General features: G+C 63.7%; 59 protein-coding genes and 1 tRNA gene (2 of these 60 only partly in view). 30 read left to right on the top strand and 30 right to left on the bottom strand.

Features of this window, described 5'->3' with window-relative positions; all coding sequences use genetic code 11:
- Positions 1 to 264: the 3' portion of a tRNA 2-thiouridine(34) synthase MnmA gene (mnmA, locus tag CXR43_RS07320; protein WP_103333368.1), read on the top strand. 873 nt of this gene lie to the left of the window's left edge; 264 of the gene's 1137 nt are visible here — the last part of the coding sequence; the start codon falls outside the window, past its left edge; the stop codon is at positions 262 to 264.
- A 15-nt stretch (positions 265 to 279) separates the two neighbouring features.
- Here mnmA and ispG read toward each other — a convergent pair whose 3' ends face one another.
- The 4 genes from ispG to CXR43_RS07300 form a co-directional block, all read right to left on the bottom strand.
- Positions 280 to 1416: a flavodoxin-dependent (E)-4-hydroxy-3-methylbut-2-enyl-diphosphate synthase gene (ispG, locus tag CXR43_RS07315; protein WP_103333367.1), complete on the bottom strand. Its 1137-nt coding sequence runs from the start codon at positions 1414 to 1416 to the stop codon at positions 280 to 282.
- Between the two features lie 130 nt (positions 1417 to 1546).
- Positions 1547 to 2767 (bottom strand): helix-turn-helix domain-containing protein, encoded by a 1221-nt coding sequence (locus tag CXR43_RS07310; RefSeq protein ID WP_103333366.1) that lies wholly within the window; start codon positions 2765 to 2767, stop codon positions 1547 to 1549.
- A gap of 116 nt (positions 2768 to 2883) precedes the next feature.
- Positions 2884 to 4113 (bottom strand): 5-aminolevulinate synthase, encoded by a 1230-nt coding sequence (hemA, locus tag CXR43_RS07305; protein ID WP_103333365.1) that lies wholly within the window; start codon positions 4111 to 4113, stop codon positions 2884 to 2886.
- A gap of 172 nt (positions 4114 to 4285) precedes the next feature.
- On the bottom strand, positions 4286 to 4702 hold the full coding sequence (locus CXR43_RS07300) for a hypothetical protein (protein WP_146036492.1): 417 nt from the start codon (positions 4700 to 4702) through the stop codon (positions 4286 to 4288).
- Between the two features lie 146 nt (positions 4703 to 4848).
- On the opposite strand from CXR43_RS07300, the gene CXR43_RS07295 reads away from it, so the two are divergent.
- Both CXR43_RS07295 and CXR43_RS07290 read left to right on the top strand, forming a co-directional pair.
- Positions 4849 to 6219 (top strand): M20/M25/M40 family metallo-hydrolase, encoded by a 1371-nt coding sequence (locus tag CXR43_RS07295; RefSeq protein WP_103333363.1) that lies wholly within the window; start codon positions 4849 to 4851, stop codon positions 6217 to 6219.
- A gap of 62 nt (positions 6220 to 6281) precedes the next feature.
- Entirely contained in the window at positions 6282 to 6737 is a 456-nt protein-coding gene (locus CXR43_RS07290; protein ID WP_103334089.1) for a GNAT family N-acetyltransferase, read from the top strand.
- Here the strand turns inward: CXR43_RS07290 and CXR43_RS07285 are convergent.
- Entirely contained in the window at positions 6732 to 7055 is a 324-nt protein-coding gene (locus CXR43_RS07285; protein ID WP_103333362.1) for a hypothetical protein, read from the bottom strand. The two genes, CXR43_RS07290 and CXR43_RS07285, sit on opposite strands and share 6 nt — an antisense overlap.
- A gap of 89 nt (positions 7056 to 7144) precedes the next feature.
- On the opposite strand from CXR43_RS07285, the gene purB reads away from it, so the two are divergent.
- From purB to CXR43_RS07265, 5 genes are all read left to right on the top strand, one after another.
- Positions 7145 to 8449: an adenylosuccinate lyase gene (gene purB, locus CXR43_RS07280; protein ID WP_103333361.1), complete on the top strand. Its 1305-nt coding sequence runs from the start codon at positions 7145 to 7147 to the stop codon at positions 8447 to 8449.
- Positions 8450 to 8578: 129 nt separating this feature from the next.
- Positions 8579 to 8740 carry a hypothetical protein gene (locus CXR43_RS17850; protein WP_168219774.1) on the top strand — a complete coding sequence of 54 codons (162 nt, stop codon included), beginning with the start codon at positions 8579 to 8581 and terminating at the stop codon, positions 8738 to 8740.
- A gap of 84 nt (positions 8741 to 8824) precedes the next feature.
- Positions 8825 to 9907 (top strand): flagellar motor switch protein FliG, encoded by a 1083-nt coding sequence (locus CXR43_RS07275; protein ID WP_103333360.1) that lies wholly within the window; start codon positions 8825 to 8827, stop codon positions 9905 to 9907.
- A gap of 84 nt (positions 9908 to 9991) precedes the next feature.
- Complete coding sequence (locus tag CXR43_RS07270; protein WP_103333359.1) at positions 9992 to 10891, top strand: DMT family transporter; 900 nt, start codon at positions 9992 to 9994, stop codon at positions 10889 to 10891.
- 9 nt (positions 10892 to 10900) lie between these two features.
- Positions 10901 to 11782 (top strand): lysophospholipid acyltransferase family protein, encoded by an 882-nt coding sequence (locus CXR43_RS07265; protein WP_103333358.1) that lies wholly within the window; start codon positions 10901 to 10903, stop codon positions 11780 to 11782.
- A gap of 3 nt (positions 11783 to 11785) precedes the next feature.
- On the opposite strand, the gene CXR43_RS07260 is transcribed toward CXR43_RS07265, so the two are convergent.
- Positions 11786 to 12490, bottom strand: coding sequence for a DUF1223 domain-containing protein (locus tag CXR43_RS07260; RefSeq protein WP_435530795.1), 705 nt, complete (start codon positions 12488 to 12490; stop codon positions 11786 to 11788).
- A 241-nt stretch (positions 12491 to 12731) separates the two neighbouring features.
- Between CXR43_RS07260 and acnA the strand changes: the two genes are divergently transcribed.
- The gene (acnA, locus tag CXR43_RS07255) at positions 12732 to 15506 is read left to right on the top strand and encodes an aconitate hydratase AcnA (RefSeq protein WP_103333357.1); all 2775 of its coding nucleotides are present in this window, start codon (positions 12732 to 12734) and stop codon (positions 15504 to 15506) included.
- A 332-nt stretch (positions 15507 to 15838) separates the two neighbouring features.
- On the opposite strand, the gene CXR43_RS07250 is transcribed toward acnA, so the two are convergent.
- From CXR43_RS07250 to ccmA, 5 genes are read right to left on the bottom strand one after another with little or no spacing between them, the layout of a single operon-like run.
- Positions 15839 to 16384, bottom strand: a complete 546-nt coding sequence (locus CXR43_RS07250; protein WP_103333356.1) for a DsbE family thiol:disulfide interchange protein — start codon at positions 16382 to 16384, stop codon at positions 15839 to 15841.
- Positions 16377 to 16544 carry a heme exporter protein CcmD gene (gene ccmD, locus CXR43_RS07245; protein ID WP_103333355.1) on the bottom strand — a complete coding sequence of 56 codons (168 nt, stop codon included), beginning with the start codon at positions 16542 to 16544 and terminating at the stop codon, positions 16377 to 16379. The genes CXR43_RS07250 and ccmD overlap by 8 nt, the downstream gene beginning before the upstream one ends.
- Positions 16541 to 17272: a heme ABC transporter permease gene (locus CXR43_RS07240; RefSeq protein WP_103333354.1), complete on the bottom strand. Its 732-nt coding sequence runs from the start codon at positions 17270 to 17272 to the stop codon at positions 16541 to 16543. Before CXR43_RS07240 ends, ccmD begins: the two co-directional genes overlap by 4 nt.
- A gap of 54 nt (positions 17273 to 17326) precedes the next feature.
- On the bottom strand, positions 17327 to 17983 hold the full coding sequence (gene ccmB / locus CXR43_RS07235) for a heme exporter protein CcmB (RefSeq protein WP_103333353.1): 657 nt from the start codon (positions 17981 to 17983) through the stop codon (positions 17327 to 17329).
- On the bottom strand, positions 17980 to 18600 hold the full coding sequence (ccmA, locus tag CXR43_RS07230; RefSeq protein WP_103333352.1) for a heme ABC exporter ATP-binding protein CcmA: 621 nt from the start codon (positions 18598 to 18600) through the stop codon (positions 17980 to 17982). Before ccmA ends, ccmB begins: the two co-directional genes overlap by 4 nt.
- A gap of 114 nt (positions 18601 to 18714) precedes the next feature.
- Here ccmA and CXR43_RS07225 point away from each other — a divergent pair, with 114 nt between their 5' ends.
- Positions 18715 to 19713 (top strand): aldo/keto reductase, encoded by a 999-nt coding sequence (locus CXR43_RS07225; RefSeq protein WP_103333351.1) that lies wholly within the window; start codon positions 18715 to 18717, stop codon positions 19711 to 19713.
- 53 nt (positions 19714 to 19766) lie between these two features.
- On the opposite strand, the gene CXR43_RS07220 is transcribed toward CXR43_RS07225, so the two are convergent.
- A complete protein-coding gene (locus CXR43_RS07220; protein ID WP_103334087.1) occupies positions 19767 to 20378 on the bottom strand; it encodes a lytic transglycosylase domain-containing protein in 612 nt (203 codons plus the stop codon).
- A 258-nt stretch (positions 20379 to 20636) separates the two neighbouring features.
- On the opposite strand from CXR43_RS07220, the gene ssb reads away from it, so the two are divergent.
- Positions 20637 to 21158 carry a single-stranded DNA-binding protein gene (gene ssb / locus CXR43_RS07215; RefSeq protein ID WP_103334086.1) on the top strand — a complete coding sequence of 174 codons (522 nt, stop codon included), beginning with the start codon at positions 20637 to 20639 and terminating at the stop codon, positions 21156 to 21158.
- A 176-nt stretch (positions 21159 to 21334) separates the two neighbouring features.
- Here the strand turns inward: ssb and CXR43_RS07210 are convergent, their stop codons facing one another.
- The 3 genes from CXR43_RS07210 to fabD form a co-directional block, all read right to left on the bottom strand.
- Positions 21335 to 21568, bottom strand: a complete 234-nt coding sequence (locus CXR43_RS07210; RefSeq protein WP_013067402.1) for an acyl carrier protein — start codon at positions 21566 to 21568, stop codon at positions 21335 to 21337.
- Between the two features lie 184 nt (positions 21569 to 21752).
- Complete coding sequence (gene fabG / locus CXR43_RS07205) at positions 21753 to 22490, bottom strand: 3-oxoacyl-[acyl-carrier-protein] reductase (protein WP_103333350.1); 738 nt, start codon at positions 22488 to 22490, stop codon at positions 21753 to 21755.
- A gap of 87 nt (positions 22491 to 22577) precedes the next feature.
- Positions 22578 to 23507: an ACP S-malonyltransferase gene (gene fabD, locus CXR43_RS07200; RefSeq protein ID WP_103333349.1), complete on the bottom strand. Its 930-nt coding sequence runs from the start codon at positions 23505 to 23507 to the stop codon at positions 22578 to 22580.
- A gap of 182 nt (positions 23508 to 23689) precedes the next feature.
- On the opposite strand from fabD, the gene CXR43_RS07195 reads away from it, so the two are divergent.
- The gene (locus CXR43_RS07195; protein ID WP_103333348.1) at positions 23690 to 24883 is read left to right on the top strand and encodes a cytochrome b/b6 domain-containing protein; all 1194 of its coding nucleotides are present in this window, start codon (positions 23690 to 23692) and stop codon (positions 24881 to 24883) included.
- 66 nt (positions 24884 to 24949) lie between these two features.
- Here the strand turns inward: CXR43_RS07195 and CXR43_RS07190 are convergent, their stop codons facing one another.
- Complete coding sequence (locus CXR43_RS07190) at positions 24950 to 25525, bottom strand: YceI family protein (RefSeq protein WP_103333347.1); 576 nt, start codon at positions 25523 to 25525, stop codon at positions 24950 to 24952.
- A gap of 309 nt (positions 25526 to 25834) precedes the next feature.
- On the opposite strand from CXR43_RS07190, the gene rpsF reads away from it, so the two are divergent.
- The 4 genes from rpsF to CXR43_RS07170 all read left to right on the top strand — a co-directional run bounded on the left by rpsF (position 25835) and on the right by CXR43_RS07170 (position 28011).
- Positions 25835 to 26323, top strand: a complete 489-nt coding sequence (rpsF, locus tag CXR43_RS07185; RefSeq protein WP_103333346.1) for a 30S ribosomal protein S6 — start codon at positions 25835 to 25837, stop codon at positions 26321 to 26323.
- Positions 26324 to 26352: 29 nt separating this feature from the next.
- Positions 26353 to 26580, top strand: a complete 228-nt coding sequence (rpsR, locus tag CXR43_RS07180; protein WP_100198517.1) for a 30S ribosomal protein S18 — start codon at positions 26353 to 26355, stop codon at positions 26578 to 26580.
- A gap of 10 nt (positions 26581 to 26590) precedes the next feature.
- Positions 26591 to 27160, top strand: a complete 570-nt coding sequence (gene rplI / locus CXR43_RS07175; protein WP_103333345.1) for a 50S ribosomal protein L9 — start codon at positions 26591 to 26593, stop codon at positions 27158 to 27160.
- A gap of 278 nt (positions 27161 to 27438) precedes the next feature.
- Positions 27439 to 28011, top strand: a complete 573-nt coding sequence (locus CXR43_RS07170; protein ID WP_246831302.1) for a CHAP domain-containing protein — start codon at positions 27439 to 27441, stop codon at positions 28009 to 28011.
- A gap of 9 nt (positions 28012 to 28020) precedes the next feature.
- Here CXR43_RS07170 and CXR43_RS07165 read toward each other — a convergent pair whose 3' ends face one another.
- From CXR43_RS07165 to CXR43_RS07155, 3 genes are all read right to left on the bottom strand, one after another.
- A complete protein-coding gene (locus CXR43_RS07165; RefSeq protein ID WP_146036491.1) occupies positions 28021 to 28767 on the bottom strand; it encodes a hypothetical protein in 747 nt (248 codons plus the stop codon).
- 72 nt (positions 28768 to 28839) lie between these two features.
- A complete protein-coding gene (gene tig / locus CXR43_RS07160) occupies positions 28840 to 30174 on the bottom strand; it encodes a trigger factor (RefSeq protein WP_103333343.1) in 1335 nt (444 codons plus the stop codon).
- A 165-nt stretch (positions 30175 to 30339) separates the two neighbouring features.
- Positions 30340 to 30424, bottom strand: a tRNA-Leu gene (locus CXR43_RS07155).
- A 199-nt stretch (positions 30425 to 30623) separates the two neighbouring features.
- On the opposite strand from CXR43_RS07155, the gene CXR43_RS07150 reads away from it, so the two are divergent.
- On the top strand, positions 30624 to 31127 hold the full coding sequence (locus tag CXR43_RS07150) for a Hint domain-containing protein (protein ID WP_168219773.1): 504 nt from the start codon (positions 30624 to 30626) through the stop codon (positions 31125 to 31127).
- Between the two features lie 61 nt (positions 31128 to 31188).
- Here the strand turns inward: CXR43_RS07150 and CXR43_RS07145 are convergent, their stop codons facing one another.
- A complete protein-coding gene (locus tag CXR43_RS07145; RefSeq protein ID WP_103334084.1) occupies positions 31189 to 32802 on the bottom strand; it encodes an NAD(P)H-hydrate dehydratase in 1614 nt (537 codons plus the stop codon).
- A 183-nt stretch (positions 32803 to 32985) separates the two neighbouring features.
- Here CXR43_RS07145 and CXR43_RS07140 point away from each other — a divergent pair, with 183 nt between their 5' ends.
- Positions 32986 to 33324 carry a P-II family nitrogen regulator gene (locus CXR43_RS07140; RefSeq protein ID WP_103333341.1) on the top strand — a complete coding sequence of 113 codons (339 nt, stop codon included), beginning with the start codon at positions 32986 to 32988 and terminating at the stop codon, positions 33322 to 33324.
- Between the two features lie 69 nt (positions 33325 to 33393).
- Positions 33394 to 34803 (top strand): type I glutamate--ammonia ligase, encoded by a 1410-nt coding sequence (glnA, locus tag CXR43_RS07135; RefSeq protein WP_103334083.1) that lies wholly within the window; start codon positions 33394 to 33396, stop codon positions 34801 to 34803.
- A gap of 74 nt (positions 34804 to 34877) precedes the next feature.
- Here the strand turns inward: glnA and CXR43_RS07130 are convergent, their stop codons facing one another.
- A complete protein-coding gene (locus CXR43_RS07130; protein ID WP_103333340.1) occupies positions 34878 to 35669 on the bottom strand; it encodes a heme-dependent oxidative N-demethylase family protein in 792 nt (263 codons plus the stop codon).
- A gap of 46 nt (positions 35670 to 35715) precedes the next feature.
- Complete coding sequence (locus CXR43_RS07125) at positions 35716 to 36930, bottom strand: aminotransferase-like domain-containing protein (RefSeq protein ID WP_103333339.1); 1215 nt, start codon at positions 36928 to 36930, stop codon at positions 35716 to 35718.
- 253 nt (positions 36931 to 37183) lie between these two features.
- Here CXR43_RS07125 and ctaD point away from each other — a divergent pair, with 253 nt between their 5' ends.
- From ctaD to CXR43_RS07105, 4 genes are all read left to right on the top strand, one after another.
- Positions 37184 to 38854, top strand: coding sequence for a cytochrome c oxidase subunit I (ctaD, locus tag CXR43_RS07120; protein ID WP_103333338.1), 1671 nt, complete (start codon positions 37184 to 37186; stop codon positions 38852 to 38854).
- A 192-nt stretch (positions 38855 to 39046) separates the two neighbouring features.
- Positions 39047 to 39646, top strand: coding sequence for a VPLPA-CTERM sorting domain-containing protein (locus CXR43_RS07115; RefSeq protein ID WP_103333337.1), 600 nt, complete (start codon positions 39047 to 39049; stop codon positions 39644 to 39646).
- A gap of 151 nt (positions 39647 to 39797) precedes the next feature.
- Entirely contained in the window at positions 39798 to 40163 is a 366-nt protein-coding gene (locus CXR43_RS07110; protein ID WP_103333336.1) for a hypothetical protein, read from the top strand.
- Positions 40164 to 40196: 33 nt separating this feature from the next.
- A complete protein-coding gene (locus CXR43_RS07105; protein ID WP_103333335.1) occupies positions 40197 to 40706 on the top strand; it encodes a DUF2244 domain-containing protein in 510 nt (169 codons plus the stop codon).
- Positions 40707 to 40762: 56 nt separating this feature from the next.
- On the opposite strand, the gene CXR43_RS07100 is transcribed toward CXR43_RS07105, so the two are convergent.
- Positions 40763 to 41221 carry a GatB/YqeY domain-containing protein gene (locus CXR43_RS07100; protein ID WP_103334082.1) on the bottom strand — a complete coding sequence of 153 codons (459 nt, stop codon included), beginning with the start codon at positions 41219 to 41221 and terminating at the stop codon, positions 40763 to 40765.
- A gap of 192 nt (positions 41222 to 41413) precedes the next feature.
- On the opposite strand from CXR43_RS07100, the gene carA reads away from it, so the two are divergent.
- Together carA and CXR43_RS07090 are read left to right on the top strand one after the other, a co-directional pair.
- On the top strand, positions 41414 to 42568 hold the full coding sequence (carA, locus tag CXR43_RS07095) for a glutamine-hydrolyzing carbamoyl-phosphate synthase small subunit (protein WP_103333334.1): 1155 nt from the start codon (positions 41414 to 41416) through the stop codon (positions 42566 to 42568).
- A 106-nt stretch (positions 42569 to 42674) separates the two neighbouring features.
- Complete coding sequence (locus tag CXR43_RS07090) at positions 42675 to 44552, top strand: glycosyltransferase family 2 protein (RefSeq protein WP_246831301.1); 1878 nt, start codon at positions 42675 to 42677, stop codon at positions 44550 to 44552.
- Between the two features lie 47 nt (positions 44553 to 44599).
- Here CXR43_RS07090 and CXR43_RS07085 read toward each other — a convergent pair whose 3' ends face one another.
- Complete coding sequence (locus tag CXR43_RS07085) at positions 44600 to 45238, bottom strand: GntR family transcriptional regulator (protein ID WP_103334081.1); 639 nt, start codon at positions 45236 to 45238, stop codon at positions 44600 to 44602.
- Positions 45239 to 45405: 167 nt separating this feature from the next.
- Here CXR43_RS07085 and CXR43_RS07080 point away from each other — a divergent pair, with 167 nt between their 5' ends.
- The 3 genes from CXR43_RS07080 to CXR43_RS07070 all read left to right on the top strand — a co-directional run bounded on the left by CXR43_RS07080 (position 45406) and on the right by CXR43_RS07070 (position 47746).
- On the top strand, positions 45406 to 46056 hold the full coding sequence (locus CXR43_RS07080) for a pyrimidine 5'-nucleotidase (protein ID WP_103333332.1): 651 nt from the start codon (positions 45406 to 45408) through the stop codon (positions 46054 to 46056).
- Positions 46057 to 46209: 153 nt separating this feature from the next.
- Positions 46210 to 46479 (top strand): hypothetical protein, encoded by a 270-nt coding sequence (locus CXR43_RS07075; RefSeq protein WP_103333331.1) that lies wholly within the window; start codon positions 46210 to 46212, stop codon positions 46477 to 46479.
- A gap of 67 nt (positions 46480 to 46546) precedes the next feature.
- Complete coding sequence (locus tag CXR43_RS07070) at positions 46547 to 47746, top strand: UbiH/UbiF family hydroxylase (RefSeq protein WP_103333330.1); 1200 nt, start codon at positions 46547 to 46549, stop codon at positions 47744 to 47746.
- A gap of 17 nt (positions 47747 to 47763) precedes the next feature.
- Here the strand turns inward: CXR43_RS07070 and CXR43_RS07065 are convergent, their stop codons facing one another.
- From CXR43_RS07065 to CXR43_RS07055, 3 genes are all read right to left on the bottom strand, one after another.
- Positions 47764 to 48888: an aminotransferase class V-fold PLP-dependent enzyme gene (locus tag CXR43_RS07065; RefSeq protein ID WP_103333329.1), complete on the bottom strand. Its 1125-nt coding sequence runs from the start codon at positions 48886 to 48888 to the stop codon at positions 47764 to 47766.
- A gap of 161 nt (positions 48889 to 49049) precedes the next feature.
- Positions 49050 to 49508 carry an Lrp/AsnC family transcriptional regulator gene (locus CXR43_RS07060; protein WP_103333328.1) on the bottom strand — a complete coding sequence of 153 codons (459 nt, stop codon included), beginning with the start codon at positions 49506 to 49508 and terminating at the stop codon, positions 49050 to 49052.
- Positions 49505 to 49963, bottom strand: a complete 459-nt coding sequence (locus CXR43_RS07055; RefSeq protein WP_103334080.1) for an Lrp/AsnC family transcriptional regulator — start codon at positions 49961 to 49963, stop codon at positions 49505 to 49507. The genes CXR43_RS07060 and CXR43_RS07055 overlap by 4 nt, the downstream gene beginning before the upstream one ends.
- A 124-nt stretch (positions 49964 to 50087) precedes the next feature.
- On the opposite strand from CXR43_RS07055, the gene ilvC reads away from it, so the two are divergent.
- The gene (gene ilvC, locus CXR43_RS07050; protein ID WP_103334079.1) at positions 50088 to 51110 is read left to right on the top strand and encodes a ketol-acid reductoisomerase; all 1023 of its coding nucleotides are present in this window, start codon (positions 50088 to 50090) and stop codon (positions 51108 to 51110) included.
- Positions 51111 to 51212: 102 nt separating this feature from the next.
- Here the strand turns inward: ilvC and CXR43_RS07045 are convergent, their stop codons facing one another.
- Positions 51213 to 51461 (bottom strand): hypothetical protein, encoded by a 249-nt coding sequence (locus CXR43_RS07045; RefSeq protein WP_103333327.1) that lies wholly within the window; start codon positions 51459 to 51461, stop codon positions 51213 to 51215.
- Between the two features lie 211 nt (positions 51462 to 51672).
- Here CXR43_RS07045 and CXR43_RS07040 point away from each other — a divergent pair, with 211 nt between their 5' ends.
- Positions 51673 to 52563 carry a DMT family transporter gene (locus CXR43_RS07040; RefSeq protein WP_103334078.1) on the top strand — a complete coding sequence of 297 codons (891 nt, stop codon included), beginning with the start codon at positions 51673 to 51675 and terminating at the stop codon, positions 52561 to 52563.
- Between the two features lie 66 nt (positions 52564 to 52629).
- On the opposite strand, the gene CXR43_RS07035 is transcribed toward CXR43_RS07040, so the two are convergent.
- On the bottom strand, positions 52630 to 53685 hold the full coding sequence (locus CXR43_RS07035; RefSeq protein WP_103333326.1) for a DUF4394 domain-containing protein: 1056 nt from the start codon (positions 53683 to 53685) through the stop codon (positions 52630 to 52632).
- Between the two features lie 151 nt (positions 53686 to 53836).
- Positions 53837 to 54170, bottom strand: partial view of a phosphoglucosamine mutase gene (glmM, locus tag CXR43_RS07030; protein WP_103333325.1) — the final stretch only. The gene runs 1010 nt beyond the window's last position; the window shows 334 of its 1344 coding nt (coding positions 1011-1344); the start codon falls outside the window, past its right edge; it ends in the stop codon at positions 53837 to 53839.

Here is a 54170-nt window from a genome sequence, read left to right as displayed (position 1 = left end):
CTTGCCACCCGCACCATCCCAGTGCGCGAGGTGAACTGGCTGGGGGACGTCCCCTTTGACTCGCAGCCCGAATGGCAGGTGCATGTCAAGGTCCGCTCGACCCGTCCGCCACGCCCCGCCGTGATCCGTCCGCTTTCGGCAACCGAAGCCGAAGTGGAATTGCTGGACCCGGAAGATGGCGTCAGCGCCGGTCAGGCCTGTGTGTTTTATGCCCCCGAAGGCAGCCGGGTCTTGGGCGGCGGCTGGGTCTGGCGCGGGCGATAATTCCGCCCGTTCGCCCTATTCTGCCGCTTCCGCCTCTGCTGCGGCCTCTGCCGCCTGAATCTCGGCGGCCTTGGCCTCGACCAGTTCCACGATGTGGTCAATCATCGCGTCATTGCCCAGCTTGTGGCTTTGCTTGCCGGCCAGGTAGACCATCCCCGACCCTGCCCCGCCACCGGTAAAGCCGATGTCGGTCATCAGCGCCTCTCCGGGGCCGTTGACCACACAGCCGATGATCGACAGCGACAGGCTGGTGGTCACATGCGCCAGCCGGTCTTCCAGCGCGCTGACCGTCTTGATCACGTCAAAGCCCTGCCGCGCGCAGGACGGGCAAGAGATGATCGTGACACCGCGATGCCGCAGGCCCAGTGATTTCAGGATCTCGAACCCGACCTTCACCTCTTCCACCGGGTCCGCCGACAAGGACACCCGGATGGTATCACCGATCCCCATCCAGAGGAGGTTGCCCAGACCGATGGCCGATTTCACCGTGCCCGATTGCAGGCCCCCGGCCTCGGTGATCCCCAGATGGATCGGCGCATCGGTCACATCGGCCAGCTGCTGATAGGCCGCCGCCGCCATGAACACATCCGACGCTTTGACCGAGATCTTGAATTCGTGAAAATCGTTGTCCTGCAACAGCTTGATATGGTCCATGCCGGATTCCACCATCGCATCCGGGCAAGGCTCGCCATATTTGTCCAGAAGGTGCTTTTCCAGCGATCCCGCATTCACCCCGATGCGGATGGAACAGCCATGATCCTTGGCCGCCTTCACCACCTCGGCCACACGTTTGGCGTCGCCGATATTGCCGGGGTTGATCCGAAGACAGGCAGCCCCCGCCTCTGCCGCTTCGATGGCGCGTTTGTAATGAAAATGGATGTCGGCCACGATCGGCACCGGGCTTTCGGCGCAGATCTCGCGCAGCGCCGCCGTGCTTTCCGGGTCAGGGGTCGAGACGCGGACAATATCGGCCCCGGCAATCGCCGCGCGGCGGATCTGGTCCAGCGTGCCTTCCACATCGGTGGTCAGGGTGTTGGTCATGGTCTGCACCGAAATCGGCGCATCCCCCCCGACCAGCACCTTGCCAACGCGGATCTGGCGCGAGGTACGACGATAGATGTTACGCCAGGGGCGGACAGAATTCAGGCTCATCTTGCGCAGATCCTTTAAGCTTTGCCCCTTGATAGGACGACAAAGCCGCCCCGGCAATGCCAAGGGCGGCCCTGTCACTCAGGATTGACGCAATCCTGTAACAGGTCTGCGACCCCCGGGTCCGCCCCGCCTATTGCGACGGCGCGTTCAGAACCTGTGAGGCATCGGCCACATTCACCAGCGCGGCCAGATCGGCATCGCGCTCCAGATCGGCGACTGCAAAGGTCTCGGTCAACGCTTCGGGTGACAGGGCGACGTTCCGGACCACCTGTGCGCCGGGGGCAGCCGGGCCGTAGGTCTGGCCATTCACCGCAAAATAGACCGATCCGGAATTGCCCGCGCGCAGAACCGGCGGCTCTTCGAGCTGCGGCACGGCCCAACGTTCGCCGGCATCCAGGATCTTTTCGAACAACACCGTGCCATCTGCCGAAGACACCCGCACCCAAGAGGGGCGCACGGCCAGAATCTCGACTCCCGGCTGCGCATCGGCCACGACCTGAACCTGAGAGTCTGTCGTGCCCAAGGCTTCCGCCAGGGCGGCATCCACCGCCTCGGAGGTCACCGCAGCAACGGCCAGACGCGGGTTGATCGCCGCAATCGGACCATCACGCGCGGTCAGCACGGGTACATCAAGCGCCTGCGGGCGGTAAAGGCGATCCATCTGCTCGGCCTGCTGTTGCACAGGATCTGCACCGGCCAGCTCGGTTGCCGCCATCGGGGCCGAGCGCACCAAGGGGGCTGACCCGCTGATATTGCCCAGCGGGTCGATTTCCGCCACAACCGCAGGGGCCTGATCCACTGGCGACAGTTGCACGCGCTGCACTTCCTGCAGCACCGACCAGCCGCCATAGCCAATCGCCCCGATCAAGGCGACCAGCACCAGAAGCGATCCGACCGCCCCCGGTTCCACCTGCGCGAACAGGCTTTCGCTGCGGGGGATAAAGGTTGCGTTCGGGTTGGCCAGAGGGTCGCTGAACACCTGCGTGCTGCGGCTGCGCGCGGCGGTCATCCCCGAAGACGAGGCGGCGGCACTCATGCCATGGGCCACTTCGAAATTCGCTTCCTTGGAAAACCGGGCAAAGGCCATATCCGGGTCCATCCCCAGATAGCGCGCATAAGACCGAACGTAACCCGCCACAAACCCTTGGGTTTCAAAGGCAGAGATATCGGCATTTTCGATGGCGGCGATATAGGCGGCCTTGATTTTCAACTCGCGCTGCACGTCCAACAGCGATTTGCCCATCGTGGCGCGCTCGCCCCGCATGAGGTCGCCCAGCCGCAGATCGAAGTCGTCAAAGCCCTTTGGGCCCTCTGTCTCCGGCATCGAAGGTTTCGCCCTCCGCCCGATCATGCGCGCTGCCCCATGACTGTCCCCAAGTCCCATAGCCGTTTTTACCACGACTCATTTTGTTCGTATTAGGGATTCGTTATCACAGCACAAGGTCTTTTGCACCTGCGAGAACGGCCCTAGGCTGACACCTCGGCGCGATTTAGCGCACACTGACGCCAAAGATGATCCATAGCCATTACCAAACGATTAATTTCCACAGAGTCATGCACAGGTGACGGCGTGAAACGCAGCCGCTCGGTGCCGCGCGGCACGGTGGGGTAATTGATCGGCTGCACATAGACCCCGAACTGATCCAGCAACATGTCGGACAGCATCTTGCAATGGGTAGGGTCGCCGACGTGCACGGGCACAATATGCGACCCGTGGTCGATGATCGGCAGACCCAGACCCTTCAGACGCAGCTTGAGCGTCTTGGCATAACTTTGTTGCAAATCGCGCAGGTTTTGACCCTCCGCCGTTTTGAGAAAACGCACGCTTGCCGCCGCCCCGGCTGCCACGGCAGGGGGCAAGGAGGTGGTGAAGATGAACCCCGGCGCATAGGACCGCACCGCATCAACCATCTTCGCACTTGCAGCAATATAGCCGCCGAACACGCCATAAGCCTTGGCCAGCGTGGCGTTGATGATGTCGACGCGGTGCATCTGATGGTCCCGCTCGGCCACCCCTGCCCCGCGTGGGCCGTACATGCCCACGGCATGCACCTCATCCAGATAGGTCAGCGCGCCGAATTCTTCCGCCAGATCGCAGATTGCCGCAATCGGGCCGAAGTCACCGTCCATCGAATAGATCGATTCGAAGGCAATCAGCTTGGGCGCGGCCGGATCATCAGCCTCCAGCAAGGCGCGCAGATGCGCCACGTCATTGTGGCGAAAAATCCGCTTCTCACCACCGCCGCGCCGCACGCCCTCGATCATCGAGGCATGGTTGAGCGCGTCGGAATAGATGATCAGACCGGGAAAGATCTGGCGCAGCACCGACAGCGTGGCATCATTGGCGATATAGGCGCTGGTGAACACCAATGCCGCCTCTTTGCGGTGCAGATCGGCCAGCTCTGCCTCCAGCCGCTTGTGATAGACCGTGGTGCCCGAGATGTTGCGCGTGCCGCCCGAGCCAGCACCGGTGGCATCCAGCGCCTCATGCATCGCGCCCAGAACCACCGGGTGCTGGCCCATGCCCAGATAATCATTGCCGCACCAGACGGTGATCTCTTTCTGGCTGCCATCGGGCCGGGTCCAGAGCGCATGCGGAAACTGGCCATTCTGCCGCTCGATGTCGATGAAGGTGCGGTAGCGGCCTTCATCATGCAGGCGTTGCAGGGCAATATCGAGATCGGCATCATAGCGCATGGGTCTTCTCCGTATCCCCCCTGCCTGTCGGGTGCAGAGGGTGTTGCGTACAGGTCCGCCTGATTATCAGGCAGCAGGCTGCGGCGTGCCTTGATGTGCATCAATCCGGGGGCAAAGGGAAACAGGGCAATTTGACGCCCCCGCCGCACCGGCCCGCACGATCAAGCCCCGGTCATTGCGCCGGGGAGACTTCCAGCACCACCACACAAGGCTCTTGCCCGACGCGGGCCTGATCACACGCGGCCAGTGCAGCCGCACGCGCCGCCGCCGCATCCGGCAGGTCGCCCAGGGCCACGGCAGACGGCACCGGTGCCCCGTTGCGCACGAACCCATCCTGGGGCGAAACGGCAAGGGCCGCATGCCCCGCGCGGCTGGTCACAAACAACGCGAGCGCCTGCTCATTCGTCGCCACCAGCCGCAGCGTGGCCAATTCTTCCGCCGTCAGGAACGGGTGCAGATGCAGGTTCACCGCCGACCCGGCATTCACCCCGGCCTCAACCGGAACCGGTACCTGAGCCTGTGCCATCATGCCGGCGACCACCAATCCGCCCGCCAGAATGCCTGCTTTTGTCATGGCTGTGCTGCCCATAAATCCTCCTGTACCGGACCGTTTCCGCCCGGCTGTGTCAACGCCCCCGGCTGCGACTTAGCGCAAAGCCAGCCCTCTGGACAGTGCCTTGCTTCCTGTTAACGTCGGTTTCAACTTCACATTAAGTAGAGAAATGGAAAGAAATCATGTCTCTGGACACAGTCCTTGCCCGCATCGACGCCGATCTGGACCAATCGCTGGACCGTCTGCTCGATCTGTTGCGCATCCCCTCGATCTCGACCGATCCGGCCTATAAGGCCGATTGCACCCGCGCCGCCGACTGGCTGGTGGAGGAGCTGACATCGCTTGGCTTTGACGCGTCCAGCCGCCCGACGCCGGGGCATCCGATGGTGGTGGCCCATGGCGGCACGGGTGACAAACACCTGCTGTTCTACGGCCATTATGACGTGCAGCCGGTTGATCCGCTGCATCTGTGGGACCGCGACCCGTTTGATCCGCAGGTGCAGGACACGCCCAAGGGAAAGGTGATCCGCGCGCGCGGCGCATCCGATGACAAGGGCCAGTTGATGACCTTCATCGAAGCCTGCCGCGCATGGAAAGCAGTGCATGGCACCCTGCCCGGCAAGCTCACGATCTTTCTGGAGGGAGAAGAGGAGTCGGGCTCGCCCAGCCTGATTCCCTTCATGCAGGACAACGCCGCCGAACTGAAAGCCGACATTGCCCTGATCTGCGACACCGGCATGTTCGAGGATACCACCCCCGCCATCGTCACCATGCTGCGCGGGCTGCTGGGCGAAGAGATCACCATCCACGGCCCCGACAAGGATCTGCACTCGGGCATGTATGGCGGGGCCGCGATCAACCCGATCCGCGTGCTGTCGCGCATCCTTGGCAATCTGCACGATGATGAGGGCCGCATCACCATCCCGCATTTCTACGACGGCGTGCAGGACCTGCCCGATGCCATCCGCGCGCAATGGCAGGCGCTGTCCTTTGACCACGCGAAATTCCTGGGCGATGTCGGCCTGTCGCAGCCTGCGGGCGAGCAAGACCGCACGCCGCTGGAAATGCTGTGGTCGCGCCCCACGGCGGAAGTGAACGGCATCTGGGGCGGCTATACCGGCGACGGGTTCAAGACGGTGCTGCCGGCCCAGGCCCATGCAAAAGTCTCGTTCCGTCTGGTGGCAGGGCAAGACCCCGACGCGCTGCGCGACAATTTCCGCGCCTGGGTCGAGGCACAACTGCCCCCCGATTGCCGCGCCGAATTCCACGGCCACGGCAACAGCCCCGCCGGCGTGATGTCGGTCGAGGCCCCGGCCTTCGATGCCGCGCGTCAAGCGCTGTCAGACGAATGGGGCAAGCCTGCCGCCTTTGTCGGCTGTGGCGGGTCGATCCCGATTGCCGGGTATTTCAAGACCTATCTGGACATGGACGCCATGCTGATCGGCTTTGGCCGCGATGACGATCTGATCCACAGCCCGAACGAGAAATATGACCTGGAGTCGTTTCACAAAGGCATCCGGTCCTGGGCGCGGGTGCTGGACCGGCTGGCGTAGCTTTGGCAGACAGGCCGGGGGCTCTGCCCCCGGACCCCCGGGATATTTAGGAACAGATAATGATGAAGGACGGTTCAGGCCTGTCTATCCGCAGCGCCTCTGCAGAGGATGAGACGGCGTGGCGCGGGCTGTGGCAGGATTATCTGACATTTTATGACGTGATGCTGCCCGACGAGATCACAGCCGCAACTTGGGCGCGCTGTCTGGACCCGGGCCACCGCATGCACTGTCGACTTGCGTTTGACGGGGTCGATTTGCGCGGTTTTGCCATTCACCATGCCCATTCCTCGACATGGGTCTTGGCGGATGATGTCTATCTGGAAGACCTGTTCGTGACCGGGGATGCGCGGGGCAAGGGCGTGGGTCGGGCGCTGATCGAAGATCTGATTGCCCTTGGCCGTGCGCAGGGCTGGCACCGGCTGTATTGGCACACCCACCGCGACAATGCGGTGGCGCGGCGGCTTTACGACAGGTTCTGCCAGGAAGATGGCCACATCCGCTATCGCCTGGGGCTATAGATCGCCATAGCTGCCGGCGCGGGTAAAGCCGGTGTCTTCGCGAAAGCGCAGTCCCGGCCCGTCACTGTCCACCTGCGCGCAGATCGGGCGGTTGCCTGACCAGATCTCGCAATAGAGGTCACCGTCCACCCGCCATTCGCCCCAACCGCCCGCCCGCACCGTGCGGCCGTCGTCGAGGAAATACTGCGCCACCCCATCCGGGAACACCACCACTCGCGAGGTCAGCGCATCGGCGATCTGATCTCCGGTCAGCTGTTGCCAGCCATCGGCCAGACCTTCCCCCGGCCAAAGCGCGAGGATCATTGCCAGGTGCCGCATCCTTCCTCCTTTACCGCCCCTTTGCCTTGCGTCATGCACGCGGCCAGTCTAAGGGGGCCGCGCACCCCCTTTCCAATGATAGGTTCGTGATGATCCCGCGTTATTCCCGCCCCGAGATGGTTGCCCTGTGGTCTCCAGCCACGAAATTCCGCATCTGGTTCGAGATCGAGGCCCATGCCTGCGACGCCATGGCCGCGCTGGGGGTGATCCCCAAGGCCAATGCCGAAGCGGTCTGGAAGGCCCGCGATGTGGAATTCGACGTGGCCCGGATCGACGAGATCGAGGCGGTGACAAAGCATGACGTGATCGCTTTCCTGACCCATCTGGCCGAGCATATCGGCGCGGATGACGCGCGGTTCGTGCATCAGGGCATGACCAGTTCCGACGTGCTGGACACCACGCTGAATTTGCAGCTGGTGCGCGCCGCCGACCTGTTGCTGGTGGGTGTCGACCGGGTGCTGGCCGCGCTGAAGACCCGGGCTTATGAGCACAAGGACACCGTCCGCATCGGACGCAGCCATGGTATCCATGCCGAACCCACCACCATGGGTCTGACCTTTGCGCGGTTTTATGCCGAAATGGCGCGGGCGCGGGCGCGGCTGGTCAATGCGCGCGCCGAAGTGGCAACCGGTGCGATTTCCGGTGCGGTCGGCACATTCGCCAATATCGATCCGCGCGTGGAAGAGCATGTCTGCGCCCAGCTGGGCCTGACGCCCGAGACGATTTCCACACAAGTGATTCCGCGCGACCGCCATGCCATGTTCTTTGCCACCCTTGGCGTGATCGCCAGCAGCATCGAGAACATCGCCACCGAATTCCGCCACATGCAGCGCACCGAGGTGCTGGAGGCCGAAGAGTTCTTCAGCCCCGGCCAGAAGGGCAGCTCTGCGATGCCGCACAAGCGCAACCCGGTGCTGACCGAGAATCTGACCGGTCTTGCGCGTCTGGTGCGCATGGCGGTGGTGCCGGCGATGGAGAATGTGGCGCTGTGGCACGAGCGTGACATCAGCCATTCAAGCGTGGAGCGCGCCATCGGCCCGGATGCCACCATCACGCTGGATTTCGCCCTGCACCGTCTGGCAAATGTTGTTGAAAAACTCGTGGTTTATCCCGAAAACATGATGCGAAACATGAACAAGTTCCGCGGCTTGGTGATGAGCCAGCGGGTGCTGCTGGCGCTGACGCAAGCCGGCGTGTCGCGTGAAGACAGCTACCGCCTGGTGCAAAGAAACGCCATGAAGGTCTGGGAGCAAGGTGCTGATTTCAAGACGGAATTGCTGGCCGATCCCGAGGTCTTGGCGGCCCTGTCGCCAGAGCAGATCGAGGAAAAGTTCGACCTTGGCTATCACACCAAACATGTCGACACGATCTTCGCCCGGGTCTTTGGTGCCTAAGATCAGGATTTAGGCGTATAACGAAAGCGTGACCGGCGGGGCGATACGCCCCGCCAAAATCCGGCCTTGATGCGGCGGGATTCGTGCTACCCTTGGCTTTCATTCAATTCACCATGGGAAGGACGACTGATGAAGACAAAACTCACCGCCGCCGTCATCGCGCTCATGCTGCTGCCATCGGTGTCGATGGCCTATTGTTCCGGGGCAAAAGAGGTCACCGCCTCATCGTGCAAGGAGGGCATGTCCTGGGATCAGACCAAGGGCGAATGCGCCCTGACCCCCACCACCTGAGCCGACGGGCCGGTCCGGCTGTAACGCAGCATTAATCCCGGCGTGACACTGTCATTTGGCAGGATCACCAGAACGGGACTCATCATGCCGGACGACTATGGCAATGCTCTGGCGCGCATCACCCCGGTGCAGCGCGCCGTTTCTTTTGGCGGTGCCTCGGGCGAGCGCCGCCCGCCCACCGCGCGCGAGAAGGCGGCAATCATCGTGCGCCTGATGCTGGCAGAGGGCGGGTCTTTGCCCGTGACCGCGCTGCCAGACCACATGCAGGCGGCGCTGACCGAACAGATCGGCCAGATGCGTCTGGTGGATCGCAACACCCTGTCTCAGGTGGTTGAGGAATTCCTGTCAGAACTCGAGGAGGTCGGCCTGTCTTTCCCCGGTGGGATCGATGGCGCGTTGACCATGATGGATGGCCATATCAGTGCCACGGCCGCCAGCCGTTTGCGCCGTCTTGCCGGGGCGTTGGGCAAGGGCGATCCGTGGGAGCGGTTGACCACCCTGCCGGTGGACCGGCTGCTGCCGGTGCTGGAAGCCGAAAGTGTGGAAGTGGCGGCGGTCATGCTGTCCAAGCTGCCCGTGCCAAAGGCGGCCGAACTGCTGGGCCGCCTGCCCGGGGACCGGGCGCGCCGGGTCGCCTATGCGGTCTCGATGACCGGCAAGGTCGGGCCGGAAACGGTCCGCCGCATCGGCCAGTCGCTTGCCATGCAACTGGATGCGCAGCCCGCCAGCGCCTTTGATGCCGGTCCGGTGGAGCGGGTGGGGGCGATCCTCAACATCTCCACCTCGGCCACGCGCGATGACGTGCTGAATGGTCTGGATGCCGAGGATGCCGCCTTTGCCGAACAGGTGCGCAAGGCAATCTTCACCTTCGCCCATATCCCGGCCCGCATCATGCCGCGCGACATCCCCAAGGTGGTGCGGATGGTGGACATGCCGGTGCTGGTGACCGCGCTTACCGCGGCACAGGCCAATGCCCAGCAGGCCCCGGCGGTAGAGTTCATTCTGGCCAACATGTCGCAACGCATGGCGCAATCCATCCGTGAGGAAATGCAGACCCGGGGCAAGGTCAAGGACAAGGACGCCGAAGAGGCGATGACCAGCATCGTCACCACGATCCGCCAGTTGGAAGGGGCCGGGGAAATTGTCATGAACCGGGATGAGGAGTGATCTGCCGCACACACCACAGGGCCAGGGCCACGGCCTTGTGAACCCCGAGAAGGCAAGATAGCGTCCGCCGCAAAAGGACGCGCCATGACCCTGCCCCCGATAGCCCTTCCCACGATCAAAGACACCAAAAGCGGCATCCTGTTGATGGTGCTGGCAATCTTCTGTTTTGCCGCGATGGATGCCGTGGCCAAGGGCCTGATCGCACGCTATCCGGTGCCGCAGGTGATCTGGGCGCGCTTTGCCGGGCAGGTGGTTATCATTTCGGTGCTGCTGGGGCCGCGTCTGGCAGCCATGCTGCGCACCCGCTGGCCGATGCTGCACCTGATCCGCGGGGCCTGCCAGCTGGGTGCGATCGGCTGCTTCTTTTCGGCCCTGCCGCATATCGGCCTGGCCGAGGCGACAGCGCTGGGAGACCTCAACCCGGTGCTGATCACGCTGGGGGCCGCGCTGTTCCTGGGCGAGCGGCTTGGCCCGCGCCGTATCGCAGGCGTGGTAGCGGCGCTGATCGGTGCGCTGATCATCATCCGGCCCGGCCTTTCGGTCTTTACCCCCGCCGCCCTGCTGCCCCTGGCGGCTGCGGTGTTCTATGCCATAAGCGCGCTGCTGACCCGCCACCTTGGCCCGCAGGAAACCGCCTGGACCCCGCTGATCCTTGGGGCGCTGTTCGGCATGGCCGCCACCAGTGTCACCCTGCCCTTTGTCTGGGTGCCGGTGCCGATGGCAGATTGGCCGCTGTTCGCGCTGATCGGTGCGCTTGGCACCGTGGCCAACCTGTTCCTGATCCGGTCCTTCACGCTGGCACAGGCCGGATCGGTCGCGCCCTTTGCTTATGCGGGGCTGATCTTTGCCACCGGCTGGGGCTATGTTCTGTACGGCGAGGTGCCCGATCTGCCCACGATCATCGGTGCGCTTGTGATCGTGGCGGCAGGTCTTTATGTCTGGCACCGCGAAACCCGGGTGCACGGTGCATCCAAGACCCAGTAAACGGACCGGATGACCGAAACCGACACGCATAGATCAGGCACCTGGCGGCAATGGCTGACCGACCGCAGCATCCGCGCGGTGCTGTGGCTGCTGCTGGCCCTGCCCTACCGCTGGCGCGTGCCGCTGTGCGGCTGGATCATGGCGCGCATCATCGCGCCCATGGCCGGCTGGCCGCAGCGCATTCGCGACAACCTGTCCCACACCCTGCCCGACCTGCCCGAAGACCAGATCGCCCGCATGGTGGCCCGCGTGCCCGAAAACATCGGGCGTACGGTTATCGAGATCTATTCGGGTGCGGAATTCATCGCCCGCACCACCGAACTGCCGCTGACCGGTGAAGGCGTTGCGGCGCTGGAGGCGGCCCATGCCGCCCGGCAGCCCGTCATCCTGGCCACCGGTCATTTCGGCAATTATGATGCGGTGCGTGCGGCGCTGATCGCGCGCGGCTACAGTCTGGGCGCCCTATATCGCCCGATGTCGAACCCCTGGTTCAACGACCACTACGTGCAGGCCATCGGCACCATCGGTCAGCCGATCTTCGAGCGCGGGCGGGCGGGCATGGGGCAGATGCTGAAACATCTGCGCGCGGGCGGCATGCTGGGCATCCTGCCCGATCAGCGCATGCACAATGGTGTCAAGCTGACCTTCTTCGGCCAAGAGGCGCTGACCGCGCTGTCTGCGGCCGACATGGCGCTGAAATACGATTGCCTGCTGATCCCGACCTATGCCATCCGCCAGCCGGACGGCTTGTCGTTTCAGATCATCGTTGATCCGCCGATCCCGCACAGCACGCCGGAAATCATGACCCAAGCGCTCAATGACAATCTAGAGCGGCTGATCCGGCAATACCCCGAGCAATGGTTCTGGATTCACCGGCGCTGGAAGCCTTAGGCTCTACTTGACCTGCGCCGTCGCCAGCACATCGGCCGGGCCTTCCGACTGCACCACCACAACTACTGGATCGGGGCCAGCCACCGCGGCCGTCATCTCGAACGGGGCAAGGCCGGGCCAGTCGGCAACCGACTGCCAGTCGGTGACGATATTGGTATAGGTCACCTCGCGCCCCTCATTCTCGCCGCGGCCGATGGCGACCGTGGCCTCTGGCAGATAGCGGATAACCTGAATCCGCGCGGGTTTGGTCAGCGGCGGGTCCGCCTCGGCCCGGATCATGATCTGGTCGCCGGTCCGCGTTACCGTCAGCCGCACGGGGCTGACCTGCGCCTGATGCCGGCGGATCGCCGCTGCCACCTGCACCGGGTCATTGCCCTCCACCCGATCCAGCCCGCCGACAATCATCTGCGGCGTATAGATCATCCGGCTGCCGACCGCCTTGGCATAGGCTTTCTGCCGCTGGGTAAAGGCGGGGCTGGCAAAGGTATCGCGCCAGCCGATGTAATCCCAGTAATCCACATGCAGCGACAAAGCGATGACATCTGGGCTCTTGACCAGTTCCACCATGAATTCATCGGCGGGCGGACAAGAGGAACAGCCCTGTGACGTGTAAAGTTCTACCAGAACCGGCGACGTCTGCGCCTGTGCCGCACCGGCAATGCCGATCCAAAGCCCGAAAGTCGCGCTGACCATTAACCGCATCGTCACGTCTGTCATCCCCAAATTTGCCCTTTCGTTCTACAGACAGGACCTGTGCGCTGCCAATCAAGGTTTTGCGAGGGCAAGACCATTTCCCATCACGGGTCTGTCGTGCCAAGATGCAGTCAAGTTGACTGAAACGAGGACTGGATTATTGGCATACAATTGTATACAACGCCAACGATTCCCCGGCCCATGCGGCTGGACACGACCTTAAGCCATTCCCAATCCAATAGCCAAGAGGCCCAAAATGACCGTCACCGTCGGACATGACAGCCAGAACACCCGCAAAACCCTGATAGCCGGCGGCCAGACCGTCAGCTATTATTCGATCCCCGCAGCTGAGGCCGCCGGTTTGGGCGAGTTCTCGCGCCTTCCCGCCGCGCTCAAGGTGGTGCTGGAAAACATGCTGCGGTTCGAGGATGGCAAGACCGTCTCGGTCGATGACATCAAGGCGTTTTCCGACTGGGGCAAGATGGGCGGCCAGAACCCGCGCGAGATTGCCTATCGCCCGGCCCGCGTGCTGATGCAGGATTTCACCGGCGTTCCGGCCGTGGTTGACCTTGCGGCGATGCGAGACGGTATCCTCGGCCTTGGCGGCGACGCGCAAAAGATCAACCCGCTGAACCCGGTGGATCTGGTCATCGACCATTCGGTGATGATCGACGAATTCGGCACCCCGCGCGCGTTTCAGGCCAATGTGGACCGTGAGTATGAGCGGAACATGGAGCGCTATGTTTTCCTGAAATGGGGACAGAATGCGTTCAACAACTTCCGCGTGGTGCCGCCCGGCACCGGCATCTGCCATCAGGTGAACCTGGAATATCTGGCCCAGACTGTCTGGACCGATACAGATCAGCACGGCAACATGGTCGCCTACCCCGATACGCTTGTGGGCACCGACAGCCATACAACCATGGTCAACGGCCTTGCCGTTCTGGGCTGGGGTGTGGGTGGCATCGAGGCCGAGGCCGCGATGCTGGGCCAGCCGGTGTCCATGCTGATCCCTGAAGTGGTGGGCTTCAAGCTGACCGGCCAGATGATGGAAGGCACCACCGCCACCGATCTGGTGTTGAAGGTTGTGCAGATGCTGCGCAAGCACGGCGTCGTCGGCAAGTTTGTGGAATTCTACGGCGAGGGTCTGGACCGTCTGCCGCTGGCCGACCGTGCCACCATCGCCAACATGGCCCCGGAATATGGCGCAACCTGCGGTTTCTTCCCGATCGACGATGAAACCCTGCGCTACCTGCGCCAGACCGGGCGTGAGGAATCACGCATCGCTCTGGTCGAGGCCTATGCGAAGGAAAACGGCATGTGGCGCGGCGCGGATTACGCGCCGATCTACACCAGCACGCTGGAACTGGACATGGGCACCATTGTGCCCGCGATTTCCGGCCCGAAACGCCCGCAGGATTACCTGCCGCTGACCGGCGCTGCCGCAGCCTTTGGCGAATACATTCGCGGCATGCGGAAAGCACCCGCCGTGCCCAAGCTGGAAAAGGCCGAAATGACTGCCGAAGGCGGGTCGCCATCCCCGGCTCCGGAAGACATTCCCGGCGATCACCTTGGCATGTCGACCGCCAAGGTCGACGGTCAGGATTATAGCTTGCGCGATGGCTCGGTCGTCATCGCCTCGATCACGTCTTGCACCAACACCTCCAACCCTTACGTCCTGATCGGGGCTGGTCTGGTGGCGCGCAAGGCCCGCGCTCTGGGGCTGAACCGCAAGCCTTGGGTGAAAACCTCGCTTGCTCCCGGAAGCCAGGTTGTTTCGGAATATCTGAATGCCGCCGGATTGCAGGAAGACCTGGATGCCGTCGGCTTCAACCTTGTTGGTTATGGCTGCACCACCTGTATCGGCAACTCCGGCCCGCTGGCCCCCGAGATTTCCAAGGCGATCAACGAGGGGGATCTGGTCGCCACCTCGGTGCTGTCGGGCAACCGCAACTTTGAAGGCCGGATTTCGCCTGACGTGCGCGCCAATTATCTGGCCTCGCCGCCGCTGGTGGTGGCCTATGCTCTGGCCGGTGACATGAACATCGACCTGACCACCGAACCGCTGGGCACGTCCAAGGACGGCAAGCCGGTGTATCTGAAGGATATCTGGCCCACCAACAAGGAAATCGCCGATATCGTGCATGCGGTGGTCACGCGTGAGGCCTTCCAGAAGAAATACGCCGATGTCTTCAAGGGCGATGAAAAATGGCAGGCGGTCAAGATCACCGAATCCGAAACCTATGACTGGCCGACCTCGTCTACCTACATCCAGAACCCGCCCTATTTCAAAGGCATGTCCAAAACGCCGGGCGTGATTTCCAACATCGACGGCGCGCGGGTGCTGGCCCTTCTGGGTGACATGATCACCACCGACCACATCTCGCCCGCCGGTTCGTTCAAAGGATCAACTCCGGCCGGCAAGTATTTGGCAGACCGTCAGGTTCCGGCATCCGAGTTCAATTCCTATGGCTCGCGCAGGGGCAACCACGAGGTGATGATGCGCGGCACTTTCGCCAACATCCGCATCAAGAACGAGATGCTCGACAATGTCGAAGGCGGCTATACCAAGGGCCCCGATGGGGTGCAGACCAGCATCTATGATGCCTCGATGGCCTACCAGGAGGCCGGCACCCCGCTGGTGATCTTTGGCGGCATCGAATACGGTGCCGGCTCCAGCCGCGACTGGGCGGCCAAGGGCACCGCACTCTTGGGCGTGAAGGCGGTCATCGCGGAATCGTTCGAACGCATCCACCGGTCCAACCTTGTCGGCATGGGGGTGATTCCGTTTGAATTCACCGAAGGGATGAACCGCAAATCGCTGAACCTGACAGGGGATGAGATCGTCAGCATCCATGGCCTGGACGGCGATCTGAAACCGCTGTCGCTGGTGCCCTGTATGATCCGCTATGCCGATGGCAGCGAAAAGACCATCCAGCTCAAGTGCCGGATCGATACCGAGATCGAGATTGAATATGTCGAACACGGTGGCGTGCTGCATTATGTGCTGCGCGACCTGGCAAAGGCCTGACCGACGCGGCCTTTGGGTCCGTTACCGACCCAAGGGCCGATCACGCGCCATATTGAAAGGCCCGAACCGCAAGGTTCGGGCTTTTTTGTCGCAATACAGCAAAAACGACAGTCCGGATCGTTCCGTTAACTTCTTGTTTAGACTTTTCCAGCACGGTCAGAGTGTTTTGTAACCAGTGCCAAGAGTGTTGTTCATGCCCCCAAGCTCCCCCCCGGAGGGGCCTCAACATGCGCAAAAGACCCGGAAGTCGCACAGCGCGCGTTGCCTGCCGTGGGGAGAACTGGTGGTTTTTGTCCTGATGGGGCTCATGCTATTGGAGTAAGCGGCAGGGCTCACCCTGCCGCTTGCGCCGCCAGGGCTTCGGCCAATGCGGGCACAAAGCGGTTTTCGTAATCTGTCCCGATCAGCGGCCCGATAAAGCGCATCGCCACCGTGCCATCGCCGCGCAGAATGAAGGTTTCGGGCGGCGCGGTCACGCCCCATTCCACCCGGTTGCGCCCTTGCGGGTCGGTCGCCACCCCAAAGAACGGATTGCCCTCTTCGGCCAGATAGGCAATGGCCTTGGCATCATCATCCATGATGTTGATGCCTGCCACCCGCACCCCATCCGCCGCCATCTGCATCAGCACCGGGTGTTCCGCCCGACACGGCGGGCACCAGGTGGCAAAGAAATTCACCACCGTAACCTGGCCTGTGCGGAAATCGGCATCGGTCAGCTGCGCCACACCGGCAAGCCCGGTCGTGGGCACCACCGGGGCGGCGCGGTCCTGAAACGCGGTTGGCATGTCATTGGGGTTTCGCTCCACCAATCCGACATACAGCGCTCCGGCCAGCCCGGCGAAGATCAGCGGTGGCAAGATCATCAACCATTTAGCCATCTGTCTTCGCCTTTCCCTGCCGCGCCTCAACCTCTGCAAGCTGCCGCTTGACCCGCCGCCCCTGCCACAGGGTCAGCGCAATCACCGCCGCCACCAGGGCAAGCGTCGCCCCATAAGACGAGAGTACCGCCACCGCATAGCGGCCCAGATCGGGGATCATGCCAAACGCTCCCGTGCCAGCAGCGCCGACAACCGCCGCGCGCGGATTTCCGTGCGCGTCCGCATCAGGACCAGCGCCACGAACAGCAGCACAAATCCCACGATGCACACGACCAGCGGCACGTAATAGGCCACATCGATCGGGTCCTTCTCGCCCACTTTCAGAATCGTCGAATCCTGATGCAGGCCCTGATTCCAGAACTTCACCGCATAGCGCGACAACACCGCAAAGACCGAGCCGACCATGCACAGCACTGCCGTCAGATCGGCGGCGGTATCGGGGTCCTCCACGGCCTGCCACAGCGCGATATAGCCAAGGTAGAACAGCGCCAGAATCAGAAATGCGGTCAGGCGCGGGTCCCAGGCCCACCAGGTGCCCCACATCGGCTGGCCCCAGAATGCGCCGGTGAGCAGGGCTATCAGGGTAAAGGTAAGCCCGACCGGGGCCGCCGCCTTGGCGGCAAGCGCAGAGACATGATGGCGCCGGATCAGCCAGATCAGGCTGGCCACCAGCATCATCACCCAGGCATTGATCGCCATCATCGCGGTCGGCACATGCAGGAAGATGATCTTGACCGTCGATCCTTGCCGGAAATCATCCGGCGTGAAGAAAAAGCCCCAGACCAGACCGGTCACCAGACTGACGACGGTCAGCCCGACCACCAGCGGCAAAACCCGGCGGGACACCTGCATGAAGCGCTTTGGATTGGCATATTCCCAGACTGACATCAGGCTGCCCTACCCTCTCTTGCGAACCGTCTCAAGTCACACTCCTGTCAAAGCTCAGCGCAGATTGACGCGCAGCGCCGCCGCCGCCGCAAAGGGCAAGAACGCCACCGCCCCCGCCGTGATGCCGGCCAGCAGCAAAAGCGGCACCTGCACCTCTGCCCCCGTCGCCCCGCGCTTCACCACTTCCGCGCCAAAGATCAGCGTCGGCACATACAGCGGCAGCACCAGCAGCGACACCAGCAGCCCACCGCGCTTGACCCCCACCGTCAAGGCTGCGCCAAAGGCCCCGATCACCGACAGCGCGGGCGTGCCCGCCGCCAGGCTGACCACCAGCCAAAGATAGCCCTGTCCGGCCAGGTTCAACAGCACCCCCAGCACCGGGGCCGCAACCGTCAACGGCAGGCCCGTCACCAGCCAATGCGCAAAAGCCTTGACCGCGACCACGCCCTCCAGCGGAATGGGCGAGGTCGCAAGCAAATCCAGTGACCCATCCTCAAAATCCAGCGCAAAAATCCGGTCGAGGGATAACAGGCAGGCCAGCAGCGCCCCCACCCACAGGATACCCGGGGCGATCTTGGCCAGTGTCGCAGGCTCTGGCCCCACACCCAAGGGCACCAGCACCGCCACCAGCAGGAAAAACGCCAGCCCCAGACCAAAGCCCCCCCCGGCGCGAAACGCCAGCCGCAGATCGCGGAGCAGCAGCGCCATCATGCGAAGGCCTCGTCAAACCCGTCGGACAGCGCCGCCACCCGCGCCTTGAACGGAGTCAGGTCCAGCACCTGCGCCTCATCCAACCCCAGATCGATATGGGTGGCAATCAGCACCATGCCACCCCCGGCCAGATGCGCCCGCACCACGCCGGCAAACAAGGCCACGCTCGCGGCGTCCAGCGACACCGTCGGCTCGTCCAGCACCCAGATGGCGCGCCCGGTCACCAACAGCCGCGCCAACCCCAGCCGCCGCTTTTGCCCCGCCGACAGGTTGGCCGCCCGCCGCGCGCGCAGGTCCGACAGGTTCATCTGCGCCATCGCATCAGCCACGCCGCCAACCCCATGGATCGCGGCCCAGAACTGCAGGTTTTCCTCAACCGTCAGCACCGCTTTCAACCCATCGGCATGCGCGGCATAGGTGAGGCTTTCCGGCGGCACGCTGATCGTGCCCGAAACGGCGGGCTGCAACCCGGCCAGCGTGCGCAGCAGCGTGGTCTTGCCCACGCCGTTCGGGCCGCGCAAGACCAGCGCCTGCCCGGGGGCAAGCGTGAAACTCACCCCCTCCAGCACCGTCAGCCCGCCGCGCGCCACCGCCAGAGTGTCTACCACCAGATCCATGGCCCCAGCCCTATCCCAAGCCATCCCGCGCGAAAAGACCCCGTGAAAGTCCTGCGGCACCATGGCAATCCTGCCCAGGCGCGCATAGTTTGGCGCAAAGAACAGGAGACACCCATGCAGACCCGCCCCTTTGGCCGCACCGGCAGCACCACCACCCCCATCGGCTTTGGCGCCTGGGCCATCGGCGGCACCTGGGGCGAGGTGAGCTGGGAGGATGCCAAAGCCACCCTCAACGCCGCCCTTGATGCCGGGATGACGTTCATAGACACCGCCGATGTCTATGGCGACGGCCGCAGTGAACGGATCATCGCCGAGGTGCTGGCCGAACGCGCCAAAGCCGGTCATGGCGAACGCCCCTTTGTCGCCACCAAGACCGGGCGCCGCCTCGATCCGCATGTTGCGGCAGGCTACACCGGTGCCAATATCGAATCTTTCATCGACCGCAGCCTGAAAAACCTGAATGTCGAGTGTCTCGACCTCGTGCAACTGCATTGCCCGCCCACCCCGGTCTATTCCGACCCGGCGATGTTCGACGCGCTGGATGCGATCAAGGCCAAGGGCAAGATTGCGCAATACGGTGTCTCTGTCGAGACGGTGGAAGAAGCCCGCACCGCCATCCGGCACCCCGGCGTGGTTTCGGTGCAGATCATCTACAACATGTTCCGCATGAAACCCGCCGACACCTTCTTTGCCGAGGCGCGCGCGAAAGGCGTGGCGGTCATCGCCCGCGTCCCGCTCGCCTCTGGCCTTCTGACCGGCAAGATGAGCGTGGACAGCCAATTCGCCGCCGATGACCACCGCGCCTTCAACCGCAACGGTGAGGCGTTCGACAAGGGCGAGACCTTCAGCGGCGTGCCCTTCGATGTGGCGCTGGAGGCGGTGGAGGCGCTGCGCGAGGTGGTGCCCCAAGGCACCCCGATGGCCGCCTTCGCGCTGCGCTGGATCTTGATGGAACAGGCCGTCACCGTGGTGATTCCGGGCGCAAAGACTCCGGCACAGGCGCAGGCCAATGCTGCCGCCGCCGATCTGCCCGGGCTGACCGATGCGCAGATGCAGGCCACGCGGGATGTCTACACCCGGCTGATCGCCCCCCATGTCGCACATCTGTGGTAAAGCAAAAGGGCGGCGCTGATGCGCCGCCCCTGTTATCCCTTTGAAGACCGGGTCTAGCCCAGAATCGCCTTCACATAATTCACCGTCTCGGGATAAGGCGGAATGCCATTGTGCTTTTCCACCGCCCCCGGCCCGGCGTTATAGGCGGCAAGCGCCAGCCGCCAGCTGCCGAACTTGGCATACATCATCTTCAGATACCGCGCCCCGCCCTCAAGGTTCTGGTGCGGATCGTTGATATCCACCCCCAGCTTCTGCGCCGTGCCCGGCATCAGCTGCGCCAGCCCCGTGGCCCCCTTGTGCGACACCGCACTGGGGTTCCAGCCCGACTCCTGCTGCACCAGCCGCAGGAACAGGTCTTCGGGAATTCCGTGGCGGCTGGCCATGCTGCGCGCCACCGCGAGATATTCCCCCTTGTACCGGCCCGCATAGCGCGGCGCGGTGGTGGCCTCTGCCGCCCCGGCCTTGCCCTTTGGCGTCAGCCGCACCGACGCCTCATATTGCTTGGACAACCGCCCATCGAGCAGTTTTTTCTGCGAATTGAACAGCGACGCCCGGTTCTTGGACGATCCCGACAGGGTAAGCCCTTCTGCCTGTCCCACGGCAGGGGCAATGCCGCACAGGGCAAGGGCAAGGGTGGCAGACAGAACCGTGGCGGTCAGCTTCATGAACTCATTCCGGGTTGCCTCAGACCCCGCGACTATAGGCATATTTTCGCGCCAATCCAGTGCCGACATGCCCTGTCCGGCCCGGTCTCCGGCATAGGCGGCTTTTTGCTGCCCGCTTTCGCCGTGCAAACCCCGCCTGCACATTGCAGCCCCGCCCTCCGGCGGTTATAGATTTTTCCTTAACCAAGACCGGGGATGCTCCGGTTCATCAAGGCCCCCGCAGCACAGCGCCGGGGCAAGACAACAGCGGAGGATCGCATGGCAGGCTCGGTCAACAAGGTCATCATCGTCGGCAATCTGGGCCGCGACCCCGAGGTGCGCAGTTTTGCCAATGGCGGCAAGGTGGTCAACCTGCGCATCGCCACCTCGGAAACCTGGCGCGACAAGCAGACGGGGGAAAAGAAGGAACGCACCGAATGGCATTCGGTCGCCATCTTCAATGAGGGGCTGGCCAAGATTGCCGAGCAATATCTGCGCAAAGGCAGCACGGTCTATATCGAAGGCCAGTTGGAAACCCGCAAATGGCAAGATCAGTCCGGGGCCGACCGCTACACCACCGAAATCGTGCTGCGCCAATACCGGGGTGAGATGACGCTGCTGGGCGGCCGTGGCGAAGGTGGCTCCGGCGGGGGCGGTGGCCAGGGCGGCTATGATGACCGCGGCGGCTATGATGATTACGGCAGCGGCCCGTCAGGCGGCAGCTCGGGCGGGGGGGCACGCCGCGGTGACCGCGCGCCATCCGGCGGACGGTCCGATCTCGACGATGAAATCCCGTTCTGATCAGACGCTCAGCGCGGCGCAAGGCCCCGGTCCACAGGACACGGGGCCTTTTTCATGCCGGCACGGTCTGACCACCCGGCAAGCGCCGGCACGGCGGCCCCGGCCCTTTCCCCCGCCCAAACGAAAAAGGCACCCGCAAAGGGGTGCCCGTTCCGTATCCGTGCCCGATCTGAAGATCAGGCGGCTTCGGTGATGAACTTCACAGCATCGCCAAAGGTCTGGATGGTTTCGGCGGCGTCATCGGGGATCTCGATCCCGAATTCTTCCTCGAACGCCATGACCAGTTCGACAGTGTCGAGCGAGTCCGCGCCCAGATCGTCGATGAAAGAGGCGGTCTCGGTGACCTTGTCCTCTTCGACGCCCAGATGCTCAACGACGATCTTCTTCACGCGGTCAGCGATGTCGCTCATGTCACTTCCTCTATATCAAGCGGGAGGCTTTCCCGTCTCTTGTCCTTACCCCTTGCGGGGCGATTCCATCGCAACGGGGCGACGACACCGGCACCGCCAGTGATTTCCAGCGCGCCTATAGCAAGGGCCGCCGCTTTAGGCAAACGCTTTCACAAAACCGTGCCCGGCCACAGGCGCAAGCGTTTCATATCATGGCCATTCCGCCATTCACATGCAAGACGGCACCGGTGACATATCCGGCCTCCGGCGATGCCAGATACAACACAGCCGCCGCAATCTCGGCGGGGGTGCCCATCCGTCCGGCGGGCACCCCGCCCAGAATCGCCCCGCGCTGCGCCTCGGTCAGCTTTTCGGTCATCGCAGTTTCGATGAACCCGGGCGCCACGCAGTTCACCGTGAGTCCCCGGCTGGCCACTTCCGCGGCAAGCGACTTCGACATGCCCACCATCCCGGCCTTCGAGGCGGCATAGTTGACCTGGCCCGCGTTGCCGGTGGTGCCGACCACCGAACTGATGTTCACAATCCGTCCCCAACGCGCCTTCATCATGCCGCGCAGAGCGGCCCGGCACAGCCGGAAAGTGGCGGTCAGGTTCACGTCAACCACCGACTGCCAATCGTCGTCCGACATCCGCATCATCAGCCCGTCCCGGGTGATCCCGGCATTGTTGACCAGCACATCCACCGATCCCATCGCCTCGACCGCGCGCTTCACCAGCCCCTCGACCTCGCCTGCGTCCGACAGGTTGCAGGCCAGCACATGGGCCCGCTCTCCCAGCTCCGCCGCAAGCGCCTCCAGCGGCTCCAGCCGCGTGCCAGACAGCGCCACCCTGGCCCCTGCCCCATGCAGCACCCGCGCAATCTCTGCCCCTATTCCGCCCGACGCGCCCGTCACCAAAGCCGTCTTCCCGGTCAGATCAAACATGACCCTGCCCCTTCTTATCTGTTCAAAAATATCCTCGGGGGGTCCGGGGGGCAGACAGCCCCCCGGGGTCAGCCCCAAGCGCAGCCCTCAGCCCTTCAGCGCCAGCACATCGCCGGGCGCGCCAATCGCCCGCACCTCGGCCCCCGGCACAATCCGCTTGATCATGCCCGACAGCGCCTTGCCAGCCCCGATTTCCCAAAATTCCGTCACCCCGGCCCGTTCCATCCACTGCATGCTCTCGCGCCACCGCACGGCCCCCGTCACCTGCGCGATCAAGAGGTCGCGGAACCGGTCAGGTTCTTCAACCGCCTCGGCCCGCACATTCACCACCACCGGGCAGACCGGTTTGCTGATCACCACGGCCGCAAAGGCCTCGGCCATCACATGGGCGGCGGGGGCCATCAGCGCACAGTGGAACGGGGCCGACACCGGCAACAGCAGGGCGCGCTTTGCCCCGTGGGCCTTGGCCAGCACCATCGCACGGTCCACCGCGTCCTTGTGGCCGGAAATCACCACCTGTGCCGGATCATTGTCATTGGCCGCCTGACAGACCTCGTCGCCTGCGGCCTCTGCGGCAATCGCCACCACCGTCTCGAAGTCCAGCCCCAGAATGGCCGCCATCGCGCCCACGCCCACCGGCACCGCGTCCTGCATCGCCACACCCCGGATGCGCAAGAGCCGCGCCGTGTCAGACACGGTCAGCGCCCCCGCCGCACACAGCGCCGAATATTCGCCCAAGCTGTGCCCGGCCACGAAATCGGCTTGGTCGATGCCAAAGCCTTCGGCCTCCATTGCGCGCAAGGCAGCAATGGATGTGGCCATCAATGCGGGCTGGGCATTCTGCGTCAGGGTCAGATCGGCGATGTCACCGTTCCAGATCAGCGCGGACAGGGCCTCGCCCAAAGCGTCATCCACCTCGTCGAACACGGCCCTTGCGGCCGGATAGGCGTCGGCAAGGGCCTTTCCCATGCCGATGGTTTGGGCCCCCTGACCCGGAAATACGAATGCGCGGCCCATGGTGCCTCCCGTCTGATGTCTGCCTCCAGATACCGCGCCACTGGCCCCAGCGCAATCACCGCGCCCGAAGCGCGGGTTTTGCACAGCATTTGTGCGGCACCACAGGCTGCGCTCGCCGGATGAAACGGGTAGCGTGCCGGCATAATGCGGCCCGGTGCCGCCCCCCCAGACCGGAGACCTCCATGTCCGCCCGCAACACGCCGCGCTCTTACGGACGCATTGCCCGCCTGTTCCACTGGGCCACCGCTGCCCTGATCCTGAGTGCCATTCCGCTCGGTCTGGTCGCAAACCGCCTGCCCTATGACACGGCAGAGCAGCTTGCGCTCAAGGCGCAGGTGTTCTCGCTGCACAAGACCCTTGGCGTCCTTGTGTTCTTTGTGGCGCTTGGCCGCATCCTGTGGACACTGTTTGAAACCCACCCGGTGCCGCTGCACCCCGAGCGGCGGCTGGAGCTGTGGCTGGCCCGTCTGGTGCATTGGATGCTCTATATCTCCCTTGTTGCCGTACCGCTGACCGGTTGGGTGCATCACGCCGCCGTCACCGGTTTTGCGCCGATCTGGTGGCCCTTTGGTCAGGGCCTGCCCTTCGTGCCGCAATCCGAGGCGGTCGCCGCCACCGCCGGGGCCGCGCATTGGGTGTTCACCAAGCTGATGATCGTCTCGATCCTGCTGCATGTCGCCGGTGCGCTCAAACACCATGTGCTGGACCGCGACGATACGCTGCGCCGGATGACGCGCGGCATCACTGCGCCCGCCACGCCCATCCCCGCGCGCCGGTCTGCCCTGCCACTGGTCACGGCGGTCGCGCTGTTCGGGCTCGGCGCTGCCGTTGCCGCCCTGCCACGTGGCGAGCCGGTGACGCAAAGCCTTGCCACTGCCACAGCCCCCGCCACGGAGGGCAACTGGCAGGTGACCGAGGGCACGCTGGGTTTCACCGTCAGCCAGATGGGCCAGCAGGTCAGCGGCAGCTTTGCCAGCTGGAGCGCCGACATCCGCTTTGACGAGGTCGCCACCAACGGCAGCCACGGGTCTGTCACCGTCACCATCGACACCGGGTCATTGACCCTTGGCTCGGTCACCACCCAGGCCAAATCCGCCGATTTCTTTGATGTGACCGCCTTCCCGCAGGCCATTTTCACCGCCGATATCCTGCCCGCCGCGACGGGGTATGAGGCCAGCGGCACCCTTGCCCTGCGCGGTGCAACCGTGCCGGTCACCCTGCCCTTTACCCTGACCATCGACGGCGACACCGCGACGATGAGCGGACAAGCCCAGCTTGACCGCCGCGACTTCGGCATGGGGGCCACCTATACCGATGAGGCTTCGGTCGGCTTTGGCGTCACCGTCGATGTGGCGCTGACCGCCACACGCCAATAGACGCGCCAATGCAAAAAGGCCGCCGGATCGCTCCGGCGGCCTCTTCTGTTCCCTGAACCGGAAAGCTTATTCGGCCTTCATGGCTTCCAGCGAAATCTGGATCTGCACTTCATCGCTGACGAAAGGCGCGAAGGCACCTACGTTGAAGTCCGACCGCAGCACCGTGGTGGTGGCCGAGAACCCGGCCCATGGTTTGTTTTCCATCGGATGATCGCCAACCTGATTGAGCACCGCATCCAGAACGACCGGCTTGGTCACACCGTTCAGCGTCAGGTCGCCGGTGATCAGCGCCGTGGTCTCGCCGGTGACTTCGATGCCGGTCGAGGCAAAGCTGACCATTTCATCATCGGCGGCATCAAAGAAATCGGCCGACATGAAATGCTCGAAGCGCGCTTCCCAGCCGGTCAGCATCGAGCGCACCGGGAAAGACACGGTGACCGAGGAATTTGCAGGCTCGGCCTGATCAAAATTGATCTCGCCTTCATAGCCCGAGAACATGCCATAGCCTGTGGAAAACCCAAGGTGGTTGTAGCTGAAGATGATCTGGGCATGGCTGGCATCAACCGTGTATTTCTCGGCTTGCGCAAAGGCAGGGGCGGCAGCAAGCGCTGCAATCAGGGCAACGGGGGCAAAACGGGTCATCAAAACTCTCCGGTCAGGCGGGTCACCATGACCCGCGATACGGCACTGACTCTGCCCTACCCGCAACATCCGCACAATTCACGGCCTGCGAACAAAACCTGCGCGCAATCGCACATGACGCCTGCCGCTGGCGCAGGGGCATCAGCGCACAGATCCCTGCGCGTCTCTGCGCTTGCATCCGGGCGCGCGATCTGTATAACGCACCATCCTTTCCGCATCCCCTTTCATGGCGATGCCTCTCGTGACCCGGCCGCGGAAAGGCCAAATGCCGTTGGTCTTTGAAGCCGCCCGAGACGAAAAGGACGATACATGCCTTTGTATGAGCATGTCTTTATTGCGCGTCAGGATCTTTCCAACACGCAGGCCGAAGGCCTTGTCGAACATTTCACCGCAGTGCTTTCGGACAACGGCGGCAAAGTCGTTGAATCGGAATACTGGGGCGTCAAGACGATGGCCTACAAGATCAACAAGAACCGCAAGGGCCATTACGCCTTTCTGAAATCGGATGCGCCTCCGGCCGCCGTGCAGGAAATGGAACGTCTGATGCGCCTGCATGATGACGTGATGCGCGTGCTGACCATCAAGGTCGATGCGCATGGCGAAGGCCCATCGGTGCAGATGCAAAAGCGTGATGACCGTGACGGCGACCGTGGCGAACGCCGCGAGCGTCCTGCCTTCGGTGGCGGCGACCGTCCTGACCGCGGTGGTGACCGTGGCGGCTTCGGTGGCGACCGTGGCGGTGAGCGCTCGGGCGGCTTTGGTGGCGACCGCGGTGCAGACCGCGGCCCGCGTCGTTGATCAACAGCCTCAGGAAAGGACCATAAACCATGGCGAACAAACCATTTTTCCGCCGCCGCAAGGTTTGCCCCTTCTCGGGCGACAATGCACCGGCGATCGACTACAAAGACACCCGTCTGCTGCAGCGCTACATCTCGGAACGCGGCAAGATCGTGCCATCGCGCATCACCGCCGTTTCGGCCATCAAGCAGCGTGAGCTGGCCCGTGCGATCAAGCGCGCCCGCTTCCTCGCCCTGCTGCCCTATGCTGTGAAGTGAGGATAAACCGATGCAAGTGATCCTTCTTCAGCGCGTGGCCAAGCTGGGCCAGATGGGCGAAGTCGTCAACGTCAAGGACGGCTATGCCCGCAACTTCCTGCTGCCGCAGGGCAAGGCGCTGCGCGCCAATGATGGCAACATCAAATCCTTCGAGGCCAAAAAGGCCCAGTTGGAAGCGCAGAACCTCGAAACCAAGAAAGAGGCCGAATCCGTCGCAGCATCGCTCGATGGTCAGACCTTCGTCATCATCCGCTCGGCCTCTGATTCGGGCGCGCTCTACGGCTCCGTCACCACCCGTGACGCCGCCGAAGTGGCAACCGAAGGTGGGTTCACCGTGAACCGTGGTCAGGTTGTCCTCGACAAGCCGATCAAGGATCTGGGCATTCACTCGGTGTCGGTGGTTCTGCACCCCGAAGTCACCGTGCGGATCAACCTGAACGTCGCGCGCTCGGCCGAAGAAGCCGAACTGCAGGCTTCGGGCAAGTCGATCCAGGCTCTGGCAGCGGAAGCCGAAGCCGCTGCCGATTTCGAGATCGCCGAACTGTTCGACGATCTGGGCGGCGCTGCTCAGGAAGACTGAGCCTTTCCAAATCTGGTCCGGTCTTCCGGGCCACAGGCCGCGCAGATCACTCTGCGCGGCCTTTTTCGTGGCGGCACCCCCTGTCGCAAGCCTTGCCCGGGGTCTGCATGATGCGGCGATTTATCCTGTGAGGCGCACAGGTTACGCACCACAGTTCCCACATCACCTCAACCCACCACGCCCACCGGCGGGTTTTCGCCAGTGCCGATCACACGGTCTTTCAACCTGTGAAACATCCGTTACAACTCGCTGCGACACAACCATGGGGATGGTTCACAGTGACACTGACAAAGCTGACGCAGGGCATTGCCCGGACGACACTCCTTTGCGCCAGTCTTGCGCTGCTCACCGCCTGCGGTGATACGCTGACCAAGTCATCCATGGGGGGCCCGGCCCCCGCCACGCTGAACCCGGAGCTTCAGGCCAAGGCCATCGCCGAGGTGCGTGAAAAGCAGGCCAAAGGCGCGCGTGTCTGGTGCGTGCCCTTCGCCCGCACGGCCTCAGGCGTTGACCTGCGCGGCAATGCCGGCACCTGGTGGACCGCCGCCAAAGGCATCTACCAGCGCGGCAAAGAGCCGGAAGCCGGGGCTGTCATGGTTTTTGCGCCGCATTCCAGCAGCCGTCTGGGCCATGTCGCCGTGGTGTCCGAAGTGGTGTCGGACCGCGAGGTGCTGATCGACCACGCCAACTGGACGCGCAACAAGGTGTCGCTGAAAATGCCGGTGGTCGATGTGTCGGCCAATAACGATTGGTCCAAGATCAAGGTTGAAGGCACGCCGGGCGTGCTGGGCAATGCCCGCCCGATGCTGGGCTTTGTCTATCCGCGCAAGGTCGACGCCGCAGCAGGCTGAGCCAAAGGCTCACCCCAGATCGCCGAACCGCGCGCGCAGGGCCGCGACATGCGCCGTAAGATCCGGCACTTGTGCCCATTGCCGGAGCAGATCGCCCCAGCGCAGCGGCACGAACACCACATCATCCCCCGCAACCGCCGCGCCAAAGCGTGCAATCTCGTCGCGGTGCTGTGCCTTGGCGGCCGGACTGACCGGCTTGCCCGACGCCCAGAGCGCGGGTTCGGCATAAAGATAGACCAGCACTGCCCCCAACGCGCGTTTCGTCGCCCGCGTGCGGATGCCATAGGCGTGCTTGACCAGCTGAACCGCATCCAGACTGCGGAAATCCGCGGTGCCGGCAATCAGCGCCTGCGCCAGTGCCGTATAGCGCGCCATGTTCGGCCCCCAGACCGGACGGTCATAGACATCGGAAAACCCGGTCTGTTTGGCGGGGCGAAACGGCTCGTATCGCTTGCTTTCCACCCCGACCAGCGTGGTGTGGGTCACAATGCCCACATCCAGCCAGGGATGCCGCCCGCCCGACCAGGGAAAGCGCATCTCGACCTCCAGATCCACCGCTTCCACCGCCCCCGCAGGCACGCCGGGCAAGGGCGGCAGGGCGGTCGGCCGCTCCAGAAACCAGCCAAAGGCATTGGCCACCAGCGCCGCGGACGACTCCGCCGAGTCAAACTTGCCCGAGCGCAGCTCATTGCCCGGCGCACGCGTCAGCGCCTCCAGCACGCGGGATTCGGGCAGGTCTGGCAGGAACGTCGGCATGGTCACCCCCATCGGCATGTGAAAAGGGCCGCGCCCGACAGGCACGGCCCAGATTTTCACAGGAAACCTGTGTCAGATCTCGTCGAGCGCATCGATCGCCTTTTGCAGATCATCCTTGCCGACTTCTTTCTCGGTCACGGTCGCCTGTGCCACGATGTGGTCAACAACCTTGTCCTCGAACAGGGGCGCGCGCAGTTGCTGTTGCATCTGCGGGTTTTTCTGGACGAATTCGAAGAACTGACGTTCCTGCCCCGGATACTGGCGGGCAGCGTTCAGCACGGCTTGGGTCATTTCGGCATCGGTGACGGTGATTTCAGCCTTGCGACCGATTTCGGCCAGCAAAAGGCCCAGACGCACCCGGCGTTCCGCCAAGGATTTGTGCTCGTCGGTCGGCTCGATGGCATCATGGTTGTGGCCCTGTACCTCAGGGTTTTCCTCATGCCACAGCTGATGCGCGATCTGGTTGGCCTCTGCCTCGACCAGGGCCACCGGCAGGTCGAATTTCACCAGACCGTCCAGTTGATCCAGCAAGGACCGCTTCAGGATGGCGCGGCTGGCGCCTTGGTATTCCACGCCCAGACGTTCGGCGATCTGGGTTTTCAGACCGGCCAGATCTTCGGCCCCGTATTTCTTGGCCAGCTCGTCATCCAGCTCGGCTGCCTTCGGCTCTTTGACAGCCTTCACGGTGCATTCGAACACCGCAGCCTTGCCCGCCAGATGGGCCGCGCCGTATTCGGCCGGGAAGGTCACGTCGACCTTCAGCTCGTCACCAACCTTGGCTCCGACCAGCTGTGCCTCGAACCCCGGGATGAAGGAGTTGGAGCCCAGCACCAGCGGATAATCCTCTGCCGTGCCGCCCTCGAAATAATCGCCGTCAACCGAGCCTTTGAAGTCGATGGTGATCTGGTCGCCATCCTTGGCCTTGGCACCCTTCTTGCGGTCGTCAAACGACTGCGCGGTGGCGGCAAGGTTCTTCAGCGCTTCGTCAACCGAGGCGTCGTCGGCCTTCACCACCAGACGCTCCAGCGTGATCTTGCTGGCATCCAGCTCTGGAATCGGCGGCAGGCAGTCATAGGTCATCTCGACCACAACATCCTTGCCCTCGGACCATTCGTCGCCGCCCTTCATCTGTACGGCAGGCTGCAGCGCCGGACGGTCGCCGGTTTTCTCGAAATGATCCTTCATCGCGCCGTCAATGGCGTCCTGCATCGCATCGCCCATCAGGCGCGGGCCAAACTGCTTGCGCAGGATCGCCATCGGCACCTTGCCCTTGCGAAAGCCCTTCATTTCGATCTCGGGCTGCGCCTCGACCAGTTTTTCCTGAACCTTGGCTTCCAGTTCGGCAGCGGTCACGGTGATCGTATAGCCGCGCTTCAGCCCTTCGTTCAGGGTCTCGGTGACTTGCATATTTTCCCCATATCGGTTGGGCCGCCAGAAGGGCGGCAGTCAAACTTTCCCGCTTCCCATATTTATCAAGCCGCGCGCATGCAAGCCCGAATGGCGGCTTTGCGCCCGAAACTTCGGCATTCCGGGGAAATACAGCCTGAAGGACAGCGACGGCCCCATGGGGTCTGGTGCGGGTGGAGGGACTTGAACCCCCACGCCTCGCGGCGCCAGAACCTAAATCTGGTGCGTCTGCCAATTTCGCCACACCCGCATCGGCGGGCTGTCTAGCAAAGCCCGGCGCCGGTTGCGAGGGCAAAAGTGCCCGCCTGCGGGCTTTCCAGCGCGGTTCGGCCTGCCCAAGCGCATCATTCCCGCCACGCTTGTCTGAAATTGTTAACGGTTTGAGGCCGATTGCCTCGTCCCTGCCGTGATCTTGCCATATTCAGAGACAAAAACGAGGCAGTGACATGATGGCAGCGGAGATCCCGATGGCAGAGCTTTCCTTTGGCCCCAGCGCCGGTTCGGTAGAGGCCGGGACCAGACTGCCCGTCTGCGGTGTGAGTGCCGGCACGATCATCCTCACGCTGTCGGGTGCCACTCCGATCGAATTCATCGCGCCCGGGGACCGGGTCATCACCCGCGCCGGGGCCCGCACCGTGACCGGCGTGGAAATCGCCGTTGTCAAAGACGCCCGCGTCATCCGCATTTCCGCCGGTGTGCTGGGCAAGGATCGGCCAGAGGCTGATCTGACCGTCCCGCCAACCCAGCCGCTGGTGATCCGCGACTGGCGGGCGCGCGCGCTGACCGGGGCAGATCAGGCGGTCATGGCCGCCGGGCGTCTGGTCGATGGCGATTACATCCGCGCTGAAACCGTGGCCGAAGCACGTCTGGTCACCCTGCGCTTTGCCGAGCCACAGGTGATCTATGCCGGTGGGCTGGAACTGGCCTGTGACCCGGGCATTTCCGGCACCTGAGCGGGCAGACACCTCCGACGGCGGACGGTCCCGGCGCGGTCTGTTCAGACCCTGACCATGATTACAGCCCCAATGCGCGGAACACCTTGGGCAGTTCCTCCGGCAGATCCTCGGCAATCAGCCCGGGGCCAAAGCTGCGTGCGCACGCGACATGCAGCCATGCCGCGGTACAGGCCGCCTCGAACGGCGCAAAGCCACGCGCCAGCAGCCCACAGATGAAGCCCGCCAGCACATCCCCTGCCCCCGCCGTCGCCAGCCAGGGGGCCGCCCGGTCATAGACCGCAGCATTCACCGCACAGCGCCCGTCCGGGGCCGCGATCACCGTATCCGCCCCTTTGAACAGCACCACGCAGCCGGCGCGCGCCGCCGCCTCGCGCGTCGCATCCGGTTTGGAATAGGCCGGGCCCCTTTGCGCTGGTGCCGCCAGCCGTGCCGCGATGTCTGGAAACAGCCGTGCAAATTCTCCGGCATGCGGGGTCAGCACGCATTGTGCCTGCAACGCGCCAAACAGCTGCGAATCGCGCGCGATCAGCGTCAGCGCATCCGCGTCCAGCACCAGGGCCCGGCGGCGGGCACCCCGCCCGGCCTCGGCACCCGCTGGCACAGAAGGCGGGGCAGACAGCTCGAGCGCCATGGCAAGCAGCCCCGCCTCACGCGGGCCCATCCCCATCGCGGGCCCCAGACACAGGCTGTTGATCCGCCCATCCTCCAGCACCGCCGCCAGAGCGGGCGCATCCGCCATCGGCCGCAGCATCACTGCCTCCAGCCGCGCCGCATGTTCGGCCAGCGTCTCCGGCGCACAGCCAACCGTCACCACACCCGCGCCGATCCTGAGCGCGCCCCGTGCCGCCAAGCGGGCGGCCCCGCCATGACCGGAGGGCCCAGAAATAATCAAGGCATGGCCATGAGAGTATTTGTGTCCGCCATCCTTTCCGAGCATCAATGACGGGGTGCCAACCAATGTTGTCCGCGGCTTGCCAGCGTCGTCAGCGGCGGCTTCCAGCCCGATGTCCACCACCCGAAGCCTGCGCGCCTTTGGGGCATCCTCGGCCAGATAATGCCCGGTCTTTGCACGGTGAAAGGTGACTGTCAGATCCGGGGGCAGCAGCAGCGGCAGCGGTACGGTGCCCGCCCCGGCTTCGGTCAGCACGCGACCGCTGTCCGCGCAAAGGCCAGAGCCGATGTCGACAGCCACCCGCCTTGCGCCCGCAAGACGCCTGTCGCAGAGCGCCGACACCGCCGCAGTGATCCGCGCATCGACCGCGCGCGACACTCCGGTGCCAAACAGGGCATCGATGCACAGGTCAAACTGACCGGTGCCAGACGCGCTGTCACACCCCAGCCCTCTGACCTCACCAACCTCGGACCAGCGCGCATGAGCCGACCGCGCCTCCGAAGGCAGCCGCTCCACGTCGCCATAGAAAAACACCTCCACCGCCCAGCCGCGTTCCCGCAACAGCCGCGCCACCACAAACCCGTCGCCGCCATTGTTCCCCGGCCCGCACAGCACCACAGCCCGGTGTGGACCGGCCGCCAGCTCCGGCCATTCCGCCAGCACCGCCGCGACCACGCCCGCCCCGGCGCGCTCCATCAGCTCCAGCCCAGTGACCGCGCCAGAGGCGATTGCCGCCGCCTCAACGGCGCGCATTTGTGCAGATGTCAGGAGTTCAGTCATCATGCCGCCCAAACCGTTCTTAAATGACCCATTATTTCATCATATTGCACAAAATTTAATCACAGCCTGGAGATTTCAGCGCTTCCCCGCATCGCTTAAACCTTAGTCAATTGTCCCGGCCCGCTGGAAATGATCGAACAGCACTGAACACAGAATGACGACGAAGATCTGGGGGAGTCGGCCATGAAGAAGATCGAGGCGATCATCAAGCCTTTCAAGCTCGATGAGGTCAAGGAAGCCCTGCAAGAAGCCGGCATTCAGGGCCTTTCCGTTACGGAAGTCAAAGGCTTCGGCCGTCAGAAGGGCCATACCGAGCTGTATCGTGGCGCCGAATATGTCGTGGATTTCCTGCCAAAGGTTAAAATCGAGGTCATCCTGACCGATGACATGGTTGACGCTGCCGTGGCCGCCATTGTCGCCGCCGCCCGCACCGACAAGATCGGCGACGGCAAGATCTTTGTCAGCTCGGTCGAACAGGCGATCCGTATCCGCACCGGCGAGACCGGCGACGACGCGGTCTGACGCCATTTCCGAACATCAGGCCGGCAACGGCCTGCACTGTAAAACACCCAAAAACCGAAAGGCAGCATGATGAGCGCTATTCAGAAAGCTCTGAAACTGATGAAGGATGAAGAGGTCGAATACGTCGACATCCGCTTCACCGACGTCAAAGGCAAGCTCCAGCACGTGACGCTGGTGAACGATCTGGTGGATGAAGACTTCTTTGAGGAAGGTTTCATGTTTGACGGATCATCCATCGCGGGCTGGAAGTCGATTGACCAGTCCGACATGAAACTGATCCCAGACGCGTCCTCGGTCTATATCGACCCGTTCTATGCGGAAAAAACCATGTGCGTGCATTGCACCGTGGTTGAACCCGACACCGGCGAATCCTATAGCCGCGACCCGCGCGGCACCGCGCTCAAGGCCGAAGCCTATCTGAAGTCCTCGGGCATCGGCGACGCATTCTATTGCGGCCCGGAAGCGGAATTCTTCCTGTTCGACGACGTGCGCTATTCGGTCACGCCGCAGAAAGTGTCGTTCCAGATCGACGCCGAAGCCGCTGCCTGGAACACCGACACCGAAATGGAAGGCGGCAACCTTGCCCACCGCGCGGCCCACAAGGGTGGCTACTTCCCGGTGAACCCTGTGGATGAGGCACAGGACATCCGCGGCGAAATGCTGTCCACCATGAAGCGCATGGGCATCAAGGTTGACAAGCACCACCACGAGGTTGCGACCTGCCAGCACGAGTTGGGGATGATCTTCGGCGGTCTGACCGAGCAGGCCGACAACATCCAGAAATACAAATATGTCATCCACAACGTGGCGGCAGCCTACGGCAAGACCGTGACCTTCATGCCGAAACCGATGAAGGGTGACAACGGGTCGGGCATGCATGTGAACATGTCGATCTGGAAAGACGGCAAGCCCCTGTTTGCCGGCGACAAATATGCCGATCTGTCTCAGGAGGCGCTGTATTTCATCGGCGGCATCCTCAAGCACGCCAAGGCATTGAATGCGCTGACCAACCCGTCCACCAACTCTTACAAGCGCCTGATCCCGGGCTTTGAGGCACCGGTTCTGCGCGCGTATTCCGCCCGCAACCGCTCGGGCTGCGTTCGTATTCCGTGGACGGAATCGCCGAAGGCCAAGCGCGTTGAGGCCCGTTTCCCCGATCCGGCAGCCAACCCCTATCTGGCCTTTGCCGCCCTGCTGATGGCCGGTCTTGACGGCATCAACAACAAGATCGATCCGGGCCCGGCGTCCGACAAAGACCTGTACGATCTGCCGCCCGAAGAACTGGCAGCGATCCCCACCGTCTGCGGCAGCCTGCGCGAAGCGCTGGAAGAGCTGGAAAAGGACATGGATTTCCTGTTGGCCGGTGACGTGTTCACCCGCGACCAGCTGGAAGGCTACATGGCGCTGAAATGGGAAGAGGTCTATGCCTATGAGCATACGCCGCACCCGATCGAATACGCGATGTACTATTCCTGCTGATCCTTTGACCTGATGTCAAAAGCCGCCCTTCGGGGCGGCTTTTTTCTTTTTGGGCAAGAGCTTGAGGCGCAATCCTAAAGCGCCCTGTGAATGGGATGCTCCGCCAGTGCCGCCGTCTGGTCCGGCGTCAGATCCTCCCGCCGCACCAGATAGGTATGGATAGAAAACAGCACCGCCCGGCTGACCGGCAGGCGGATCAGGCATTGCCGTTCCGACCGGATATAAGGCATGTCGCCCTGCGCGACCGTGTCCTTGGGCGCATCCTCGCGCAGCGGGTTGAAGAGTGGCGCGCGGGAATGATGCGCATTGGCCCGCCACAGCGGTGTTTCCACCCGCACCGCATCCATCAGGCGCTGCACCCGTTTTGCCATATCCTCGGTATAGCTGGCCACCGGCCTGTGCATCCGCAACAAGGGCCGCCCCAGCTTTTCGGCCAGCGCCCACCCGGCCGGAAAGCACAACACCGCCGCCGACAGCATGTGCTCACCGTCGCCGTGCTCCTGCATCAGGCACAGGTCCTCCTGCAGCAGGCACCCCAGCGTCTGCAACGGGCGTGCCGGGTCCAGCGGCACCCGCACGCCATCGGGCCGCGTTACCGACCGGCTGTCGCGCACAAAGCCTTCGGGCAACCGATCAAGCGTGAATTCATACATCTCTTCAACGGCCTGCGCGGCACTGCTCAGCTGCGCGATCACCTCTGCCGGGCGCGTGGCGATCAGCTGGTCGCGCAACGGCATCTGTCCGGCATAAGCCGCATCCACCCGCAGCCAATCTGCCATATCCAGCGGCAGGATACCGGGCAGCCGCCGCGTCCGCGCATCAGCCCAGGGCGCGAAGGGCAAGGAGGGTTGCAAAACCTCGGTCATCTTGGCGCCTCCCGACCCCCCGCCGCATCACCCGATATGGCCAGGGTCAGCCCATCTGACGGCTGATCAGCGCGCCAAGCCGACGGATGCCTTCGTCAATCGCCACCTCATCCGCGCGCGAAAAGCTCAGGCGGATGGTGTTGCCGCCAGACCCGTCGGCAAAGAAAGCCCGCCCCGGCACGAAGGCCACACGCTCGGTTTCCAGCGAGCGGGCCAGCAATTCGGCTCCATCCATGCCCGGCGGCAGCGTAATCCAGACGAACATGCCCCCTTCGGGCCGGGTCCACTCCACCCCCGCAGGCATTTCGCGCGCAAGTGCCGCCAGCATGTGGTCGCGCCTTGCGCGGTACACATCACGCAGCCCCGCCACATGGCTGTCGAACGACCGCGCCGCAACTTCGGCAATCGCCATCTGGTTCAGCGTGCTGGAATGCAGATCCGCCGCCTGTTTCATCAGCACCAGCCGCCCGATCACCGGGCTGGCCGCACAGACCCAGCCGACGCGCAGCCCCGGCGCAAGTGTCTTGGAGAACGAGCCGCAATAGATCGTCCGGCAGTCCTCGATCGTCCCCTTGCGGGCGATTTCCAGCGCAAGGATCGGCGGCACCGGATCACCGTCAAAACGCAGCGCCTGATAGGCCGCATCCTCGACAATGGCGCAGCCCAGATCATCGGCCAGATCCAGCACGCGTTCGCGATCGGCGCGCGCAATTGTCTCGCCGGTCGGATTGGCGAAATCGACCGACAGATAGGCAAACTTCACCCGCCCGCCGGACTCGGCGGCCTTGGCGGCAAAGGCTTCGGCCCCCCGGTTGTCACGCGGGTCCAGCCGGTCATAGACCGGCTCATAGGCATTGAAGGCCCCAAGCGCGCCCATATAGGTGGGCCAGTTCACCAGCACGGTATCGGCTGGCCCGATCATCAGCTTGCCCAGATAATCCAGCGCCTGCTGCGAGCCGGAGGTGATCAGAATATTCTCGGGCCCGCAGGGAATGCCCAAACCCGTCATATGTGCCGCCAGCCAGTCGCGCAGCGGCAGATAGCCCTCGCTGACCGAATATTGCAGCGCGGTATCGGCCCGGCCCGGGGCCAGCGCTTCGGTCAGCGCCGCCTGAAACGCCGCAACCGGAAACAGCGCAGGGTCAGGGATGCCGCCGGCAAAAGAGATGATGTCCGGCTGATCCAGCAGCTTGAGCAGTTCGCGGATTTCCGAAGCCTTCATCCGCCCCATGCGCGGTGCCAGAACCTGTTCCCATTGCATTGCACTTCCCCCCGGCCCAAAGCAGGCCAAACGCCGCCATCCTTGGGCGCACCCTGCCGCGCTGCCGGAGGCAAGTCAATAATGCTGACCAATGCCCGATCCGGCGGCGAGTAAGCCCTGCCTGCCTGCGACACTACAACTTGATCCAAATCAATTTCCCCCGTTGCCGCGACCGGCACGGAAAGCTATTACCAAGGTTGAATGTCCGACTCCGCAGCCGGTCAAACGCACTTAACAAATACGGGAGACGCCAATGGCGGACGCAGCCATCCATGGCAACGACCATGATCAGCGCGGGTTCTTCACCCGCTGGTTCATGTCGACCAACCACAAAGACATCGGGATTCTTTATCTGTTCACCGGCGGCATCGTCGGTCTGATCTCGGTCATCTTCACCGTCTACATGCGGATGGAGCTGATGAATCCCGGCGTGCAATATATGTGCGCCGAAGGCGCGCGGCTGATTGCCACGACCACAGACCAATGTTCGCCCAACGGGCATTTGTGGAACGTGCTGATCACGGCGCATGGCATCCTGATGATGTTCTTTGTCGTGATCCCGGCCCTGTTCGGCGGGTTTGGCAACTATTTCATGCCGTTGCAGATCGGCGCGCCGGATATGGCCTTTCCGCGTCTGAACAACCTCAGCTACTGGCTCTTCGTGGCCGGTACGGCGCTTGCCGTGGCCTCGGTGTTCTCGCCGGGGGGCAACGGGCAGATGGGTTCGGGCGTCGGCTGGGTTCTGTATCCACCGCTGTCCACCAATGAGGGCGGCTATTCGATGGACCTTGCGATATTCGCGGTCCACCTGTCTGGGGCCTCGTCGATCCTGGGCGCGATCAACATCATCACCACCTTCCTGAACATGCGCGCGCCGGGCATGACCATGCACAAGGTGCCGCTGTTCGCCTGGTCGATCTTTGTGACCGCCTGGCTGATCCTGCTGGCGCTGCCTGTTCTGGCCGGTGCCATCACCATGTTGCTGACCGATCGTAACTTCGGCACCACCTTCTTCCAGCCCGAAGGCGGCGGCGACCCGATCCTGTACCAGCACATCCTGTGGTTCTTTGGTCACCCCGAGGTGTATATCATCGTGCTGCCGGCCTTCGGCATCATCAGCCAGGTCATCGCCACCTTCTCGCGCAAGCCGATCTTCGGTTATCTGCCGATGGTCTATGCCATGGTTGCCATCGGCGTGCTGGGCTTTGTCGTCTGGGCGCACCACATGTACACCGTGGGCATGTCGCTGACCCAGCAGTCCTACTTTATGCTGGCCACCATGGTGATCGCGGTGCCGACCGGCATCAAGATCTTCAGCTGGATCGCCACCATGTGGGGCGGCTCGATCGAGTTCAAGACGCCGATGCTCTGGGCCTTCGGCTTCCTGTTCCTGTTCACCGTGGGCGGCGTGACCGGCATCGTGCTGTCACAGGCCGCCGTCGACCGCGCCTATCACGACACCTATTACGTTGTGGCACACTTCCACTATGTGATGAGTCTGGGCGCCGTGTTCGGCATCTTTGCGGGCATCTATTACTGGTTCGGCAAGATGTCGGGCCGGGAATACCCGGAATGGGCTGGCAAGCTGCACTTCTGGGCGATGTTCATCGGTGCCAACCTGACCTTCTTCCCCCAGCACTTCCTGGGCCGTCAGGGCATGCCACGCCGCTACATCGACTATCCTGAGGCTTTTGCCTACTGGAACTATGTCTCGTCGATCGGTGCTTTCCTGTCCTTTGCCTCTTTCGTGTTCTTCATCGGCATGATCTTCTGGGCGATGAAATTCGGCAAGCGGATCACCCAGAACAACTACTGGAACGAATATGCCGACACGCTGGAATGGACGCTGACCTCGCCGCCGCCAGAACACACGTTCGAGCAGCTGCCCAAGCGGGAAGACTGGGACAAGGGCCACGCCCACTGAATGGCCTGAAGTAAACCCGGGTCCGGCCATAGCGCCACCATAGAATTGCCATAGTCAGGCCCCGGGGAAACGCGGGGCCTGATTTGTTTCCAAAAGGCGCATAAATATCTGCATTTCTTCACTATTTCTAATTTTTGATAAGTGTTAGCCAATTGAGGCGATCCCCCGCCCCCCATAGTATCGAGGTTGACAATGTTCCGTTTCACCGCCCTTGCTGCCGCCGCACTGCTTGCAGGCGCGCTTTCGGCACAAGCCGCCACCGTCACCCTGTTTGATGACACATTCGAAGCCGACTCTGCCGGTGTTTCGAATTTCATCACGGTCAAAGAACTGGCCAACTGGAAGGTTACCCAAGGCAATGTCGACATCCTTGGCGCAGGATTCAAATGCACCGGCTGCATCGACCTTGATGGCACGTCCGGCGGCGTGCCCGCCAAGCTGGAAACAAAACAGTCTTTCAGCTTTCTTGACGGCATCACCTACACGTTCAGCCTGTTCTTCAGCGGCGGCACCCAGCAGGAAACCGTTACGCTGGGCGCAATCGGGTCCAGCTTCAGCGTTCAGGCTGGAAACGGCCCCAGCGTGTTTACGACCACTGTTGTCGGCTCGGCTCTGACCGCGCCCCTGTTCCTGTCCCTGTCCGGACCCGCCAACAACATCGGCCCCTATCTGGACCGGGTTTTGGTCACCTATGAAGCGCCCTCGGCCGTGCCGCTGCCCGCCGCTGCCCCGCTGTTGCTCGCAGCCCTTGGCGGTCTGGGCCTGGTCGCCCGGCGGCGTCGCCGCGCCTGATCCGACGTGTCACCAAGGGGACGGGCAGAAACTGCCCGTCCCGCTCCGCGTGCCACTGCGCGCCTTTGTGCTGATCAAGCCCCCGCCGGTCACGCAAGACTGAGCGCCGCAGCCTTTGACCCTGCGCCGGATTGTGGCCATAGTCGCGGTTATGTTCCAGACCAAGATCACGCCACAGCCGCTGCACCTTGCCCTTCCGCTCGCGCTCATGCTCGGTGCCTGTGTTCAGCCGCCGGCTGACAGTCCCGCACCCCCCGCAGGGCCGCAAACCCTGCACAGCTTCACCATCGACCGCGCCTATACGCTGACCGACCCGCGCGAACTGGCCTTCCGCGACCAGATCGCGGCAGAGGCGCGGACGCGCTGCGGGTTTGGCGATTACGGCCTGTATTCTGTGCGTCCGATCGGGACCGAAGTGGTTGCAGAAGATTTCCTGTATCGCCTGCATGAGGTGCAGATCACCTGCGACGGCGCGGCACAGGCGGCAGAGGCTGGACAAGCCGCAGCCATGCCCTAACCTCCGGTCAGAGCATAAGGACCGTCCCGCGCCATGCCCTATCAATGGCTTTCCCCCGAACCCTCACCCGATTTGTCGCAGCCCGACAGCAGCCACCTGCGGCTCTGGCCCTACCGGTCCTTGCCACGCCGGGGGTTTGTCTGGTTCATCGGCGGCACTTCGGCGCTGATTGCCCTGCCACTGGTGGCCGTGCTCGGCTCGCCGGTGCTTTGGGGACTGTTGCCGTTTCTGGTGCTGGCGGTGGCGGGCATCTGGTTTGCGCTGCAACGCAGCTATCGTGACGCCGAAATTGTCGAAGACCTGACCCTGACACCGGCGCTTGTGACCCTGACCCGGCACGGCCCGCGCAACCGCCATGCGCAGTGGCAGGCCAATCCGCATTGGGTGCGGGTCGAGATGCACGCCACAGGCGGCCCGGTGCCGCACTACCTGACCCTGCACGGCGGGCCGCGCCCGGTGGAAATCGGTGCTTTTCTTTCAGAAGAGGAGCGGGTTGCCCTGTCGGCGGAACTGCGCGCGGCCTTTGCGCTACACAAGGGCTGACGGCGCAGGGCGCGCCTTCTTACCGGCTCATGGCGCCGCGGTCCTGCACAGCGCCCTCAGGACAGACGCGCCTTGACCATCGGCCCCACGGCGCCGAAATCCATCTGGCCGGTGTATTGACCCTTGAGCACCGCCATGACCTTGCCCATGTCACGAATGCTGTCTGCCCCCACCTCGGCCACCGCGGCGACGATCGCGGCCTCGACCTCGGCGGCAGAGAGCTGACGCGGCAGGAATTCCTCGATCACCCGGACTTCGGCCAGTTCCTTTTCCGCCAGTTCCAACCGGCCACCCTCTTCATAGGCGCGGGCCGATTCCTGGCGTTGCTTTACCATCTTGCCAAGGATGGCCAGAATATCGCCTTCGCCCACCTCGACCTCGCCGCCCTCGCCGCGGACGGCAATCTCACGGTCCTTGATGGCGGCATTGATCAACCGCAGCGTCGACAGCCGGTCTGCCTCTTTTGCCTTCATCGCTTCTTTCAGGGAAATCTGCAGACGGTCTCGCAAAGACATCGACACGGACATAAGGTTTGCCTTCCTTCAGGGATCGGGTGGGCGCACAATACAGGGGATCGCAGCCAAGGACAACCGGGTGCGATTTTGCCAAGCTATTGTAATCGTGTCATATTCCTTTTGGGACAAAGCCTTGACCCCGCCCGCCTTCCCCCGTAGGTTCCGCCCAATTTACCGATAGGAGTCGCCGCCATGCCTGCTCAGCAGAAAGCTACCGCCTGCCTTGCTCTGGCCGATGGCACGGTGTTCTACGGCAACGGCTTTGGCGCGGTCGGCGAAACGGTGGCCGAACTGGTGTTCAACACCGCGATGACCGGCTATCAGGAAATCATGACCGACCCAAGCTATGCGGGTCAGGTCGTGACCTTCACCTTCCCCCATATCGGCAATACCGGGGTGACGGATGAGGATGACGAAACCGCCGAACCTGTCGCCGCCGGCATGGTGGTGAAATGGGATGTGACCGAACCCTCGAACTGGCGCGCCACCGGAGAGCTGACGGAGTGGCTGTTGAAAAAGGGCCGCATCGGCATCGGCGGCATCGACACCCGCCGCCTGACCCGCGCCATCCGCCAGCAGGGCGCGCCGCATGTGGCGCTTGCCCATGACCCCGAGGGTAATTTTGACATTGAGGCGCTGGTGGCAAAGGCCCGCGCCTGGAAGGGCCTTGTCGGGCTCGATCTGGCGAAAGATGTGTCTTGCGCACAATCCTATCGCTGGGACGAGCAACGCTGGGCCTGGCCCGAGGGCTATACCCGGCGCAGCGGCGAAGGGCTGCGCGTTGTGGCCATCGACTATGGTGCCAAGCGCAATATCCTGCGCTGTCTGGCCAGTGCCGGCTGTGAGGTGACCGTCTTGCCCGCGACGGCGACCGCCGAAGACGTGCTGGCGCTCAACCCCGAAGGTGTGTTCCTGTCCAACGGCCCCGGCGACCCTGCAGCCACCGGAGCCTATGCGGTGCCGATGATTCAGGGTGTGCTGGCGCAAGAGATTCCGGTGTTCGGCATCTGCCTTGGCCATCAGATGCTGGCATTGGCGCTTGGGGCCAAGACCGTCAAGATGAACCACGGCCATCACGGGGCCAACCATCCGGTCAAGGATCTGACCACGGGCAAGGTCGAGATCACCTCGATGAACCACGGTTTCACCGTGGACAGCCAAAGCCTGCCCGCAGGTGTGGCAGAAACCCATGTTTCGCTGTTCGACGGGTCAAATTGCGGAATTTCCCAGACCGGCAAGCCGGTGTTTTCGGTGCAATACCATCCCGAGGCCAGCCCCGGCCCGCAGGACAGCTACTATCTGTTCGAGCGTTTTGCGCGTGAAATGCAGGCGCGCCGCCCGACCTGAGGCACAGCGCTCACGGATCCGGCAGCCACAGTTTCCGCGGCGCATTTAACCGGCAATTAACCAAGTTCAAGGACTCTCGGATTCTGGCATCCAAGGGTCCATGGTCATGTATCACCCGCCCCCATCTTCCGGGCAGGCCGTTGTCGCCACCCTTCCTGTTCCGGCAGTTGCGGCACCGCCCAAGGCCGAAACGCTGGGCGTGGTTCTGTTGCGCGACGGGCTGGTGCAGGGTGATGCGCTGGTCTCGGCCTTGGCGCAGCAAAGGCGGCGGCGCGGACGGGTTACGGATGTTCTGCTGTCGCATGCCGCCCTGCCGCCCGATCAGTTGTACGCCGCCATGGCCGCACATTGGGAAACCTCGGTGGTCGATCCGGCACAGCTGCCGCCGGACCCGCGCTTGGTGGATCATCTGGGGGCGGTGGATTGCCTGCGCAGCTCCATGCTGCCCTGGCGCAATGTGGGCGGGGCCACTGTCATCGCGACGGCGGAGCCAGAAGATTTTGCGATGCATCGCGCCCGCCTGACCGCCCTGTTCGGCCCGGTCGTCATGGCGATCACCTCGCGCACGGCACTGCAACAGGCGGTTCTGGCGCTGCGCGGGCCGCAACTGGTGCGGGCCGCGGAAAGCCGGGTGCCGGCCAGCGAAAGCTGCCGCAGCTTTGGCAGCGCGCCGCTGCTGCTGCCGACGCTGGCGACAGTGGCGCTGGTGGCGGCCCTGTCGCTGGCCTGGCCGATGGCACTGCTCTGGCTGGTGACCGGCTGGACCTTTGTCACCCTGCTGGCGCTCACCCTGCTCAAGGCGGGGGCCGGGCTGGCTGCGGGCCTGCGCCCCCCCCCTGAACCGCCCGCAACGCTGATCGCGCGCCAACCCATCGTATCGGTGATCGTCGCCCTGTTTGGTGAAAGCGACATTGCCCCCCGCCTGGTGCGCCGTCTGGACAAGCTGGACTATCCGCGCGAATTGCTTGACGTGGTCCTTGTGACCGAGGCCGAAGATCACCAGACCCAGGCCGCATTGGCCGGCGCCGAATTGCCGCCCTGGATGCGCATCGTCGTGGTGCCCGAAGGGCAGATCAAGACCAAGCCGCGCGCCCTGAACTTTGCGCTGGACCATTGCCGCGGCGCGATCATCGGGGTCTATGATGCCGAAGACGCCCCCGAGCCCGACCAGATTCATCGCATCGTGCAGCAATTCTATCGGCGCGGGCCAGATGTCGCCTGCCTGCAGGGCGTGCTCGATTTCTACAATCCCACCACCAACTGGCTGTCTCGCTGCTTTACCATCGAATATGCTACATGGTTCCGCCTCATTCTGCCCGGGCTGGAACGGTTAGGGCTGCCGGTCCCGCTGGGCGGCACCACCTTGTTCTTCCGCCGTGCCGCATTGGAGGCGGTGGGCGGCTGGGACGCCCATAACGTGACCGAAGACGCCGATCTGGGCATGCGCCTGTACCGCCACGGCTACCGGACCGAGCTGATCAGCACCGTCACCGGGGAAGAGGCGAATTGCCGCGCCCTGCCCTGGGTCCGGCAACGCTCCCGCTGGCTCAAGGGCTATATGATGACCTGGGCCACCCATATGCGCGCGCCCCGCCTGCTGTGGCAGCAGCTGGGGCCGTGGAAATTTGTCGGGTTTCAGGTGCTGTTTCTGTGCACCCTGTCGCAATTCGTGCTGCTGCCGGTGCTGTGGTCGTTCTGGCTGCCCTTCCTTGGCCTGCCCCACCCGATTGCCGACGCGCTGCCCATGGCGGTGACCTGGGCGCTGATCGGGGTTTTGGCTCTGACCGAAGCGGTCAACCTGACGCTGCACCTGCGGGCGCTGCACCTGTCGGGGCACCGGTTCAGCCGCGGGTGGGTGCTGATGATGCATCTGTATTTCCCGCTGGGGGCGCTCGCGTCTTACAAGGCCGCGTGGGAACTGCTGCGCAAACCGTTTTTCTGGGACAAGACCGCGCATGGCCATTTTGACCCGCGCGAGGGGTAGCGCAGGGCCGCCGTCAGTCGCTTGCCGCCTTGCAGGCTGCGCCTGGCCTAGTCCTTGAGCCGCAACTCTCCGGCATCCACCCGCAGCCGCGTCTCGAAGGCCCGGCTGATGTGCACGCGCAAGGCCTCATAGGCGGCAGCGCCGTCGCGGGCTTCGATCGCGGCCACGATCCGGTCATGTTCGGCCAAAGCCACCTCGCTGCGCCCTTCGGCCGCCAGCGAGGTATTGGCCATCAGCGCCATCGAGCGGTGCACCAGATCCAGTTGCTGCACCAGAAAGCGGTTGTGGCTGGCCAGATGGATCTGCCGGTGAAACCGCTTGTTGGCCCGGCTGAGCGCGCGCGGATCACCGCTCAGCAAGCGGCTGTCATCCTCGACCATGCCGCGCAGCACCCGGATCTCCTCATCCGTGGCATGGCGCGCCGCCAGCCGGGCCGCCAACCCCTCCAGCTCGCTGCGCACGGCATACAGCTCGGCCAGCTGGTTGTGGTCCAGACTGGCCACAATCAGGCTGCGCCCGTCACGCGTCAGCATCGCCTGCGTTTCAAGGCGCTGCAGCGCCTCGCGCACCGGGGTCCGGCTGACCCCCAGCCGCTCAGCCAGCTCTGATTCCACCAGACGGTCGCCGGGTTTGTAGAGCCCGGCCTCGATCGCCTCCAAAATCAGCGTATAGGCATCCTTCTGCACCGCCACGTCCCTTTTCTCCCCATCCCCAGAGGGTTACGCTACAGCCCCGCCCCGGCCTTTGGCAAGCAAGCATGGCACCGCCCCCGCGCCGGAGTATTGCGGGCAGGTGCCACGCGCAGGGCAGGACGAGCCTTGCCCGCCCGGCGGCGGCGGGCTACATCCCCCCCATGGTTCGCAACAGCTTTTCCCATGTCGACACTTGGGTCTTTGACCTCGACAACACGCTTTACCCGCCGCAGATGCGCCTCTTTGATCAGATCGAGGTGCGGATGACCGCCTGGGTGATGCGTGAACTGGGGGTGGATCACAGCCGCGCCAACCATTTGCGCGGGCATTACTGGCAGCTTTACGGCACCACATTGGCCGGGCTGATGCGCGAACATGGGGTGGACCCGGCGGGCTATCTGGCCGATGTGCATGACATCGACTTTTCGGTGCTGCAACCCGATCCGCAGCTGGCGTACCGGATCAGGGCCCTGCCCGGCCGCCGCATCGTTTATACCAATGGCGATGCGCCCTATGCCACAAAGGTCCTGGCCGCCCGCGGTCTGTCGGGCCTGTTTGACGCGGTCTACGGCGTGGAACACGCGGGCTATCTGCCGAAACCCGAGGCGGCGGCGTTTCAGACGGTGTTCGCGCTGGACGGGTTGAACCCGAAAACCGCCGCGATGTTCGAGGATGACCCGCGCAATCTGGCCGTGCCCCATGACATGGGCCTGCGCACGGTCCATATCGCCCCCACAGCCGAACCCGCGCCGCACATCCACCACCATGCAGATGATCTTTCGGCATTTCTGGGCCTGCTGACACAGACCTGACTGGAGCGGCGACCCGCAGGTTATTTTGCGCGATGCAGCCCAATGCGGCATCCTGATGCAACACCAATGCTGCATCCTGGATGCGTCATTTCGCGCGTGGTCCAAAGGTGCCTCCCCGGCTATCTTGTCCCGATGGCAGCAAAGGTTTCACCGATGACCCAGACCACACCCACCGCCACCCGCCTGCCCCTTGGCTTGCGCATTGTTTATGGCACCCCCGTCATTGGCCGCATCGCGCGCGAGGTTTCGCAGGATGTGAACAATGTGTTCTACCTGCTGGTCGTGGTGATTACCCTCGAAATCCTTGGCTTTCTGCTCTGGGGTCCGGTGGTCTTTACCCTGACCGCACTGGTGCTGGTGCCGCTGATGTTCCTGTTCTTCGTCGCCATCAGCTGGCCCGGCAGATCAGGTCCGAAATCCTGACACGGGGCACTTTGCCGCTTCGACTTCCGCGTTGCTGGGTCTATCTTGCGCAGGACAGGAGAGTCCCATGACCCGCACATCCACCGATATTCTGATCTCCGGCGGCGGTGTCGCCGGGCTGACCGCCGCCGCCGCCTTTGGCTCTGCCGGCTTCAGCGTGATCTGCGTCGACCCCAGCCCCCCGGTCACTTCCGATGCCGAGGACGGCGCCGATCTGCGCAGCACCGCCTTTCTGCACCCGTCGATTCCGGTGTTGCAGGCCGCAGGCCTCTGGGCACGGCTGGAGCCGCATGCCGCCGCCCTGCAGGTGATGCGCATCATCGACGCGGGCGGCGCGGTGGCCGAACCCCGGCTCACCAAGGATTTCAACGCAGCCGAACTCTCGGACCTGCCCTTTGGCTGGAACCTGCCGAACTGGCTGCTCAGGCGCGAGATGGTGGCGCGTCTGGCCGAATTGCCCTGCGTCGATTTCCGCCCCGGCGTCGCCACGCAACGGCTGATGACCCGCACCACCGAGGCACTGGTCACCCTGTCGGATGGCGCACAGATCCGCGCCCGCATGGTCATTGGCGCTGATGGCCGGCATTCGCCCGTCCGGCAGGCGCTTGGCATCCCGGTCAGAACCCTGCGCTACGGGCAAAAGGCGCTCGCCTTTGCAGTGATGCATCCGGTGCCGCATGACAATGTCTCGACCGAAATTCACCGCTCGGGCGGACCCTTCACGCTGGTGCCGCTGCCCGACAAGGATGGCAGGCCGCGCTCTGCAGTGGTCTGGATGGAAACCGGGGCCGAGGTTGGCCGGCTGCAGGCGCTGCCCGTGGCGGCGTTCGAGGCCGAAATGTCCACCCGCTCGTGCCATATCCTTGGCCCGCTGTCGCTGGACAGCCGCTTGACCGTCTGGCCGATCATAACCCAGATCGCCAGCCGCATGGCGGGCGAGCGCTGCGCGCTGATGGCAGAGGCCGCCCATGTGCTGCCGCCCATCGGCGCGCAGGGGCTGAACATGTCCCTTGCCGATCTGACCGTGCTGCTCGACCTGGCCCGTGCCGACCCGGAGGCGATCGGATCGGCGCAGATGCTCGACGCCTATCACCGCAAGCGTCACTGGGACGTGCAGGCCCGCATCACCGGCATTGACGCGCTCAACCGCGCCTCGATGATGGGGGCACAGCCGCTGCGCGACCTGCGGGCGACGGCGCTGAACGCGCTCTATTCCGCCGCCCCGGTGCGCCGCACGCTGATGAAGGCCGGGCTTGGCCTGCGCTAGGGCCAGTGGGGGGTGCCCTAAAGCACCGCCTCCACCGCCCGCTCCAGCCGCGCCACCGTGCCCGGCACATCCTTCAGCTTGTCCAAGCCGAACAAGCCGATGCGGAAGGTCTTGAACGCCTCGCCCTCGCCCACCTGCAAGGGCACCCCGGCGGCAATCTGCAGGCCCTGCTCTCGGAACTTCGCGCCGTTCTGAACGGCGGAGTCGTCGGTATAGCTCACCACCACGCCCGGGGCTTGAAACCCTTCGGCCGCGACCGACCGCACGCCCTTGCCCGCCAGCAGCGCCCGCACCGCGCCGCCCAGCTCCCATTGCGCCGACTTGGCGGCATCAAAGCCCATCTCGCGGGTCTCGATCATCGCATCCCGGAAGCCCTGAATGGCATCGGTCGGCATGGTGGCATGATAGGCATGGCCGCCACCCTCGTAGGCTGCCATCATCGCACGCCATTTTTTCAGGTCGATGGCAAAGCTGTTCGATGTGGTCTCGGCCAGACGCGCCTCCGCCGCGGGAGACATCACCACCACCCCTGTCGAGGGTGACGCCGACCACCCTTTTTGCGGGGCCGAGATCAGCACATCCACCCCCACCTCCGCCATATCCACCCAGATGCAGCCTGACGCGATGCAATCGAGCACCATCAGCGCCCCCACCTCATGCGCGGCCTCGGCCACGGCGCGGATATACGCATCGGGCAGGATGATCCCGGCGCTGGTCTCCACATGCGGCGCAAACACCGCCTCGGGCCGGGTCTCGCGGATGCGGGCCACAACCTCTTCCACCGGCGGCGGCGCATAGGGCGCGCGCGGCTCATTGCCGGTCTGCCGCGCCATCACCACGGTCACCTCCTTGGCAAAACCGCCCGCGTCAAAGATCTGGCTCCAGCGATAGGAAAACCAGCCGTTGCGCACCACCAGCACCCGGCCTTGCCCGAACTGCCGCGCCACCGCTTCCATCGCATAGGTGCCGCCGCCGGGCACCAGCGCCACCGCAGTGCCATTGTAAACCTCGCGCAGCATCCCCGACACATCGCGCATCACGCCCTGAAACCGCGCCGACATGTGGTTCAGGCTGCGGTCGGTGAACACCACCGAAAACTCCTCCAACCCATCCGGGTCCACGTCCGCATGCAGTCCAGCCATGATCTCTCTCCTCTTTTGCCAGACCATAGCCCAAGCCCGCCCCAAAGAAACCCTCTCCCCACTACCTGTTCCCAAATATCCTCCGGGGTAGCCATTCGGTTTCGCCATCGGTTCAAGAAACCGACTGGCTGGGGGGTGGAAAATCCCCGGGGGCCATCCCTCTATCCCAGCGGCCCCGGCCTGCGCTCTTCGGTCAACAGCACATTGGCCTCCACATTGCCCACGCCCGGCAGGGTCATGATCCGCCGCCGCAGCACGCGCTCGAAATCGGCAATATCGCGTGCCACCACCCGCAAGCGGTAGTCGAACAGCCCCAGCACATGCTGCACCACCTGCACCTCGGGAATCGCCGTCACCGCGCGCTCGAAATCCTCCAGCGGCACCCTGCCGCGCGTGGCCAGCTTCACGCCCAGAAACACCGTGACGCCAAAGCCCAGGGCCGCGCGGTCCACCTCCACCCGCTTTCCTGCCAAGACGCCCGCCTCTTCCAGCCGCTTTACCCGGCGCCAGGCGGCGGGCTGGCTCAAGCCCAGCATCCGCCCCAGCTCCCCCGCCCCCAGCGTGCCATCGCGGGACAAGATCCGCAGCAGGCCCCGGTCCAGATCATCCAGATCCATCATATCGGCATCCCGTCCTGATCCTTGATCGTGGCGATCAGCATCAAGGCGTCCAGCTCGGCAATATGCGGCAGGGTCAGGATGCGGCGGCGGTAGATTTCCTGATATTGCGCCATGTCACGCGCGATCACCGTCAGCCGCACATCAACCCGGCCCAGAAAGGTTTCGATCGTCACCACCTCGGGCACTTCGCGCGCGGCGGCGATGAACTCGTCAAAGGCGCGGGGGTTGGTCTTGTCGAGCGTAAAGCGCAAGCTGACCTCCACCCCATACCCCAGCGCCCGCCAGTCGATCACCGCGGCCTCGGTGCGGATCACGCCGCCCGCCCGCAACCGCTCCAGCCGCCGCCACAAGGTGGCGGGCGTTACCCCCGCACGCTCTGCCAGTGCCGCGCGCTCCAGCGCCGGCTCGGCCAGGTAATGGCGCAAGATCCGCCGGTCCGCCTCATCCAGTTGCATGATAAATTCGCCAAACAGGGTTTCCAAGCATGACTATTTGCAGATATTCTGGAATTGGTCAAACATTGCACGCGATCTCAGTCAAAATCCCCTATTGTCCGACCATCATCAAAAGGAGACCGCCATGCGCGTGTATTATGACCGTGACTGCGACATCAACCTGATCAAGGACAAGAAGGTCGCCATCCTCGGCTATGGCAGCCAGGGCCATGCCCATGCGCTGAACCTGCGCGATTCGGGTGCGAAAAACCTCGTCGTCGCCCTCCGCGAAGGCTCCCCTTCCGCCAAGAAGGCCGAAGGCGAAGGCCTCAAGGTCATGGGCATTGCCGAAGCCGCCGCCTGGGCCGATCTGATCATGTTCACCATGCCCGACGAGTTGCAGGCCGAAACCTACAAGAAATACGTGCATGACAATATCCGCGAAGGCGCCGCCATTGCCTTTGCCCATGGGTTGAACATCCACTTCGGCCTGATCGAGCCAAAGCCCGGCGTCGACATCATCATGATGGCCCCCAAGGGCCCCGGCCACACCGTGCGCGGCGAATACACCAAGGGCGGCGGCGTGCCTTGCCTTGTGGCAGTTCACAACGATGCCACCGGCAAGGCGATGGAAATCGGCCTGTCCTATTGCTCGGGCATCGGCGGCGGCCGGTCGGGAATCATCGAGACCAACTTCCGTCAGGAATGCGAAACCGACCTGTTCGGCGAACAGGCCGTGCTCTGCGGTGGTCTGGTCGAGCTGATCCGCATGGGCTTCGAGACGCTGGTCGAAGCCGGATACGAGCCGGAAATGGCCTATTTCGAGTGCCTGCACGAAGTGAAGCTGATCGTGGATCTGATCTATGAAGGCGGTATCGCCAACATGAACTACTCGATCTCGAACACCGCCGAGTATGGCGAATATGTCTCGGGCCCGCGCATCCTGCCTTATGACGAGACCAAGAAGCGCATGAAAGAAGTTCTGACCGACATCCAGACCGGCAAATTCGTGCGCGACTTCATGCAGGAAAACGCTGTCGGCCAGCCGTCGTTCAAGGCCACCCGCCGCATCAATGACGAACACCAGATCGAAAAGGTCGGTGAAAAGCTGCGCGCGATGATGCCCTGGATCTCCAAGGGCAAGATGGTCGACAAGGCCCGCAACTAAGCTGGTTCCAGCCAAGCGAACAGCAAAAAGCCGGGGACATCCCCGGCTTTTTCATCTGAAAAGGTCACAGGCAGCACAACCGCCCCTGCTGTGCCGCAGCGGTCAGGGGATCATGCGGTCGGGGTGAACCGACCCGGTTTGCCGGGCGCGCAGCAGCTTGAGCTGCGGGCGCTCATGCGCCGGAATCAGAAATCCCACGCCGCCATATTTGCCATCCTTGGCCAGGGTCGATTTTGGCGCGTTCGGATCATGGCGGCGCTCTTCGACACGCGCCTTGCTGACCAGAGCAAAGACCAGCACGGCCAGCATCGTCAGCAGCGACAGAAACGGAATCAGGGCTCCGGCAATCATCGGATTTCCTTTCGGGATGGGCCGCCGCAGCGGCCGCGCCGCGCGATGGAATGTTGCATGTGTTACGGAGATAACCCGCCCGCCCCTGATTGGTTCCGTGACCCGCTGTCGCATCCCTCCGCCCAGACCGCGCAGCATGACGCCCGCCTTTGGGGGTGCCGACTGTCTGACCGTGCTGGCGTCTGCCCGCGCGCCCCGCTACACCGCCGCCATGACCCCATCCCTCCCCACACCCACCCGCAAAGACTGGCTGTCGATCCTGTGCCTTGGCCTGATCTGGGGCGGGACATTCCTGGTGATCAGTCTGGCGCTGCGCGGCTATGGGCCGGTGACGGTGGCCTGCGCCCGCACCAGTTTTGGCGCGCTGACCGTGCTGGTGCTGCTCCGGCTGACCGGGCGGCAGCTGCCACGCAGCGCAGAAGTCTGGCGCTCGGCGGTGCCGATCGGCCTTTTGTCCACCGCGCTGCCGTTCTTCCTGTTGTCCTGGGGCCAGCAATCGGTGGCCTCTGCCTTTGCCGGCCTGTCGATGGCGGCCGTGCCCCTGTTCGTCTTGCCGCTTGCGCACCGTTTCTCGGATGAGCCGCTGACGGTACGCCGCGCCATCGGCTTTGGCTTTGGCTTTGCCGGGGTTCTGGTGCTGCTGGGCCCCGATGCCCTTCGCGGGGGTGGCACGACACTGGCGCAGCTGGCCTGCCTTGGCGCTGCGCTGTCCTATGCGCTGTCGTCCATCCTCACCCGGCGTTGCCCGCCCGTCGATCCGGTGGCTCTGGCTGCGGCCACGCTGATGGTGGGCGCGGTGGTGCTTCTTCCGGCCATGCTGCTGACCGAAGGCGTGCCGGGTTGGGCTGGTCCTGTCCCAGGGGTTGCGATCCTCTTTCTGGGTCTGGTCCCCACCGCCTTCGCCGCCTTGCTGCGCGTGACGGTGATCCGCAGTGCGGGGTCGGGTTTCATGACTCTGACCAATTATCAGGTGCCACTGTGGTCGATGGGCTTTGGCGTGGTCTTCCTGTCGGAAATCCTGCCGACCACCTTTTTCGCAGCCCTCGGCCTGATCCTGATTGGCCTGGCGATCAGCCAAAGCGGGTGGCGGCAGGCCAGATAGGCGCTGACGCAACGGGCGGGCCAGAAGGGCTGGCCCGCCCTTTTTTGCTCCATCGGCAGAGGAGGCTCAGGCCTTGGCGCGGCGACGCCGGGCGATCAGCCCCATGCCGGCAACCGCACTGCCCAACAGCAGGACAGAGGCCGGCAGCGGCACCGCCGCCGGCGTGTCAACGGCCGCGCTATAAACGGCAAAGCCATCCAGACGCAGGCTCTGGCCCTTGCCTTGCGTGACATCAAGCACCCGCGTCAGGTTCACACGGCCCATGGCATCGGCTGTCAGATCAAATTCATAGATCGACTGGTTGAAGGGGTTTTTCTTGGAATCGCCAAAGCCTGTGGTCAGCAGGGCCAGGGCACGGTTCATCCCCGGCACAAGGCTGAGGATGTCAAACCCGCCAAAGCCGCTTGCGTCAAAGGCCTTGCCCTCGAACCACAGCGCGCCGATCGTGGTCAGGATGCCGGTGTTGTTGGCCAGCGTGGCCAGAACATCCAGCGAGTCATCGATGACAAACTGGATCGAACTGCGGTCAGATATCGCAAGTCCGCTCTGGTCAAACGCATTGGTATAGGCGTTCATCTGAACGCCGGGGTTCTTCTTTTCATTCTTGTCGCCCTTGGCATAGGCAAGCTCGCTGATGGTGGGCGTGGTGTCGGAACTGACCAGCGACGGCGTGCCATCAGGCCCAAAGGACACCGGCCCCGGCGAAAAGACCACATTCTCATTGGTCTTGCCCGGGCCATCGGTGACAACCCGCGCCTTGTCGATGGCATTGTTGAAGTCGATCCCGGCATTGGCACTGCCGGTGATGCCCTTCACCATGACCACGGGGGTCGCCACACCGGTCATCCGGTTGATGACATAGACCGTGTCATCCTGATCGGAATAGCCATAAAGTTCGCCCGTGGCCGGACGGAAATCTATGTCATCAATCCTGACGGATTTGCCCTCCGGATCTTTCAGCGCAACGCTGGACCCGGCATTGGCCCCCGCAAGCACCACAAGGCTCTTGCCCTCATCCTGAAGGCTCAGGGCAATTTCGTTGATGCCGAAGGTGGCGGCAGATGATGCCCCCGCCACCCCCACCAGAAATGTCGTAGCTACAAAAAGCGACCGTAGTGTCATATGAAGTCTCCCCTGGGAAATAGGTCGATGCTTGCACGCATCAGACCGGCTACGAACCCGGGGGACGCAGAGTTTCAGACACGACAAAAATAACCGGGCCGGTCCGCTGTGCGGCAAGGGTCACGCCTTCTGGGCCGCTGACAGGATGACGCTAGACCGCCGCTTCGACCGCGCCGACGATCTCCTCCACCACCTCCACCAGCATGGCCTCGTCCTCGCATTCCGCCATGACGCGGATCAGCGGTTCGGTGCCGGATTTGCGGATCAGGATGCGGCCCTTGCCTGCGATCCGGGCGCTGTTGGCCTCGATCACGGCCTGCACCGACGCCTGCTCCAGCGGGGCCTTGGTCCCGGCAAAGCGCACGTTCCGAAGCAGTTGCGGCACCGTCTCGAATTGCCGGACCAGCCCGCTGGCAGGCTTGCCCGTCCGTGCCATCTCGGCCAGGAACTGCAGGCCCGCGATCAGCCCGTCGCCTGTGGTGGCA

Source organism: Pseudotabrizicola formosa (assembly GCF_002900965.1).
GTDB classification, from domain to species: Bacteria; Pseudomonadota; Alphaproteobacteria; order Rhodobacterales; family Rhodobacteraceae; genus Pseudotabrizicola; species Pseudotabrizicola formosa.
The sequence above is the reverse complement of the archived record's forward strand: the minus strand, read 5'-3'. Positions and strand labels throughout refer to the sequence as shown.

What these genes read in the sequence shown, in the direction of transcription:
- CXR43_RS07060 (WP_103333328.1), bottom strand. Translation starts at nt 49,508, where the DNA reads ATGATGGATCTGGATGATCTGGACCGGGGCCTGCTGCGGATCTTGTCC.
- CXR43_RS07310 (WP_103333366.1), bottom strand. Translation starts at nt 2,767, where the DNA reads ATGATCGGGCGGAGGGCGAAACCTTCGATGCCGGAGACAGAGGGCCCA.
- CXR43_RS07165 (WP_146036491.1), bottom strand. Translation starts at nt 28,767, where the DNA reads ATGCCGACGTTCCTGCCAGACCTGCCCGAATCCCGCGTGCTGGAGGCG.
- hemA (WP_103333365.1), bottom strand. Translation starts at nt 4,113, where the DNA reads ATGCGCTATGATGCCGATCTCGATATTGCCCTGCAACGCCTGCATGAT.
- CXR43_RS07040 (WP_103334078.1), top strand. Translation starts at nt 51,673, where the DNA reads ATGACCCCATCCCTCCCCACACCCACCCGCAAAGACTGGCTGTCGATC.
- CXR43_RS07115 (WP_103333337.1), top strand. Translation starts at nt 39,047, where the DNA reads ATGTTCCGTTTCACCGCCCTTGCTGCCGCCGCACTGCTTGCAGGCGCG.
- rpsF (WP_103333346.1), top strand. Translation starts at nt 25,835, where the DNA reads ATGCCTTTGTATGAGCATGTCTTTATTGCGCGTCAGGATCTTTCCAAC.
- ccmA (WP_103333352.1), bottom strand. Translation starts at nt 18,600, where the DNA reads ATGGATCTGGTGGTAGACACTCTGGCGGTGGCGCGCGGCGGGCTGACG.
- CXR43_RS07240 (WP_103333354.1), bottom strand. Translation starts at nt 17,272, where the DNA reads ATGTCAGTCTGGGAATATGCCAATCCAAAGCGCTTCATGCAGGTGTCC.
- CXR43_RS07100 (WP_103334082.1), bottom strand. Translation starts at nt 41,221, where the DNA reads ATGTCTTTGCGAGACCGTCTGCAGATTTCCCTGAAAGAAGCGATGAAG.
- CXR43_RS07270 (WP_103333359.1), top strand. Translation starts at nt 9,992, where the DNA reads ATGACCCTGCCCCCGATAGCCCTTCCCACGATCAAAGACACCAAAAGC.
- CXR43_RS07275 (WP_103333360.1), top strand. Translation starts at nt 8,825, where the DNA reads ATGCCGGACGACTATGGCAATGCTCTGGCGCGCATCACCCCGGTGCAG.
- CXR43_RS07265 (WP_103333358.1), top strand. Translation starts at nt 10,901, where the DNA reads ATGACCGAAACCGACACGCATAGATCAGGCACCTGGCGGCAATGGCTG.
- ssb (WP_103334086.1), top strand. Translation starts at nt 20,637, where the DNA reads ATGGCAGGCTCGGTCAACAAGGTCATCATCGTCGGCAATCTGGGCCGC.
- ccmD (WP_103333355.1), bottom strand. Translation starts at nt 16,544, where the DNA reads ATGATCCCCGATCTGGGCCGCTATGCGGTGGCGGTACTCTCGTCTTAT.
- fabG (WP_103333350.1), bottom strand. Translation starts at nt 22,490, where the DNA reads ATGTTTGATCTGACCGGGAAGACGGCTTTGGTGACGGGCGCGTCGGGC.
- CXR43_RS07195 (WP_103333348.1), top strand. Translation starts at nt 23,690, where the DNA reads ATGTCCGCCCGCAACACGCCGCGCTCTTACGGACGCATTGCCCGCCTG.
- CXR43_RS07070 (WP_103333330.1), top strand. Translation starts at nt 46,547, where the DNA reads ATGACCCGCACATCCACCGATATTCTGATCTCCGGCGGCGGTGTCGCC.
- ctaD (WP_103333338.1), top strand. Translation starts at nt 37,184, where the DNA reads ATGGCGGACGCAGCCATCCATGGCAACGACCATGATCAGCGCGGGTTC.
- CXR43_RS07140 (WP_103333341.1), top strand. Translation starts at nt 32,986, where the DNA reads ATGAAGAAGATCGAGGCGATCATCAAGCCTTTCAAGCTCGATGAGGTC.
- CXR43_RS07045 (WP_103333327.1), bottom strand. Translation starts at nt 51,461, where the DNA reads ATGATTGCCGGAGCCCTGATTCCGTTTCTGTCGCTGCTGACGATGCTG.
- CXR43_RS07290 (WP_103334089.1), top strand. Translation starts at nt 6,282, where the DNA reads ATGAAGGACGGTTCAGGCCTGTCTATCCGCAGCGCCTCTGCAGAGGAT.
- CXR43_RS07250 (WP_103333356.1), bottom strand. Translation starts at nt 16,384, where the DNA reads ATGGCTAAATGGTTGATGATCTTGCCACCGCTGATCTTCGCCGGGCTG.
- purB (WP_103333361.1), top strand. Translation starts at nt 7,145, where the DNA reads ATGATCCCGCGTTATTCCCGCCCCGAGATGGTTGCCCTGTGGTCTCCA.
- CXR43_RS07075 (WP_103333331.1), top strand. Translation starts at nt 46,210, where the DNA reads ATGACCCAGACCACACCCACCGCCACCCGCCTGCCCCTTGGCTTGCGC.
- fabD (WP_103333349.1), bottom strand. Translation starts at nt 23,507, where the DNA reads ATGGGCCGCGCATTCGTATTTCCGGGTCAGGGGGCCCAAACCATCGGC.
- CXR43_RS17850 (WP_168219774.1), top strand. Translation starts at nt 8,579, where the DNA reads ATGAAGACAAAACTCACCGCCGCCGTCATCGCGCTCATGCTGCTGCCA.
- ccmB (WP_103333353.1), bottom strand. Translation starts at nt 17,983, where the DNA reads ATGATGGCGCTGCTGCTCCGCGATCTGCGGCTGGCGTTTCGCGCCGGG.
- CXR43_RS07190 (WP_103333347.1), bottom strand. Translation starts at nt 25,525, where the DNA reads ATGACCCGTTTTGCCCCCGTTGCCCTGATTGCAGCGCTTGCTGCCGCC.
- ilvC (WP_103334079.1), top strand. Translation starts at nt 50,088, where the DNA reads ATGCGCGTGTATTATGACCGTGACTGCGACATCAACCTGATCAAGGAC.
- CXR43_RS07225 (WP_103333351.1), top strand. Translation starts at nt 18,715, where the DNA reads ATGCAGACCCGCCCCTTTGGCCGCACCGGCAGCACCACCACCCCCATC.
- CXR43_RS07220 (WP_103334087.1), bottom strand. Translation starts at nt 20,378, where the DNA reads ATGAAGCTGACCGCCACGGTTCTGTCTGCCACCCTTGCCCTTGCCCTG.
- acnA (WP_103333357.1), top strand. Translation starts at nt 12,732, where the DNA reads ATGACCGTCACCGTCGGACATGACAGCCAGAACACCCGCAAAACCCTG.
- rpsR (WP_100198517.1), top strand. Translation starts at nt 26,353, where the DNA reads ATGGCGAACAAACCATTTTTCCGCCGCCGCAAGGTTTGCCCCTTCTCG.
- tig (WP_103333343.1), bottom strand. Translation starts at nt 30,174, where the DNA reads ATGCAAGTCACCGAGACCCTGAACGAAGGGCTGAAGCGCGGCTATACG.
- glnA (WP_103334083.1), top strand. Translation starts at nt 33,394, where the DNA reads ATGAGCGCTATTCAGAAAGCTCTGAAACTGATGAAGGATGAAGAGGTC.
- CXR43_RS07090 (WP_246831301.1), top strand. Translation starts at nt 42,675, where the DNA reads ATGTATCACCCGCCCCCATCTTCCGGGCAGGCCGTTGTCGCCACCCTT.
- carA (WP_103333334.1), top strand. Translation starts at nt 41,414, where the DNA reads ATGCCTGCTCAGCAGAAAGCTACCGCCTGCCTTGCTCTGGCCGATGGC.
- CXR43_RS07300 (WP_146036492.1), bottom strand. Translation starts at nt 4,702, where the DNA reads ATGGGCAGCACAGCCATGACAAAAGCAGGCATTCTGGCGGGCGGATTG.
- CXR43_RS07295 (WP_103333363.1), top strand. Translation starts at nt 4,849, where the DNA reads ATGTCTCTGGACACAGTCCTTGCCCGCATCGACGCCGATCTGGACCAA.
- CXR43_RS07110 (WP_103333336.1), top strand. Translation starts at nt 39,798, where the DNA reads ATGTTCCAGACCAAGATCACGCCACAGCCGCTGCACCTTGCCCTTCCG.
- rplI (WP_103333345.1), top strand. Translation starts at nt 26,591, where the DNA reads ATGCAAGTGATCCTTCTTCAGCGCGTGGCCAAGCTGGGCCAGATGGGC.
- CXR43_RS07065 (WP_103333329.1), bottom strand. Translation starts at nt 48,888, where the DNA reads ATGGCTGGACTGCATGCGGACGTGGACCCGGATGGGTTGGAGGAGTTT.
- CXR43_RS07145 (WP_103334084.1), bottom strand. Translation starts at nt 32,802, where the DNA reads ATGACTGAACTCCTGACATCTGCACAAATGCGCGCCGTTGAGGCGGCG.
- CXR43_RS07055 (WP_103334080.1), bottom strand. Translation starts at nt 49,963, where the DNA reads ATGCAACTGGATGAGGCGGACCGGCGGATCTTGCGCCATTACCTGGCC.
- CXR43_RS07210 (WP_013067402.1), bottom strand. Translation starts at nt 21,568, where the DNA reads ATGAGCGACATCGCTGACCGCGTGAAGAAGATCGTCGTTGAGCATCTG.
- CXR43_RS07130 (WP_103333340.1), bottom strand. Translation starts at nt 35,669, where the DNA reads ATGACCGAGGTTTTGCAACCCTCCTTGCCCTTCGCGCCCTGGGCTGAT.
- CXR43_RS07285 (WP_103333362.1), bottom strand. Translation starts at nt 7,055, where the DNA reads ATGCGGCACCTGGCAATGATCCTCGCGCTTTGGCCGGGGGAAGGTCTG.
- ispG (WP_103333367.1), bottom strand. Translation starts at nt 1,416, where the DNA reads ATGAGCCTGAATTCTGTCCGCCCCTGGCGTAACATCTATCGTCGTACC.
- CXR43_RS07035 (WP_103333326.1), bottom strand. Translation starts at nt 53,685, where the DNA reads ATGACACTACGGTCGCTTTTTGTAGCTACGACATTTCTGGTGGGGGTG.
- CXR43_RS07150 (WP_168219773.1), top strand. Translation starts at nt 30,624, where the DNA reads ATGGCAGCGGAGATCCCGATGGCAGAGCTTTCCTTTGGCCCCAGCGCC.
- CXR43_RS07080 (WP_103333332.1), top strand. Translation starts at nt 45,406, where the DNA reads ATGGTTCGCAACAGCTTTTCCCATGTCGACACTTGGGTCTTTGACCTC.
- CXR43_RS07105 (WP_103333335.1), top strand. Translation starts at nt 40,197, where the DNA reads ATGCCCTATCAATGGCTTTCCCCCGAACCCTCACCCGATTTGTCGCAG.
- CXR43_RS07125 (WP_103333339.1), bottom strand. Translation starts at nt 36,930, where the DNA reads ATGCAATGGGAACAGGTTCTGGCACCGCGCATGGGGCGGATGAAGGCT.